Origin of the sequence: Streptomyces sp. NPDC052225, assembly GCF_040679615.1 — a bacterium.
Classification (GTDB): domain Bacteria; phylum Actinomycetota; class Actinomycetes; order Streptomycetales; family Streptomycetaceae; genus Streptomyces.
Window position 1 is genome coordinate 56636 of sequence record NZ_JBFAVD010000020.1, and the last position, 56956, is coordinate 113591.

At 71.4% G+C, this 56956-nt stretch carries 49 protein-coding genes and 1 tRNA gene (1 of these 50 only partly in view); 24 read left to right on the forward strand and 26 right to left on the reverse strand.

Translation table 11 applies throughout. The annotated features are described in order from the left end of the window. Both glp and galU read right to left on the reverse strand, forming a co-directional pair. On the reverse strand, window positions 1–697 hold the 5' portion of the coding sequence (gene glp / locus AB0L37_RS26465; protein ID WP_365510261.1) for a gephyrin-like molybdotransferase Glp. It extends 653 nt beyond the left edge of the window; only the first 697 of its 1350 coding nucleotides appear in the window; its start codon is at window positions 695–697; the stop codon falls past the left edge of the window. A 4-nt stretch (window positions 698–701) separates the two neighbouring features. Continuing rightward, on the reverse strand, window positions 702–1604 hold the full coding sequence (gene galU, locus AB0L37_RS26470) for a UTP--glucose-1-phosphate uridylyltransferase GalU (protein ID WP_365510264.1): 903 nt from the start codon (window positions 1602–1604) through the stop codon (window positions 702–704). A gap of 93 nt (window positions 1605–1697) precedes the next feature. Between galU and AB0L37_RS26475 the strand changes: the two genes are divergently transcribed. Further along, window positions 1698–2330, forward strand: coding sequence for a 5-formyltetrahydrofolate cyclo-ligase (locus tag AB0L37_RS26475; RefSeq protein WP_365510267.1), 633 nt, complete (start codon window positions 1698–1700; stop codon window positions 2328–2330). 53 nt (window positions 2331–2383) lie between these two features. On the opposite strand, the gene AB0L37_RS26480 is transcribed toward AB0L37_RS26475, so the two are convergent. Beyond that, entirely contained in the window at window positions 2384–5146 is a 2763-nt protein-coding gene (locus tag AB0L37_RS26480) for a penicillin acylase family protein (protein WP_365510270.1), read from the reverse strand. Window positions 5147–5367: 221 nt separating this feature from the next. On the opposite strand from AB0L37_RS26480, the gene AB0L37_RS26485 reads away from it, so the two are divergent. From AB0L37_RS26485 to mscL, 6 genes are all read left to right on the forward strand, one after another. Beyond that, window positions 5368–6837, forward strand: coding sequence for a potassium/proton antiporter (locus tag AB0L37_RS26485; protein ID WP_365510272.1), 1470 nt, complete (start codon window positions 5368–5370; stop codon window positions 6835–6837). 228 nt (window positions 6838–7065) lie between these two features. Then, the gene (locus AB0L37_RS26490) at window positions 7066–8352 is read left to right on the forward strand and encodes an MFS transporter (protein WP_365510275.1); all 1287 of its coding nucleotides are present in this window, start codon (window positions 7066–7068) and stop codon (window positions 8350–8352) included. Between the two features lie 69 nt (window positions 8353–8421). After that, window positions 8422–8754: an FmdB family zinc ribbon protein gene (locus AB0L37_RS26495; protein WP_365510278.1), complete on the forward strand. Its 333-nt coding sequence runs from the start codon at window positions 8422–8424 to the stop codon at window positions 8752–8754. 88 nt (window positions 8755–8842) lie between these two features. Further along, window positions 8843–9697, forward strand: a complete 855-nt coding sequence (locus AB0L37_RS26500; RefSeq protein WP_365510281.1) for an S-methyl-5'-thioadenosine phosphorylase — start codon at window positions 8843–8845, stop codon at window positions 9695–9697. Window positions 9698–9882: 185 nt separating this feature from the next. Next, window positions 9883–10455, forward strand: coding sequence for an RcpC/CpaB family pilus assembly protein (locus AB0L37_RS26505; RefSeq protein WP_365510284.1), 573 nt, complete (start codon window positions 9883–9885; stop codon window positions 10453–10455). A 114-nt stretch (window positions 10456–10569) separates the two neighbouring features. Beyond that, on the forward strand, window positions 10570–11046 hold the full coding sequence (mscL, locus tag AB0L37_RS26510) for a large conductance mechanosensitive channel protein MscL (protein WP_365510505.1): 477 nt from the start codon (window positions 10570–10572) through the stop codon (window positions 11044–11046). A gap of 7 nt (window positions 11047–11053) precedes the next feature. Here mscL and AB0L37_RS26515 read toward each other — a convergent pair whose 3' ends face one another. The 4 genes from AB0L37_RS26515 to AB0L37_RS26530 all read right to left on the reverse strand — a co-directional run bounded on the left by AB0L37_RS26515 (window position 11054) and on the right by AB0L37_RS26530 (window position 16085). Further along, window positions 11054–11251: a hypothetical protein gene (locus AB0L37_RS26515; RefSeq protein ID WP_365510287.1), complete on the reverse strand. Its 198-nt coding sequence runs from the start codon at window positions 11249–11251 to the stop codon at window positions 11054–11056. A 25-nt stretch (window positions 11252–11276) separates the two neighbouring features. Continuing rightward, the gene (gene pflA / locus AB0L37_RS26520) at window positions 11277–12080 is read right to left on the reverse strand and encodes a pyruvate formate-lyase-activating protein (protein WP_365510290.1); all 804 of its coding nucleotides are present in this window, start codon (window positions 12078–12080) and stop codon (window positions 11277–11279) included. Between the two features lie 57 nt (window positions 12081–12137). Further along, window positions 12138–14408, reverse strand: a complete 2271-nt coding sequence (gene pflB / locus AB0L37_RS26525; protein ID WP_365510293.1) for a formate C-acetyltransferase — start codon at window positions 14406–14408, stop codon at window positions 12138–12140. Between the two features lie 243 nt (window positions 14409–14651). Then, complete coding sequence (locus AB0L37_RS26530; protein ID WP_365510296.1) at window positions 14652–16085, reverse strand: NarK family nitrate/nitrite MFS transporter; 1434 nt, start codon at window positions 16083–16085, stop codon at window positions 14652–14654. Between the two features lie 298 nt (window positions 16086–16383). Between AB0L37_RS26530 and AB0L37_RS26535 the strand changes: the two genes are divergently transcribed. From AB0L37_RS26535 to AB0L37_RS26550, 4 genes are all read left to right on the forward strand, one after another. After that, complete coding sequence (locus AB0L37_RS26535; RefSeq protein WP_365510299.1) at window positions 16384–17598, forward strand: low temperature requirement protein A; 1215 nt, start codon at window positions 16384–16386, stop codon at window positions 17596–17598. 69 nt (window positions 17599–17667) lie between these two features. Next, window positions 17668–18795, forward strand: coding sequence for a P1 family peptidase (locus AB0L37_RS26540; RefSeq protein WP_365510302.1), 1128 nt, complete (start codon window positions 17668–17670; stop codon window positions 18793–18795). Window positions 18796–18946: 151 nt separating this feature from the next. Then, window positions 18947–20140 carry an Ig-like domain-containing protein gene (locus tag AB0L37_RS26545; RefSeq protein WP_365510305.1) on the forward strand — a complete coding sequence of 398 codons (1194 nt, stop codon included), beginning with the start codon at window positions 18947–18949 and terminating at the stop codon, window positions 20138–20140. A gap of 156 nt (window positions 20141–20296) precedes the next feature. Next, a complete protein-coding gene (locus AB0L37_RS26550) occupies window positions 20297–21058 on the forward strand; it encodes a DUF6227 family protein (RefSeq protein ID WP_365510308.1) in 762 nt (253 codons plus the stop codon). A gap of 52 nt (window positions 21059–21110) precedes the next feature. Here the strand turns inward: AB0L37_RS26550 and AB0L37_RS26555 are convergent, their stop codons facing one another. The 6 genes from AB0L37_RS26555 to AB0L37_RS26580 form a co-directional block, all read right to left on the reverse strand. Continuing rightward, window positions 21111–21368, reverse strand: a complete 258-nt coding sequence (locus AB0L37_RS26555) for a hypothetical protein (protein ID WP_365510310.1) — start codon at window positions 21366–21368, stop codon at window positions 21111–21113. Window positions 21369–21466: 98 nt separating this feature from the next. Beyond that, the gene (locus tag AB0L37_RS26560) at window positions 21467–23464 is read right to left on the reverse strand and encodes a fructose-specific PTS transporter subunit EIIC (protein WP_365510313.1); all 1998 of its coding nucleotides are present in this window, start codon (window positions 23462–23464) and stop codon (window positions 21467–21469) included. Window positions 23465–23582: 118 nt separating this feature from the next. After that, a complete protein-coding gene (gene pfkB, locus AB0L37_RS26565) occupies window positions 23583–24530 on the reverse strand; it encodes a 1-phosphofructokinase (RefSeq protein WP_365510508.1) in 948 nt (315 codons plus the stop codon). Window positions 24531–24583: 53 nt separating this feature from the next. Then, entirely contained in the window at window positions 24584–25345 is a 762-nt protein-coding gene (locus AB0L37_RS26570) for a DeoR/GlpR family DNA-binding transcription regulator (protein WP_365510316.1), read from the reverse strand. Between the two features lie 208 nt (window positions 25346–25553). After that, entirely contained in the window at window positions 25554–26318 is a 765-nt protein-coding gene (locus tag AB0L37_RS26575; protein ID WP_365510318.1) for a glucose 1-dehydrogenase, read from the reverse strand. Window positions 26319–26363: 45 nt separating this feature from the next. Beyond that, complete coding sequence (locus tag AB0L37_RS26580; RefSeq protein ID WP_365510321.1) at window positions 26364–26987, reverse strand: TetR family transcriptional regulator; 624 nt, start codon at window positions 26985–26987, stop codon at window positions 26364–26366. A 61-nt stretch (window positions 26988–27048) separates the two neighbouring features. On the opposite strand from AB0L37_RS26580, the gene AB0L37_RS26585 reads away from it, so the two are divergent. After that, a complete protein-coding gene (locus AB0L37_RS26585; protein WP_365510324.1) occupies window positions 27049–28317 on the forward strand; it encodes an extracellular solute-binding protein in 1269 nt (422 codons plus the stop codon). Window positions 28318–28335: 18 nt separating this feature from the next. On the opposite strand, the gene AB0L37_RS26590 is transcribed toward AB0L37_RS26585, so the two are convergent. Continuing rightward, the gene (locus tag AB0L37_RS26590) at window positions 28336–29781 is read right to left on the reverse strand and encodes an MFS transporter (protein WP_365510510.1); all 1446 of its coding nucleotides are present in this window, start codon (window positions 29779–29781) and stop codon (window positions 28336–28338) included. Between the two features lie 139 nt (window positions 29782–29920). Here AB0L37_RS26590 and AB0L37_RS26595 point away from each other — a divergent pair, with 139 nt between their 5' ends. Beyond that, window positions 29921–30907 (forward strand): YafY family protein, encoded by a 987-nt coding sequence (locus AB0L37_RS26595; protein ID WP_365510327.1) that lies wholly within the window; start codon window positions 29921–29923, stop codon window positions 30905–30907. Window positions 30908–31178: 271 nt separating this feature from the next. Here the strand turns inward: AB0L37_RS26595 and AB0L37_RS26600 are convergent, their stop codons facing one another. Further along, window positions 31179–32198, reverse strand: coding sequence for a sigma-70 family RNA polymerase sigma factor (locus tag AB0L37_RS26600; RefSeq protein ID WP_365510329.1), 1020 nt, complete (start codon window positions 32196–32198; stop codon window positions 31179–31181). A 163-nt stretch (window positions 32199–32361) separates the two neighbouring features. Here AB0L37_RS26600 and AB0L37_RS26605 point away from each other — a divergent pair, with 163 nt between their 5' ends. Both AB0L37_RS26605 and AB0L37_RS26610 read left to right on the forward strand, forming a co-directional pair. Next, window positions 32362–32901, forward strand: coding sequence for an N-acetyltransferase family protein (locus tag AB0L37_RS26605; protein WP_365510332.1), 540 nt, complete (start codon window positions 32362–32364; stop codon window positions 32899–32901). A 48-nt stretch (window positions 32902–32949) separates the two neighbouring features. Beyond that, a complete protein-coding gene (locus AB0L37_RS26610; protein ID WP_365510335.1) occupies window positions 32950–34011 on the forward strand; it encodes a questin oxidase family protein in 1062 nt (353 codons plus the stop codon). A 46-nt stretch (window positions 34012–34057) separates the two neighbouring features. Here the strand turns inward: AB0L37_RS26610 and AB0L37_RS26615 are convergent, their stop codons facing one another. Next, window positions 34058–34825, reverse strand: a complete 768-nt coding sequence (locus AB0L37_RS26615; RefSeq protein ID WP_365510513.1) for a class III extradiol ring-cleavage dioxygenase — start codon at window positions 34823–34825, stop codon at window positions 34058–34060. Window positions 34826–34948: 123 nt separating this feature from the next. Here AB0L37_RS26615 and AB0L37_RS26620 point away from each other — a divergent pair, with 123 nt between their 5' ends. After that, window positions 34949–35455 carry a MarR family transcriptional regulator gene (locus AB0L37_RS26620; protein WP_365510516.1) on the forward strand — a complete coding sequence of 169 codons (507 nt, stop codon included), beginning with the start codon at window positions 34949–34951 and terminating at the stop codon, window positions 35453–35455. Window positions 35456–35464: 9 nt separating this feature from the next. On the opposite strand, the gene AB0L37_RS26625 is transcribed toward AB0L37_RS26620, so the two are convergent. Next, the gene (locus AB0L37_RS26625) at window positions 35465–36988 is read right to left on the reverse strand and encodes an MFS transporter (protein WP_365510338.1); all 1524 of its coding nucleotides are present in this window, start codon (window positions 36986–36988) and stop codon (window positions 35465–35467) included. Window positions 36989–37082: 94 nt separating this feature from the next. Continuing rightward, entirely contained in the window at window positions 37083–37748 is a 666-nt protein-coding gene (locus tag AB0L37_RS26630) for a helix-turn-helix domain-containing protein (RefSeq protein ID WP_365510341.1), read from the reverse strand. Between the two features lie 225 nt (window positions 37749–37973). On the opposite strand from AB0L37_RS26630, the gene AB0L37_RS26635 reads away from it, so the two are divergent. Further along, window positions 37974–39248: a M6 family metalloprotease domain-containing protein gene (locus tag AB0L37_RS26635; protein WP_365510344.1), complete on the forward strand. Its 1275-nt coding sequence runs from the start codon at window positions 37974–37976 to the stop codon at window positions 39246–39248. 4 nt (window positions 39249–39252) lie between these two features. On the opposite strand, the gene AB0L37_RS26640 is transcribed toward AB0L37_RS26635, so the two are convergent. From AB0L37_RS26640 to AB0L37_RS26650, 3 genes are read right to left on the reverse strand one after another with little or no spacing between them, the layout of a single operon-like run. Next, window positions 39253–40971: a class I adenylate-forming enzyme family protein gene (locus tag AB0L37_RS26640; protein WP_365510347.1), complete on the reverse strand. Its 1719-nt coding sequence runs from the start codon at window positions 40969–40971 to the stop codon at window positions 39253–39255. Between the two features lie 33 nt (window positions 40972–41004). Continuing rightward, entirely contained in the window at window positions 41005–43410 is a 2406-nt protein-coding gene (locus AB0L37_RS26645; RefSeq protein WP_365510350.1) for an FtsX-like permease family protein, read from the reverse strand. Beyond that, window positions 43404–44282, reverse strand: a complete 879-nt coding sequence (locus tag AB0L37_RS26650; RefSeq protein WP_365510352.1) for an ABC transporter ATP-binding protein — start codon at window positions 44280–44282, stop codon at window positions 43404–43406. Before AB0L37_RS26650 ends, AB0L37_RS26645 begins: the two co-directional genes overlap by 7 nt. A gap of 133 nt (window positions 44283–44415) precedes the next feature. Here AB0L37_RS26650 and AB0L37_RS26655 point away from each other — a divergent pair, with 133 nt between their 5' ends. From AB0L37_RS26655 to AB0L37_RS26665, 3 genes are all read left to right on the forward strand, one after another. Then, window positions 44416–45717 carry a sensor domain-containing protein gene (locus AB0L37_RS26655; protein ID WP_365510355.1) on the forward strand — a complete coding sequence of 434 codons (1302 nt, stop codon included), beginning with the start codon at window positions 44416–44418 and terminating at the stop codon, window positions 45715–45717. Then, window positions 45678–46349, forward strand: a complete 672-nt coding sequence (locus AB0L37_RS26660; protein ID WP_365510358.1) for a response regulator transcription factor — start codon at window positions 45678–45680, stop codon at window positions 46347–46349. Before AB0L37_RS26655 ends, AB0L37_RS26660 begins: the two co-directional genes overlap by 40 nt. 82 nt (window positions 46350–46431) lie before the next feature. Next, a tRNA-Arg gene (locus AB0L37_RS26665) sits at window positions 46432–46504 on the forward strand. Window positions 46505–46576: 72 nt separating this feature from the next. On the opposite strand, the gene AB0L37_RS26670 is transcribed toward AB0L37_RS26665, so the two are convergent. Together AB0L37_RS26670 and AB0L37_RS26675 are read right to left on the reverse strand one after the other, a co-directional pair. Beyond that, a complete protein-coding gene (locus tag AB0L37_RS26670) occupies window positions 46577–47236 on the reverse strand; it encodes an HD domain-containing protein (protein WP_365510361.1) in 660 nt (219 codons plus the stop codon). Between the two features lie 125 nt (window positions 47237–47361). Then, entirely contained in the window at window positions 47362–48438 is a 1077-nt protein-coding gene (locus tag AB0L37_RS26675; protein WP_365510364.1) for a GNAT family N-acetyltransferase, read from the reverse strand. 251 nt (window positions 48439–48689) lie between these two features. Between AB0L37_RS26675 and AB0L37_RS26680 the strand changes: the two genes are divergently transcribed. Next, the gene (locus tag AB0L37_RS26680) at window positions 48690–49028 is read left to right on the forward strand and encodes a DoxX family protein (RefSeq protein WP_365510366.1); all 339 of its coding nucleotides are present in this window, start codon (window positions 48690–48692) and stop codon (window positions 49026–49028) included. Window positions 49029–49036: 8 nt separating this feature from the next. On the opposite strand, the gene AB0L37_RS26685 is transcribed toward AB0L37_RS26680, so the two are convergent. The 3 genes from AB0L37_RS26685 to AB0L37_RS26695 all read right to left on the reverse strand — a co-directional run bounded on the left by AB0L37_RS26685 (window position 49037) and on the right by AB0L37_RS26695 (window position 54348). Beyond that, window positions 49037–49618: a GNAT family N-acetyltransferase gene (locus tag AB0L37_RS26685; protein WP_365510369.1), complete on the reverse strand. Its 582-nt coding sequence runs from the start codon at window positions 49616–49618 to the stop codon at window positions 49037–49039. A gap of 174 nt (window positions 49619–49792) precedes the next feature. Continuing rightward, the gene (locus AB0L37_RS26690; protein ID WP_365510372.1) at window positions 49793–51643 is read right to left on the reverse strand and encodes an MFS transporter; all 1851 of its coding nucleotides are present in this window, start codon (window positions 51641–51643) and stop codon (window positions 49793–49795) included. A gap of 134 nt (window positions 51644–51777) precedes the next feature. Continuing rightward, entirely contained in the window at window positions 51778–54348 is a 2571-nt protein-coding gene (locus tag AB0L37_RS26695) for a D-alanyl-D-alanine carboxypeptidase (RefSeq protein ID WP_365510375.1), read from the reverse strand. A 214-nt stretch (window positions 54349–54562) separates the two neighbouring features. On the opposite strand from AB0L37_RS26695, the gene AB0L37_RS26700 reads away from it, so the two are divergent. From AB0L37_RS26700 to AB0L37_RS26710, 3 genes are all read left to right on the forward strand, one after another. Then, a complete protein-coding gene (locus AB0L37_RS26700) occupies window positions 54563–55300 on the forward strand; it encodes a GPP34 family phosphoprotein (RefSeq protein ID WP_365510378.1) in 738 nt (245 codons plus the stop codon). Between the two features lie 288 nt (window positions 55301–55588). Beyond that, window positions 55589–56446 (forward strand): helix-turn-helix transcriptional regulator, encoded by an 858-nt coding sequence (locus tag AB0L37_RS26705; RefSeq protein ID WP_365510381.1) that lies wholly within the window; start codon window positions 55589–55591, stop codon window positions 56444–56446. Between the two features lie 260 nt (window positions 56447–56706). Next, window positions 56707–56907 (forward strand): DUF397 domain-containing protein, encoded by a 201-nt coding sequence (locus AB0L37_RS26710; protein ID WP_365510384.1) that lies wholly within the window; start codon window positions 56707–56709, stop codon window positions 56905–56907. Window positions 56908–56956 lie beyond the last annotated feature (49 nt).

Consider the following 56956-nt stretch of genomic DNA (forward strand, 5'->3'; position numbering starts at 1 on the left):
CGTAGATCTGGCCGGATGCCAACGGCTCGCCGGGCTGGACGAGTTCGCTGCCGGTGGAGACGACGACCACGCGCGGGCGCGGGCGCACCCGGACGGTGCCGCGGCCGATGGCGGCGAGCAGCGCGATCTGCGGCGGGCCGAGGACGGTGCCGGTGGTGAGGGCCTTGTCGCCGGCCTGGACGTCGCTGCCCTGCGCGCGCACGTGCGCTCGTGCTTCGGCGGGGCGGTGGACGCGGACCTCGCCCGACGCCCCCTCAGGAGCCGCGCTGTGGGCGGTCATCGAGGTGACCGGGCCCGCGCCGAGCCCTCCGTCGGTCCACTCCACGGGGACGACGGCCTCGGCGCCGGGCGGCAGCGGGGCGCCGGTCATGATGCGCACGGCCTGGCCGGGGCCGACGGTGGGCTGCTCGGCCTGGCCCGCCGCGACGTCGCCGACGACGGTGAGCACGGCGGGGAACTCCTCGCTCGCGCCCGCGACATCGGCGACGCGCACCGCGTAGCCGTCCATCGAGCTGTTGTCGAAGGGGGGCAGCGAGACCGGCACCGTGACGTCCTCGACAAGCACGCAGCCCTGGGCGTCGAGGAGTTGGAGCTCGATGGGTTCGAGCGGGTGGACGGTGCTGAGGATGTCCTCAAGGTGCTCGTCCACCGACCAGAGCTGGCCCTGGCCGGTGGGCGGTGTGGTCGCGCTGCTCAAGGTGCTACATCTCCTCGGTGACGTAACTGCGAAGCCAGGTCCGGAAGTCCGGGCCCAGGTCCTCACGTTCGCACGCGAGTCTGACAATGGCACGCAGATAGTCGCCACGGTCGCCGGTGTCATAGCGGCGGCCCTTGAAGACGACGCCGTGCACGGGCCCGCCGACCTTCTCGTCCGCGGCGAGCTGCTGGAGCGCGTCGGTGAGCTGGATCTCACCGCCGCGGCCCGGCTCGGTCTTGCGCAGTATGTCGAAGACGTGCGGGTCCAGGACGTAGCGGCCGATGATCGCGTAGTTGGACGGGGCGTCGGCCGGGTCCGGCTTCTCGACGAGGTCGGTGACCTTGACCACATCGCCGTCCTCGGTGGTCTGCACGGCCGCGCATCCGTAGAGGTGGATCTGCGACGGCTCGACCTCCATGAGGGCGATGACGCTGCCGCCGTGCTGCTCCTGGACCTGGACCATGCGCGCGAGCAGCGGGTCGCGCGGGTCGATCAGGTCGTCGCCGAGGAGGACCGCGAAGGGCTCGTCCCCCACGTGCGGGGCGGCGCACAGGACCGCGTGGCCGAGGCCCTTGGGGTCGCCCTGGCGGACGTAGTGCATGGTCGCGAGGTCGCTGGACTCCTGGACCTTCGCGAGCCGGTCGGCGTCACCCTTCTTCTGAAGGGCCGACTCCAGCTCGTAGTTGCGGTCGAAGTGGTCTTCCAGCGGGCGCTTGTTGCGTCCCGTGATCATGAGTACGTCATCGAGACCCGCTGAGGCGGCCTCTTCGACCACGTACTGGATCGCCGGCTTGTCGACGACCGGAAGCATCTCCTTGGGAGTCGCTTTCGTGGCCGGCAGGAACCGGGTGCCGAGGCCTGCGGCAGGGATGACAGCCTTGGTGATCCTGGTGTGCGAGTCAGTCATGCCCGTCACCATATCCGGCGCCTATGGGCGGAATCTGTGGGTCCGCTTTGTTGGCACATATATGCATGGATACGAGAGGTTTGTGAGCCAGCCATGAGCCCGCACACAAGTGACCCGCACGGCACCCACCCTGACAAGCGCACGTTGCGACGAGAGTTCCTCGCGGTGAGGAACGCGTTGCTACAGGGTGACGTGCGAGCGACGGAAAAGGTTGTGGCCGAGCGGGCACTGGATCTTGCCGAGTTCGAAGACGCGCACACCGTCGCCGCGTACGTCTCTGTGGGCGGCGAGCCGGGAACGGGCGCCCTCCTGGACGTCCTTCGCGCGCGCGGGACGCGGGTTCTGCTGCCGGTGCTGCTGCCCGACAACGACCTCGACTGGGGGGCCTACGAAGGCGCCGGCTCGCTCGTACGCGTGCAACACCCGGGAAAGATGACCCTGTTGGAGCCTGACGGGCCGCGGCTCGGGCCCGACGCCGTCCTGGAGGCGGACGTCGTGCTGCTGCCGGGACTCGCCGTGGACGCGCGCGGGATGCGGCTCGGCCGGGGCGGAGGCTCGTACGACAGGGTGCTCGCCCGCCTGGAGGCGGCCGGCGCACACCCCGCCCTTGTCGTGCTGCTGTACGACAGCGAAGTCGTCGCGCACGTGCCGGCCGAGGCGCACGACAAGGCGGTGGACGCGGTGGTGACGCCGTCGGGCGCGCGCCGCTTCCGGGACGCCCGGTAGGACGCGCGAAGGGGCCTCACGCGCGCGTGAGGCCCCTTCGCGATGCCGCTCGGCTACGGCTTCAACTCCAGCGTGTCCGACGTCGAGTCGCCGACAGCCTCCTTGGTGAAGGCCCACGGCAGCAGCTCGCCGTTGATCCACTTGTCGGTCTGATCCGTGTAGTGGGAGCTGTAGGTGTGGCCCGAAGCGCCGGTCAGGTTGATCCACTTGGACTTGTCGAGGTCCTTCAGGTTGACCACCATGCGCATCGACGGGACCCAGTCGACGCCGTAGCCGCCCGCCGCGTTCCAGCCGGTCGCGTTGACGGCCGCCTCGCCGCCGCCGAGCTTCCAGGGGCCGCGGTTGAGGACGTACTGGAGCCAGCCCGGACCCTCGGTGCCGAGGGTCTGGTTCTTCAGCTCCAGCTTGTGCAGACGGCCCCAGGACCAGGTGTCGATGTCCTTGCCGAGCTTGGCCGTCAGGTCCCAGCGGGCGTCGTCCATGGCACGCGCGAACAGCTCGTCACGCGTGGTCGTGGCCTTGTCCGTACGGGTCTTCGGCGCCTGCCACCAGGCGTTGTCCTCGTCGTCGACGATGCTGCGGACGACCTCGAACCAGCGGTCGCCGCCGTCCGGCTGCGCCGAGTCCGCGTCCCGCTCGCCGCACTCGCGCACCTTGCGGTCCTCGTCGGCGGGGCCGGTGTTGTCGACCGGCTCGACGTACAGGCACTGCCCCTCGACCCGCAGCTCCTTGGGGAGCTTGTTGCCGAAGGCGAGCTTGAGGATGTTGCGCCAGACCGAGTTGAAGTACGCGGCCGCGGCCGAGTCCGGGTTCTGCGTGTAGTCCCAGTTCTCCAGGAGCTGCTGCGCCTCACGGACGTACTTGTCCTTGACGTCGATCTTCAGCAGCTTGGGCACGAGCAGCTTGGCGATCTCGCTGCTGTTGTCCATCTGCATCGTGCGCATGTCGTCGGTGGAGATCTTGCCGCCGCCGTCGATCTTCGACTTGATCAGATCGGTGATGCGCTGGCTGCGGGTGCCGTAGCCCCAGTCCGTGGTGAGCGTGTACGGGTACTTGTCCTCGTCGACCACGGCCTGGTTGGCGGTGACGATGTAGCCGCGCTTCGGGTTGAACTCGTAGGGCAGCGCTTCCTGCGGGATGTAGCTCTTCCACTTGTACTTCGAGTCCCAGCCCGGCGACGGGAGCGAGCCGTCGCCCTCGCCGCGGACCGGGATGCGGCCGGGCAGCCGGTAGCCGATGTTGCCCTCGGTGTCCGCGTACGTGAGGTTCTGCGAGGGCACCTGGAAGTGTTCCGCGGCCTTGCCGAACTCGGTCCAGTTCGACGCCTTGTCGATCTCGAAGACGGCGTCCATGGTCCTGCCGGGCTCCAGCGCGGTCCAGCGCAGGGCGACGCCGTAGCCGTCGCCGCGGTCGGGCGCCGCGGTGGTGCCTACGGGTGCCTTCTTGCCGACCTTGACGAGTTCGTCGTTGCGGTCGGACAGCAGCGGGCCGTTGTTCGTCTCGCGGATCGTGATCGTCTTGTCGCTGCCGCCGGCGACCTTGATGACTTCCTTGCGGGTCTTGAAAGGCACCGTCTTGTCGTCATACAGGTAGCCGTCGCCGCTGAACTTCTCCAGGTAGAGGTCCGTGACGTCGGCGCCGGAGTTCGTCAGGCCCCAGGAGATGTCCTGGTTGTGGCCGATGACGACGCCGGGCATGCCCGCGAAGGTGTAGCCCGTCACGTCGTACTGGCAGTCGCTGGAGACCGTCGTGCAGTGCAGGCCCATCTGGTACCAGACGGACGGCAGCTGCGGCGCCAGGTGCGGGTCGTTGGCGAGGAGCGGCTTGCCGGTGATGGTGTGGTCGCCGGAGACGACCCAGGAGTTGGAGCCGATGCCGTTTCCGTTGGGCCCGAGGCCTGCGGAGTCGGGGATCCGGTCCAGGACCTCGGCGAGGCCGCCGAGCTGGCTCTGGAGGCTGCTGGGGGCCTGTGCGTCGCCCGTCAGGCCGGTGCCCGCCGCCCCGCCGGTGCCCGACTGCGTCTGCGTGCCCGAGGACGTGCTGTCGTACTTCCCCGTGGCGCTGTTGTAGGCGCCCTCCTGCACGATCGCCTTGTTCCGGTCGTACGGGTAGTCCGGGTACAGGTCGGCGATCTGCTTCGGGCCGAGGCGGCTCGTCATCAGGGAGCGGTCGATCTCGTCCTGCATGTTGCCGCGCAGGTCCCAGGCCATCGCCTTCAGCCAGGCCACCGAGTCGACCGGGGTCCACTTCTGCGGCTTGTAGTCGTTCTCGAAGCCGAGCGCGACGTACTCGGCGGAGATCTCCTTGCCGCTCTTGCCCGCAAGGTAGGCGTTGACTCCCTTGGCGTACGCCTGGAGGTACTTCTTCGTCTCCGGCGAGAGCTTGGTGTCGTACTCCTGCTGTGCCACCCGGTGCCAGCCCAGGGTGCGCAGGAACTCGTCGGTCTTGACCTGGCTCTTGCCGAACATCTCGGAGAGCCGCCCGGAGGTCGTGTGGCGGCGCACGTCCATCTCGTAGAACCGGTCCTGCGCCTGCACATAGCCCTGCGCCATGAACAGGTCCTCGTCCGAGGACGCGTAGACCTGCGGGATCCCGTAGTTGTCCCGCTTGACCTGCACCGTGCCGTCGAGCCCGTCGATCCGCACGGAACCCGTGGTCTGCGGCAAGGAGGCGCGGACGCTGTCGACGCCCCAGTAAGCGCCGTATCCGATGCCCGCGACGACGGCAAGGACGAGGACGATCACGAGCAGTCGGGCTCTGCGCCCCTTCTTCTTGCCGGGCTGGCTACCGGAAGAGGCGTTCGTAGTGGAGGGCATCGCGATCCTTGCTGTCCTTCGCTAGCGGCGGGCGAGAGCAACCATACGAGCAGTGCGGTACGGCCTCGGACGCGGAGTCAGGAAGCTGACCGCTAAGGGGGGGGCGGTGAAATGGTCCGGCCGTCAGGAAAGCGTTAACCATTAGGTAAGGTAACGAAGTAAGTGTGTCGTAGCGGAAGGAACAGCCCCTGACTGTCCACCACCTCAACCAGCTCCTGCTCGTGAGCGCCCTCGTGCTGCTCATCGCGGTCGCCGCGGTGCGCATCTCCTCGCGCAGCGGGCTGCCCAGCCTGCTCCTCTACCTCGGCATCGGCGTCGCCATGGGCCAGGACGGCATCGGCAACGTCTCCTTCAGCAACGCCGAACTGACCCAGGTCATCGGATACGCGGCCCTCGTCGTGATCCTGGCCGAGGGCGGTCTGGGCACGAAGTGGAAGGAGATCAAGCCCGCTCTGCCGGCTGCGGCGGCGCTGTCGCTGGCGGGCGTCGCGGTGAGCGTGGGCGTGACGGCGGCGGGCGCGCACTACCTGGTGGGCCTGGAGTGGCGGCAGGCCCTGATCATCGGCGCGGTGGTGTCCTCGACGGACGCGGCGGCGGTTTTCTCCGTCCTACGTAAGGTGCCGCTTCCCTCGCGCGTGACGGGCGTCCTGGAGGCGGAGTCCGGGTTCAACGACGCACCTGTCGTCATTCTTGTCGTCGCGTTCTCCACCGCGGGCCCTGTGGACGCCTGGTACGCCCTCGTCGGCGAGATCGCCCTGGAGCTCGCGATCGGCGCCGCGATCGGGCTCGCGGTCGGCTGGCTCGGCTCCTTCGGGCTGCGGCACGTCGCCCTGCCCGCGTCCGGCCTCTACCCGATCGCCGTGATGGCCATCGCCACCGTCGCCTACGCCGCGGGCGCCATCGCCCACGGCAGCGGGTTCCTCGCCGTCTACCTGGCCGCCATGGTGATGGGCAACGCGAAACTGCCGCACTGGCCCGCCACCCGCGGCTTCGCCGAAGGGCTCGGCTGGATCGCGCAGATCGGCATGTTCGTGCTGCTCGGTCTGCTCGTCACCCCGCACGACCTGGGCAACGACATCGTGCCCGCGCTGATCATCGGGCTCGTCCTGACGATGGTCGCGCGCCCCCTGGAAGTCGCCCTCAGCCTGGCGCCCTTCCGGATGCCGTGGCAGGAGAAGGCACTCATGTCATGGGCGGGCCTGCGCGGCGCCGTGCCCATCATCCTGGCGACGATCCCGATGGTGACCGGCGTCGCCGGCAGCCGGCGGATCTTCAACATCGTCTTCGTCCTGGTCGTCGTCTACACCCTGATCCAGGGCCCGACCCTGCCCTGGCTCGCCAGGAAGCTGCGCCTGGGCAGTTCCTCGGACGCCGCCGACCTCGGCATCGAGTCGGCGCCCCTGGAGCGGCTGCGCGGGCATCTGCTGTCCGTCTCCGTGCCGCAGGGCTCCCGTATGCACGGCGTGGAGGTCGGCGAGCTGCGGCTGCCCAAGGGCGCCGCGGTGACCCTCGTCGTGCGCGACGGGACGTCCTTCGTGCCCGGGCCCACGACCGTGCTGCGCCGCGGCGACGAACTCCTGGTCGTCGCCACCGACCCGGTGCGCGACGCCGCCGAGGCACGCCTGCGGGCCGTCGCCCTGGGCGGAAAGCTGGCGGGCTGGCTGGGCACGGGAAGCGAAACCGCCCGTTAGCATGGGTACGTACATCTAGTTTTTTTGAGTTTTACCGACTCTGCCTGACGTAGAGCCGGCGCGACCGCAAAGCGGCCGCGGTCCCCTTGCAGGGCTTCTGCTTGGCCCAGGGCCTCTCCTGGCGCGGACCGTAGGTATCACTCGGTTCCCGGCGCATGAGGACGGCTCTCGGCGCGCTCCCCTCGACCAGGAGGCAGCGCGCTACCAGGCGGCAGAAAGGCGAGGGCCGTGCCAAAGAAGGACACGGTCACCGACACCCCCGGCGGCGAGCGACCCGGTTACGGGCAGCTCCTGCGTACCCGCGGGGCCTGGACGTTCCTGCTTCCCGGCTTCGCGGCGCGCCAGCCGTTCGCGATGCTGACCATCTCCATCGTGCTGCTCGTGCAGCACACCACCGGCTCGTACGGCACCGCGGGCGCGGTCTCCGCGGCGACCGGTGTCTCCATGGCGCTGTTCGCGCCCTACAGCGGCAAACTGGCCGACCGGTTCGGGCAGCGCGCCGTGCTGCTGCCCGGCGTCCTCGTGCACGCCGCCTCCGGGCTCGCGCTGACCGTCCTCGCGCTCTCCGGGGCGCCCACCTGGACACTGTTCATCGCGGCCGTGCCGACCGGTGCCTCGACGCCCCAGATCGGGCCCATGGTGCGCGCGCGGTGGGGCGTGAAGCTCCAGGGCTCGCCCCTGATGCAGACCGCGGCCGCCTTCGAGTCCGTCACCGACGAGTTCACGTTCGTGCTCGGCCCGCTCTTCGCGACCGCGCTGTGCACCGGCGTCGACCCGGCCGCCGGTCTGATCACGGAGGCCGCGCTGACCCTCGTCGGCGGTCTGCTGTTCGCCGCCCAGAAGGGCACGCAGCCGTCGGTGAAGCCGCTCGACGGGCACGCGCGCGTGGAGCACGTCTCCGCGCTGCGGGTCCCCGGCGTGCGGGTCCTGATCGTGACGTTCCTCGGCATCGGCTCCGTCTTCGGCGGCATGCAGGTCTCGCTGGCCGCGTACTCCGAGGCGATCGGCGAGCCCGGTCTGAACGGCGTCCTGTACGGGGTCTTCGCCGCGGGCAACATGCTCTCCGGCATCGTCTGCGGTGCCATCGCCTGGAAGGTCGCCCCGCAGCGCCGCCTTCTCGTCGCCTACACGGCGCTGGCCCTGACCGCGTCCGGCCTGTGGGCGGCGCAGTCCGTGCTGCTGCTCGCCGGGCTCGGGCTGCTGGTCGGCGTGTGCATCGCTCCGGCCCTGATCACGGGCTACACGCTCGTCGAGTCGATCGTCCCCACGCACTCCCGCACGGAGGCCTTCACGTGGCTCACCGGCGCGGTCGCGCTCGGCCAGGCGGCCGCCGTGACGGTGGCCGGGCAACTGGAGGACCGGTTCTGGGACGGGGCCGGATTCCTGGTGCCGATGGGCGGCACGGTGCTCGCCCTGGGGACCATGTTCCTGCTGCGTACACGGCTCGTTCCGCCGTCCCAGGGGCGGACCGTGGCACGTGGCGTCGGTCACCGAGTGCCGGTGGCAGTGGACTGATCCCGTGGAATAGGCCACTATGGAGCGTCGTTAGCACTCATTGAGTGAGAGTGCCAGGAGGAAGACACAGTGCCGACTTACCAGTACCAGTGCACCGAGTGCGGCGAGGGCCTCGAGGCGGTGCAGAAGTTCACCGATGACGCTCTGACCGAGTGCCCGAACTGCGGTGGCCGCCTGAAGAAGGTGTTCTCGGCAGTCGGCATCGTGTTCAAGGGCTCCGGCTTCTACCGCAACGACAGCCGCGGCTCGTCGTCGAGCAGCAGCCCTGCCTCGACCTCGACCTCGAAGTCGTCCACGGACGCCAAGTCGTCGACCTCGTCGTCGTCGGACTCGAAGTCGTCGAGCTCCTCGACCTCGACCTCGTCGTCGACGTCGTCCTCCAGCTCCTCGTCCGCCGCCTAGGCGCGAGCAGCCACGAGAGTCTTACGAGACCCTGTCGTCCTCGGACGGCAGGGTCTTCGGCGTTCATGGCTTGACTACTGTGTCGGCCATGGCGACGAACACGAACACACGTCCTGACGCCGAGATCGGCGTGATCGGCGGCTCCGGTTTCTACTCGTTCCTCGACGACGTGACCGAGGTCCAGGTGGACACCCCCTACGGGCCGCCGAGCGACTCGCTCTTCCTGGGCGAGGTCGCGGGGCGCCGGGTCGCCTTCCTGCCGCGGCACGGCCGCGGCCACCACCTGCCGCCGCACCGCATCAACTACCGCGCCAACCTGTGGGCCCTGCGCTCGGTGGGCGTACGCCAGGTGCTCGGGCCGTGCGCCGTGGGCGGGCTTCGGCCCGAGTACGGGCCGGGGACGCTGCTGGTGCCCGACCAGTTCGTCGACCGGACGAAGGCGCGCGCGCAGACCTACTTCGACGGGCATCCGCTGCCGGACGGGACCGTGCCGAACGTCGTGCACGTCTCGCCCGCCGACCCGTACTGCCCGGTGGGGCGCAAGGTCGCACTGGAGGCGGCGCGCGGCAAGGACTGGGAGCCGGTGGACGGCGGGACGCTCGTCGTCGTCGAGGGGCCGCGCTTCTCGACCCGCGCCGAATCGCGCTGGCACCAGTCCATGGGCTGGTCGGTGGTCGGCATGACCGGGCATCCGGAGGCGATGCTCGCCCGTGAACTGGAGCTCTGCTACACGTCGTTGACCCTGGTCACGGACCTGGACGCGGGCGCGGAGAGCGGAGAGGGCGTCTCGCACGAGGAGGTCCTCAAGGTGTTCGCGGCGAACGTGGACCGGCTGCGGACGGTGCTGTTCGACGCGGTGGCGGGACTGCCGGCGAGCGGTGAGCGGGACTGTCTGTGCACGGGGGCGCTCGGCGGGATGGACCCGGGGTTCCGGATGCCGTGACCTGCGGACGGCGGAGTTCCCGGCGGGGGGAACTACCCCTTCCGGTGAGGGAGTTGTCCACAACCGCTCGGTAGTACACGGGGCTCGGCAGGAATCCGCGCGGAGGCGGATCGTGGTCGGCGAGACGGGCATCGGGCCCGGCTCGACCGATCTCAGGTCCCCTCCGAACCGCAGGCGGTACGGCCATGCCCTCCTTCCCCTCTCCTCCGGCCCGGCTCAGCACTCCCCCGACGTCCGAGGTGCCCGCCTTCCCTCCCGTACGGGTACGGGGCGGGCGCCTGCGGTCCGGGCGGCGCGGCGGTCCGCGCCGGGCACGGCCCGCGGTGGCCGCCGGGCTCGCCCTGACCGCGGCGGCACTGGTGGCCGCGGTCCCCTCCCCCGGCGCGGGGCACGGGCACGAGCGGGCGCAGGCTCCCCCGGGGCAGCGGGCGCGCGGGCCCGCGGTGATGGTCTCGGCCCCCGTACGGATCGCGGACGCGGGCGCGGTGCGGCTGCTGCGGCCCGGCGACCGGGTCGACGTGGTGGCGGGGCGGGCCGACGGCAGGCCCGGGGTGCGGGTGCTCGCGTCGGGGGCGCGGGTCGTGTCCGTACCGAAGAGGCCGCCGCGGTCGGGCGAGGGACTTGGCGAGACCTTTGACGGCGGCGGCGAAACCCCGGCCGCGGGTGGGGCGTTGGTGGTGCTGAGCGTGGAGCGCCGCACGGCCGCGCGGCTCGCCGGTGCGGGAACCACCTCCAGGCTGGCGGTGACGCTGTGGTGACGTGCGTCTCGTCAAGTCCCCCGATCGAGTTACCCAATTGGACAGGTCTGACCCGAACTGTCGTAGGTTGCGGGGGCGTTTGCTCCGGAACCTGGACAAGTGAAGAGAGGCCTTCTGGTGAGCGAGAAGAGTCAGCCGAGTCTGTGGGAGGGCTTCAAGGCCTTCTTGATGCGCGGCAATGTGATCGACCTGGCGGTCGCGGTGGTCATCGGCGCCGCGTTCACGAACATCGTGAACTCGGTGGTCAAGGGGGTCATCAATCCGCTGGTCGGCGCGATCGGCACCAAGGACCTCGACGGCTACAGCTCCTGCCTGAAGGGTCCGTGCAAGTTCGAGAACGGCGAAGTCGTCAGCGGCGTCCCGATCATGTGGGGCACGGTGCTCAGCGCCGTCCTCAGCTTCGTGATCACCGCGGCGGTCGTCTACTTCCTGATGGTGCTGCCCATGGCGAAGTACCTGGCCAAGAAGGCGGCGCGGGACGCGGCGAAGGAAGGCGTGCAGGAGACGCTGGAGGTCTCCGAGCTGGAGGTCCTCAAGGAGATCCGCGACGCGCTCGTGGCGCAGCGCGGCTCGGGGCACACCGAGTCGTAGCGGCGCTTCAGAGGTGGTGGGGCGGCTTCTCGTCGAGGAAGCGGGCCAGGTCGGCGGCGCTGTTGTCGCTCGCCGCCGGACGGTCGCCCCAGCCACGGTCCGAGTCGTCGGCGGACTGCACCGTCAGCGGATCGTCGAAGATCAGCGCGGCCTTGGGGTCGCGCGCTCGCGGGGCGCCGGCTTCCGGGTCGGGGGCGGTACTCATGGCTCCAGGGTACGTCGCCGGGCGGTCAGACGGCCTTGAGGCCGTGGGCCTCGAAGATCGACTTGGCGGTCGCGACCTGCTCGGGGGTGGGCGAGGGGGTGTCGTGCAGCGTGAACGTCTTGCCGAGCGCCTCCCACTTCGCCTCGCCGAGCTTGTGGAAGGGCAGGACGTCGACCCGCGAGACGTTGCCCAGGGAGCCGGCGAAGGCGGCGACGCCCTCGATGTTGGCCGGGTCGTCGGTCAGGCCGGGGACGAGCACGAAGCGCACCCACACGTTCTTGCCGAGGTCGGCCAGGCGGTGCGCGAAGTCGAGGGTCGGCCGCAGGGGGCGGCCGGTGACCTTCTTGTAGGTGTCGCGGTCCCAGGACTTGATGTCGAGCAGGACCAGGTCCACGTCGCGCAGCAGGGCGTCGGTGGCGCGGACGCCGAGGAAGCCCGAGGTGTCGAGGGCGGTGTGCAGGCCCAGTTCGTGCTTGAAGCGGTGCAGCAGTTCACCGGCGAAGACGGGCTGGAGCAGCGGTTCGCCGCCGCTGATGGTGGCGCCGCCGCCCGCGGCGTCGATGAACCGGGTGTACTTGGCGGCCTCCGCGACGACCGCGTCGGCCGAGGTGCGCTTGCCGTCGCGCATCCGCCAGGTGTCGGGGTTGTGGCAGTACAGGCAGGTGAGCGGGCAGCCCGAGAGGAACGTCACGAACCGTGTGCCCGGTCCGTCGACGCCGGTCGACAGGTCCCAGGAGTGCACCGAGCCCTCGGTGGGGCGGTGCGTCGCGGCGGCGGCCGGGGTCGCGGCGTCGTTCGCGGTGAGGTTCTGGGTGAGCAGGACGGTCATGACGTTCCTCCGTGTGGTCCTCGGGCTGCTCGGTCCGCCCCGGTCAGGCGGACCGGTTCACAGGGAGCCGTGGAAGGTGCGGTGGATGACGTCCAGCTGCTGCTCGCGCGTCAGGCGGACGAAGTTCACCGCGTAGCCGGAGACCCGGATGGTCAACTGCGGGTAGTTCTCGGGGTGTTCCATGGCGTCCTCGAGGGTCGCCTTGTTCAGGACGTTCACGTTCATGTGGAAGCCGTCGCTGGCCATGAAGCCGTCGAGCACGCCGGAGAGGTTGGCGATCCGCTCCTCGGCGGTGCGGCCGAGCGCGTCCGGGGTGATCGTGTTGGTCAGCGAGATGCCGTCCTCGGCGTCGTCGTAGGGCAGCTTCGCGACCGACAGGGCGGAGGCGATGTAGCCGTGCTCGTCGCGCCCGTTCATCGGGTTCGCGCCGGGCGCGAAGGGGGCGCCGGAGCGGCGGCCGTCCGGGGTGTTGCCGGTCTTCTTGCCGTAGACGACGTTCGAGGTGATGGTCAGCACCGACTGGGTGTGGACCGCGTCGCGGTACGTCGGGTGCTTGCGGACCTTCTCCATGAACCCGTGGACGATCGCCTTGGCGATGTCGTCGGCGCGGTCGTCGTTGTTGCCGTAGGCCGGGTAGTCGCCGTCGATCTCGTAGTCGACGGCCAGGCCGGTCTCGTCGCGGACGACCTTGACCTTCGCGTGCTTGATGGCCGAGAGGGAGTCGGCGGCCACCGACAGGCCCGCGATGCCGCACGCCATCGTGCGCAGGATGTCCCGGTCGTGCAGGGCCATCTCGATGCGCTCGTAGGCGTACTTGTCGTGCATGTAGTGGATGACGTTGAGCGCGTGGACGTACGTCTTCGCCAGCCAGTCGAGCATCGCGTCGTACTGCTCGGCGACGGTCTCGTAGTCGAGGTAGTCGCCCTCGATGGGCTCGAAGCCCTCGACGACCTGCTTGCCGGACTTCTCGTCGCGGCCGCCGTTGATCGCGTAGAGGAGCGCCTTGGCGACGTTCACGCGGGCGCCGAAGAACTGCATCTGCTTGCCGACGGCCATCGCGGAGACGCAGCAGGCGATCGCGGTGTCGTCGCCGTACTTGGGGCGCATCAGCTCGTCGGACTCGAACTGGATGGCCGAGGTGTCGATGGCGACCTGGGAGGCGAAGTCCTTGAAGCCCTTGGGGAGTTCGCGCGACCAGAAGACCGTCAGGTTCGGCTCGGGGGCCGGGCCGAGGTTGTAGAGGGTCTGCAGGGCGCGGAAGGTGGTGCGCGAGACGAGCGGGCGGCCGTCCTCGCCGATGCCGGCCATCGACCAGGTGACCCAGGTGGGGTCGCCGGAGTAGAGGTCGTTGTACTCGGGGGTGCGCAGGAAGCGGACGATGCGGAGCTTGATGACGAAGTCGTCGATGAACTCCTGGGCCTCGGCCTCGGTGATGCGGCCGGCCTCGATGTCGCGCTGGAGGTAGATGTCGAGGAAGTTGTCGATGCGGCCGATCGACATGGCCGCGCCGTTCTGCTCCTTCACGGCGGCGAGGTAGGCGAAGTACAGCCACTGGACGGCCTCGCGGCCGGTGGTGGCCGGCGCGGAGATGTCGTAGCCGTACGCCATCGCCATGGCCTTGAGCTCGTTCAGGGCCTTGATCTGCTCGGAGATCTCCTCGCGGTCCCGGATGACGTGCTCGGTGGGCCACTCGGCGGCCAGCGCGTCCTTGTCGGCCTGCTTGGCGGCGATCAGGTGGTCGACGCCGTAGAGGGCGACGCGGCGGTAGTCGCCGATGATGCGGCCGCGGCCGTAGGCGTCGGGCAGACCGGTGATGATGCCGGAGGAGCGGCAGGCGCGGATCTCGGGGGTGTACGCGTCGAAGACGCCCTCGTTGTGGGTCTTGCGCAGGTGGGTGTAGATCTCGCGGACCTCGGGGTCGGCGTCGTAGCCGTACGCGTTGAGGGCGCCCTCGACCATGCGCCAGCCGCCGTTCGGCATGATCGCGCGCTTGAGCGCACCGTCCGTCTGGAGACCGACGATGAGGTCCTTGTGGTCCTTGGCGTCGCCGTCGATGTAGCCGGGCTTGAAGGCGTCGATACGGGACGGGGTCTTCACGTCCACGTCGTAGATGCCGCGCTCGATCTCCGTCGGGAACATCGACAGGAGCTTGTCCCACACGGCGGTGGTGCGCTCGGTCGGTCCGGCGAGGAAGGAGCCGTCGCCCTCGTAGGGCGTGTAGTTCTGCTGGACGAAGTCGCGGACGTCGATGGCGTCCCGCCACAGGCCTCCCTTGAAGCCGTCCCAGGCCTCGCCGTGCGTCGTCTTTTCCGCGGGAGTGGCAGTCATCTGCGGCACCTTCCCCATCTCTTCGACCGGTTCGCTGCGTTCTTTGCTGCGTCTTCATTGGACTCCCGTGGGGGCGGTCCGGCGGGCCGCATTGGTCCTCAGTTCGGGACCAAAGGGCCTGCTTTCACGCCGCCCCCGACCGGGATCACCCAGTTGACCTGGGGTTTTCTTCGGGACTTTCGACCCGCGTTCGCTTGTGAACGTATTCACAAGATTCTGCCGAAAAAAGCGGTGCCGAGGGGATCAGCTCGGGGACTCGGCGTTCTTGCGGGCGTAGAACCACCAGCAGACGGCGATGCACGTGGCGTAGAAGCCGACGAAGCACCACAGGGCGCTGGTGACCGCGAAGTTGGCGAACATCGCCGGGATGAAGAAGAAGCCGTAGGCCGCGATCGCCGACGTGAAGCCGGTGACGGCGCCGGCCTCCATCTCCGACTGCTTCAGCGCCTTCGTGTACTCGGGCGTGCCCTCGGTGAGGCCCTTCAGGTGCTGGCTGCGGAAGATCACGGGGATCTGGCGGAACGTGGAGCCGTTGCCGATGCCGCTGAAGAAGAACGCCAGGTAGAAGCAGGCGAGGAAGCCCCAGAAGTTGCCGCCGGCGCCGTTCGTGGGCATGAAGGCGATGACGCCGATGATGGAGGCGGCCATGCCGACGAACGAGAGGATCGTGACGCGGGCGCCGCCGAGCTTGTCGGCGATCCAGCCGCCGCCCCAGCGGGCGAGCGCGCCGACGGCCGGGCCGATCCAGGCGTACGTGGCGGCCGTGTAGGCGGCGTCGATCGGGGTCCAGGTGGTCTTGATCAGCATCGGCAGGGCGGCGGCGAAGCCGATGAAGGAGCCGAAGGTGCCGACGTAGAGCCAGGTCATCAGCCAGTTGTGCTTGCGCTTGAAGATGACCTTCTGCTGCTTGAAGGGGGTGGAGGCGACCTTGAGGTCGTTCTGGCCGAACCAGGCGACGGCGGCCAGGATCACCAGGACCGGAACCCAGAGGAACGCGGCGTTCTGGAGGTAGACCGGGGTGCCGTCGGCCTTGTGCTGGGCCGAGCCGAGCGCGATGACCGAGCTGGTGATGACGATCGGGGTGAGCAGCTGCACGACGGAGACGCCGAGGTTGCCGAGGCCGCCGTTGATGCCGGTCGCGTTGCCCTTCTCGCGCTTGGGGAAGAAGAAGCCGATGTTCGCCAGCGACGAGGCGAAGTTGGCGCCGCCGAAGCCGCAGAGCGCGGCGATGGCGACCATCACGGCGTACGGGGTGCCGGTGTCCTGCACCGCGAAGCCGAGCCAGATCAGCGGGACCACCAGGACCAGGGTGGACAGCGCGGTGAAGCGGCGCTGTCCGATGCGCGGGCCGAGGAAGGTGTAGAAGATCCGGGCCGTACCGCCGGTCAGACCCGGGACGGCGGTCAGCCAGAACAGCTGCGAGGTGCTGAAGCTGAAGCCGACGTCGGCCAGGTTGGTCGCGGTGACGCTCCACACCTGCCACACCACGAAGGCGACCAGAAGGGCGGGGACGGCGATCCACAGGTTGCGGGCCGCGACCCGCTTGCCCACGGAGTTCCAGAAGAGCTCGTTCTCGGGTTCCCAGTCGGTGACGGTCCGGCCGGGCCGGTACTGCTGGGGATCATAGGAACGGGTGACGTCGTCGACCGCGGCGGCGTCCCTGACAGCAGGACTCATGGCGTGTTCCCGGAGGTGAGGAGGGTTTTCCTTGCCTCTCCAGATTCGCTCCGGGTTAAAGGGGGCGTAAGGGGACTTGGTCGCCTCGCGAGCACCCCGAAGGGTCATGGTTCACCGCGACCAAGGTCCCTGCGGTCAGCGCCCGTTCGGCACCTGGTGCGTGGCGAGCCGATGCCGTGCGCGATGACGTCGGCTCCGGAGAACGGTCGTCGTGCCGTTGCTGCCGGGACGCCTGACCCGCGCGGACGCATGCGTGCCGGTTCGCACACGCCGTGGGGCGATCTGCTGTGCTGGACGCATGACCACCACACCAGACGCGCCGCACCCGGACGCGCCGCACCCGCACGGCGTCCCGCCGCACCGGTCCCCCGTCCGCCGCATGGTCGAGCGGGGGCGGGACGAGGAGCATCGGGTCGCGTCACCGTTGGAGCTCTTCTTCGACCTGTGTTTCGTCGTGGCCGTGGCGCAGGGCGGGGTGCAGTTGGTGCACGCCGTCGCCGAGGGGCACGCGGGCAGCGGGGTGTTCGACTACGCGCGGATCTTCTTCGCGATCTGGTGGGCGTGGATGAACTTCACCTGGTTCGCCTCCGCGTACGACAACGACGACGCGCTGTACCGGGTCGTCACGCTCGTGCAGATCGCGGGCGTGCTGGTGCTGGCGGCCGGGGTCACGCAGGCCTTCGAGCACGACAACTTCACGGTCGTCTGGCTCGGTTACCTGATCATGCGGGTCGCGATGGCGACGCACTGGCTGCGCGCCGCGGCCGCGAGCGGCGGCGCCGAGCGGAAGGTCGCGCTGCGGTACGCGGGCGGGGTGATGCTGTGCCAGGTCGGCTGGCTCGCCCTCCAGTTCGTGCCGGCGGGTGCCGCGCAGAACGGGGTGTTCCTGGCGATGGTGGTCCTGGAGATGTGCGTTCCGGTGTACGCGGAGCGGGACCGGCAGACGTCCTGGCATCCGCACCACATCGCCGAGCGCTACGGCCTGTTCACCATCATCGTGCTCGGCGAGACCGTCGCCGCGGCGACGGTCGCGGTGAAGTCCGGCATCGAGGAGAACGACGCACTGGGCGAGCTGCTGCCGATCGCGGCCGGCGGCCTGCTGATCGTGTTCGCGGCCTGGTGGATCTATTTCGCGGTGCCGATCCACGACCGGCTGCGGAGCAACCGGCAGGCGTTCGTGTGGGGCTACGGCCACTACCTCATCTTCGCGTCGGCGGCGGCGATCGGCGCGGGCATCGAGGTCGCCGTCGAGCAGGCGGTCGGCGAGGCCCACCTGTCCACGACGGCGGCGTCGGCGGCGGTGACCGTGCCGACGGCGGTGTTCCTGGCGATGGTGTGGGCGCTGCACGCGCGGTTCTTCAAAGTGGGCCTGGCACAGCAGTTGACGTTGCCGGTGTGCGCGGTGCTGGTGCTCGCGGCGACGTTCGCCGGGCAGTGGGCGGTGCTCGCGGCAGGGGTCGCGATGGCGCTCACCGTGGTCGTCGGGGTGAGCCTCTCCGCGCGCTCCGCCTGACCGGTGCCGCGGACGCCGTAGCCGTCGCGGGCCCCGGGCCGGGGTCAACTGCCGTGGTACGCATGGGCCATGACACCGACCACCCCGCGCCCCGGCCCCGCCCGGAACGACGACCGGAACGACGCCGGAAGCGACGCCCGAAACGACGCCCTCACCGACGTGACCGGCCTGCGCGTCGGTCACGCCACCCTCACCGGTGACGGCTTCCTGACCGGCACGACCGTCGTGCTCGCCCCGCCCGGCGGCGCCGTCACCGCCGTCGACGTGCGCGGCGGCGGCCCCGGCACCCGGGAGACCGACGCCCTCGACCCGCGCAACCTGGTGCAGCGCGTCGAGGCGATCGTCCTGACCGGCGGCAGCGCGTACGGGCTCGACTCGGCGTCGGGCGTGATGGCGTGGCTGGAGGAGCGGGGACGCGGCGTCCCGGTGGGCGGCCCCGGGCAGGTCGTCCCCGTGGTGCCCGCGGCCTGTGTCTTCGACCTCGGCCGCGGCGGCGACTGGCGGGCCCGTCCCGACGCGTCGACGGGCCGCGCCGCGGTCGAGGCAGCGGCGGCGGCCGGCCTCAACTCCCCCGTCCGGGAAGGCAGTACGGGCGCGGGCACCGGCGCCCTCGTCGGCCCGCTGCGCGGCGGCATCGGCACCGCGTCCACGGTGCTCGCCTCCGGCATCACGGTCGCGGTGCTGGTCGTCGCCAACGCGGCCGGCTCTGCGGTGGATCCGGCGACCGGGGCGCTGTACGGGGAGTTCTTCGCGGGCACGGGCCCGGTGACGTACCCCGCCCCCGCCGTCCACGAGGCGGCCCGCAAGCGCCTCGCCGACCTGGCCGCCGCGAGCGGGCCCGCGCCCCTGAACACCACCCTCGCCGTCGTCGCCACCGACGCCGACCTCACCCGTGCCCAGGCGCAGAAGGTCGCGGGCACCGCGCACGACGGCATCGCGCGCGCCGTGCGCCCCGTCCACCTGCTGAACGACGGCGACACGGTCTTCGCCCTCGCCACCGGCGACCGGCCGCTCGACGCCGCGAGCCCGCTCGCGCTCAACGAGATCCTGGCCGCGGGGGCGGATCTGGTGACGCGGGCGATCGTACGGGCCGTGCGGGCGGCCGACCCGGCCGGCGAGGACGGCAGCCGCCCGTATCCGGCCTACGGCGACCTCTACGGCCCGTACGACGCGGAGGCTCGGCCCACCACCCCGTGACCACGCCCCCGCGGCTCCGCCTGTGTCCGCCTTCACACCAGCCGGGCGGAACCCCGCACTCCCCCTCGCCCTCTCCCCTCGTACCGGACCATCTGCGCGGAACAGCGGAAGACCGGTGAAAGAGCAAAAGGAAGAGGAAGTGGAGCAGACCGTGAGGAAGCAGAACATAGTCGTCGCGTGGGCCGCACTCACCCTCGGCGCGCTCACCCTCACGGCCTGCGGCGGGAGCGCGAGCGCCGAGGGGAACGGGGGCGGCGAGGACGGCGGCGCACAGGACGCCCCGCGGATCACCATCTCCGCGAAGGACGGCTCGACCGGCGCGTCCATCAACGCGACCGGCGTCGAGGTCAGCGAAGGAAAGCTGACCGGCGTGAGGATGACCGAGGCCGCCACCGGCAAGCGGATCGCGGGCGCCCTCAGCGCGAACGGCGCGTCCTGGAAGCCCGAGGGGCAGCTGGCGCGCGGTACCAAGTACCGGATCTCCGCGACCGCGAAGGACGGCGAGGGTCACACGGCCGCCGCCAACTCGATCTTCACGACGGTGTCGGGCGCGCACAGCTTCATCGGCACGTACACCCCGGACAACGGCGCGACGGTCGGCGTCGGGATGCCGGTCTCCTTCACGTTCGACAAGGCGATCACGGACAAGAAGGCCGTCCAGTCGCACATCACGGTCTCCTCCAGCAGCGGACAGCGCGTCGTCGGCCACTGGTTCGGCGCGCAGCGCCTCGACTTCCGGCCCGCGGAGTACTGGAAGGCCGGCTCCAAGGTCACGATGAAGATCGACCTCGACGGTGTCGAGGGGGCGAACGGCGTGCACGGCGTGCAGAAGAAGACGGTCACCTTCACCGTCGGCCGCGCCCAGGTCTCCACGATCGACGCGAACACGCAGCAGATGACGGTCGTACGCGACGGACGGACGGTCCGGACGGTCCCGGTGTCGACGGGCAGCGCCCAACATCCCACCTACAACGGACAGATGGTGATCTCCGAGAAGTTCACGCAGACGCGGATGAACGGCTCGACGGTCGGCTTCGGCGGCGAGTACGACATCCCGGACGTGCCGCACGCGATGCGCCTGTCGCAGTCGGGCACGTTCATCCACGGCAACTACTGGAGCTCCCCCGGCATCTTCGGCAGCCAGGGCACCAGCCACGGCTGCGTCGGCATGCGGGACGTGAAGGGCGCGGGCGGCGACACCGTCGCCAAGTGGTTCTTCGACCACTCGCTCGTCGGCGACGTCGTGGTCATGAAGAACTCGCACGACAGCACGATCGCGCCGGACAACGGCCTCAACGGCTGGAACATGGCGTGGAGCCAGTGGACCGCGGGCAGCGCCGTCTAGGGCCCGCCTGATCGGGAACCTCCCGCGCGGCCGGCCCGTTGTGCAGGCACGTTGCCCAATACCCCTTCCCCGTTTGCGATTTCGTGGACATGATGTCGGACCCAGGGGCTACGGTATGCACCCACAAGGTGACATGCAGCGATGCCGGGAGGTGCCTTGAGCGTTCCGTACGACTTCGAGCCGACCGCAGCTCCCGCGGCCGGGCCCGACGACGAACTGGCCCGTCTGCTGGGCCGCGCGCTGAACTCCTTCGAGCTGCCCGAGGAGACCCTGGGCCTGCTCGCCACCGCCCTCGCGTACGACACGTCGCTGCACTCGGCGCACCACAGCTCGGGCCTGCACCGTGAGACGTACCGGCACACGTGGCTGCTCGCCGACGGCCGTTCCCTCACGCTGTGGGAGCTGGTGCACAACACGGGCCGGGACGGGTTACCCCAGCACGAGGTGTACGTCTCGGAGGACGAGCTGCATCTGGCGACGGGGCGGCTGCCGCTGCCCCCGGAGGCGGCCCCCGCGTTCGACCTCCAAGTCCCGATCGCGCCGGTGCAGCTGCCGCCGGTCCCGCCGCAGCGCCGCGCCTTCGGACCCGCAGACCCGGACAGCTCCGTCGACCACGCCCGCAGGCTGCTGCGCCGCGCGGAGAACCCGGACGCGACGACCCGCCCCGGGCCCGGCACGGCGCGGCTGCTGCGGGAGGCGTGCGCGCACCAGATCACGCAGGCGTTCGGCCGCCGTATCAGCCCCGGCTTCGCGCTGTACGAGCACGCGTTCCTGCTGCGTGACGGGTGCGAGGTCAGCCTCTGGGAGGTCGAGCACACGGCGACGCCGGACGGCCGGCACATGTGCGAGGTCTATCTGACGCAGGCGGCGGCACGCACGGCGATCGAGCACCGCGCCTCGGCCGCCAATCACGGCTGACGCCGATCATGGCCGGCGCCGACCAGGGCCGATACCGACCGCGTCTCGGCCGCTAACCGCGGCTGAACTGCCGTACCAGACCGGCGAACGCGTCCTGTTCGTCGGCCGACAGCGGCACGGACTCCACCGCGGGCGCCTGCGACTGCCCGGGCAGCAGGCCCAGCGGCAGCGCTCGGGAGCGGGGCAGCGGCTCCGGCGGCACGGCGGCGACGGCGCGCACGAGGCGGACCAGACCGACCACCCAGGCCACCGTGGCGATCGCGAGGAGCGCCAGGCCTATCTGCTGAAGGATCGACACGTGCTCAGGCATGCGGTCCAGTGAACACCACGGTCCGGGACTTTGGTCCCGGACCGTGACGTATCTCGCAGGAACGGACAGTTCCTGCCATGCCCCTCGTAGGGGTGCTTTCAGGCGGCGGCCGGGACCTTCGACTCCGGTACGGCGGACGCCTCTTCGGCGGTGGCGAGGGTCTCGGGGGCCGGCTTCCGCATCCCCTTCAGTGCGACGACCAGGGCGGCCGAGACGCACACGCCCGCCGCGATGGCGATCAGGTAGAGGAAGGCGTTGCCGATCAGCGGGACCACGAAGATGCCGCCGTGCGGGGCGCGCAGCGTGCAGCCGAAGACCATCGACAGGGCGCCGGTGACCGCGCCGCCCGCCATCGAGGCGGGGATCACCCGCAGCGGGTCGGCCGCGGCGAACGGGATCGCGCCTTCGGTGATGAAGGAGGCGCCGAGCACCCAGGCGGCCTTGCCGTTCTCCCGCTCGGCCTTGGTGAAGAGCCGGCCGCGCACGGTGGTGGCGAGGGCCATCGCAAGGGGCGGCACCATGCCGGCGGCCATCACGGCGGCCATGACCTTGAGCGAACCGTCGGTGGGGTTGGCGAGGCCGCCGACCGCGAAGGCGTACGCGACCTTGTTGAGCGGACCGCCCAGGTCGAAGCACATCATCAGGCCGAGGATGATGCCGAGGATGACCGCGTTGGCGCCGGAGAGGGAGTTGAGCCAGTCGGTCAGGGCGCTCTGGAGCGAGGCGATGGGCTTGCCGATGACGACGAACATCAGGAAGCCGACGACGATCGACGAGAGCAGCGGGATCACGACGACCGGCATGATGCCGCGCAGCACGGCCGGGACGTTCACCTTCTGGATCGCCATCACGACGCCGCCCGCGATGAGGCCGGCGACCAGACCGCCGAGGAAGCCGGCGTTGACGGTCAGCGCGATCGAGCCGCCGACGAAGCCGGGCACGAGACCCGGCCGGTCCGCCATGCCGTACGCGATGTAGCCGGCGAGCACCGGGACGAGGAAGGCGAACGCCGCCTGGCCGGTGTAGAAGAGCAGCGCGGCCCAGCTGGTCGTGGAGCCCCAGTCGAAGCTGTTGAGCAGCGTCTCGACCTTGACGTCGGCGACCTCGTAGCCGCCGATCGCGAAACCGAGCGCGATGAGCAGGCCGCCGGCCGCGACGAAGGGCACCATGTAACTGACGCCCGACATCAGCCACTTGCGCAGCTTCGTCCCGTAACCGTCGCCGGATTCCCCGGAGTTGTCCACAGGTGTGGACGACGTCGCCGGTGCGGACGTCTCGCCGCGGGCGGCCTTCTCGCGGACCTCGGCGATGAGCTCGGCCGGGCGGTTGATGCCCGCCTTCACGCCGACGTCGACCGTCGGCTTTCCGGCGAAGCGCTCCTTCTCCCGTACGGGGACGTCGTGGGCGAAGATCACGCCGTCGGCGGCTGCGATCACGGCCGGGTCGAGCCGGGTGAAGCCGGCGGAGCCCTGGGTCTCGACGGTGAGCTCGACACCGTCGGTGTCGCGGGCCGTGTTCTCCAGGGACTCGGCCGCCATGTAGGTGTGGGCGATGCCGGTGGGGCAGGAGGTGACGGCCACGATCTTGAACGAGGCCTTGGGCGCGGGCCGGGTCGCGGGCTGCTCCGGCTCGGGGGCGGGCTCCTGGGCGGGCTGTGCGTCGCCGCGGATGAGGGCCGCCGCCTGCTCGGCGTCGGTCGCCGCGCGCAGGGCCGCCTTGAAGTCCTCGTCCATCAGCTGGCGGGCCAGGGAGGAGAGGATCGTCAGGTGGGCGTCGTCCGCGCCGGCCGGGGCCGCGATCAGGAAGATCAGGTCGGCGGGGCCGTCGGGGGCGCCGAAGTCGACGCCGTGCGCTGCGCGGCCGAAGGCGAGGGTGGGCTCGGTGACGTGTTCGCTGCGGCAGTGCGGGATGCCGATGCCGCCGTCGAGGCCGGTCGGCATCTGGGCTTCTCGGGCCGCGACGTCGGCGAGGAAGCCGTCCAGGTCCGTTATTCGGCCCTGGGCGACCATGCGCTCCGCCAGGGAGCGGGCGGCCTCGTCCTTGCTCTGGGCGGACAGGTCGAGGTCGACCAGGTCCGCGGTGATCATCTCGCTCATCGCGGGCTCCTTTGCCTACGCATCTGCGTGGTGGGGTGGTGGACGGCGGGTGCGGCTTGGTGGGGGCTGGTCGCGCAGTTCCCCGCGCCCCTTCGGGGCGCTCCCGTTGAGGCGCGTGTCACGTCACGGCCTCCTTGAGCGGCCTGTCGAGGGGAACCTCTGAGGTCAGCGTCACCTGCTCCGGGCGGAGGTCCGACGGTGTCGGCATCGCGCTGCCGGGGAGCTGGACGGCCGCCGCGCCGTGGGCGACCGCGGAGGCCAGGGCGTTCGGGCCCGTGCCGCCCGCGATCAGGAAGCCGGCGAGAGAGGAGTCGCCGGCGCCGACGTTCGAGCGGACGGTGTCGACCGGGGCAGAGGCGAACCATGCGCCCGTCGCGTCGACCAGGATCTGGCCGTCCGCGCCGAGCGAGGCGAGGACGGCCACCGCGCCCAACTCCCGCAGTTCCTCCGCCGCCTTGACCGCGTCGCCGACCGTGGCGAGCGGGCGGCCGACGGCCTCGGCGAGCTCCTCGGCGTTGGGCTTGACGACGTCGGGGCGTTCGCGCAGGGCCGCGAGGAGCGCGGGGCCCGAGGTGTCGAGGGCGATCCGGGCTCCGGCGGCGTGCGCGCGGGCCACCAACTCGGCGTACCAGGAGGGTTCGAGGCCCCTCGGCAGGCTGCCGCAGCAGGCGATCCAGTCGGCGCCGGCGGACTGCTCACCGACGGCGGAGAGCAGCGACTCGGCTTCCTGGGGGGTCAGTTCGGGGCCCGGGGCGTTGATCTTCGTCAGCGTTCCGTCGGGCTCGGCGAGGGCGATGTTCGAGCGGGTCTGGCCCGCGACCGGGACGGGCGCGACCTTGATGCCCTGACCGTCGAGGAGGTCGGCGACGAGCGCGCCCGGGGCGCCGCCCAGCGGGAGGACCGCCAGCGTGGGGGCTCCGGCGGCGGCGACGGCCCGCGAGACGTTGACGCCCTTGCCGCCCGGGTCCATGCGCTCGCCACTGGCGCGCACGACCTCACCGCGGTCGAGGCCGGGGACCTCGTACGTGCGGTCGAGGGAGGGGTTGGGGGTGACGGTGAGGATCATGGAGCGGATCGCCGCTTTCGTGCTCGGGGTGGTGCCGGGGGAAGAGGGGAGGGTCATGCGCGGATCACCTCCGTGCCGGCCGCCTCGATCGCGGCCGCGTCCTCGGGGGCGAGGCCGGTGTCCGTGATGAGGAGGTCGACGTCGTCGAGGTCGCCGAACCGGGCGAAGTGCTCCTGGCCATGCTTGCCCGAGTCGGCCAGGAGCACGACCCGGCGGGCCGCGGCGACGGCGGCGCGCTTCACGGCGGCCTCCGCGAGGTCGGGGGTGGTCAGTCCGGCCTCGGCGGAGAAGCCGTTGGCCGCGAGGAAGACGACGTCCGCGCGGATCTCGGCGTAGGCGCGCAGGGCCCAGGCGTCGACGGCGGCGCGGGTGCGGTGGCGTACCCGGCCGCCGATGAGGTGCAGCTGGATGCCGGGGTGGTCGGCGAGCCGGGCGGCGGTGGGCAACGAGTGCGTGACGACGGTGAGTTCGGACTCCAGCGGCAGTGCGGCCGCGAGCCGGGCGACCGTCGAACCGGCGTCGAGGACGACGCTGCCCTCGGCCGGCAGCTCGGCGAGCGCGGCCCGCGCGATGCGGTCCTTCTCGTCGGCGGCGGTGGACTCCCGCTCGGCGAGGTCGGGCTCGAAGTCGAGCCGCCCGGCCGGGATGGCGCCGCCGTGCACGCGCCGTACGAGTCCGGCCCGGTCCAGGGCCTTCAGGTCGCGCCGGATCGTCTCGGCGGTGACCTGGAACGCCTCGGCCAGCGACAGCACGTCGACCCGGCCGCCGTCGCGGGCGAGGCGGAGGATCTCCTGCTGGCGCTCTGGTGCGTACATGCCCGTTTACCTGTGCCTTCTTCTCCGAGCGTGCCCGAATGTGTTGCTCTATCGCGAGACTACGACTGCATGTCCGGAAAGTAAACAGGTTCGGGCATTGCGCAGACACAAACGGGCATTGGTCCCGATGCCCGTACGGCAAAGGGCCCGGCCCTCCGGGAAGGAGGACCGGGCCCGCGGCGGGCGCCGCACGACTACTGCCTGCTGACTACTGCCCCATCACGTACTTCACCGTCGGCCCGGTGGTCCAGCCGCCGTCCACCGCGAGCTCGGCGCCCGTGACGTACGACGAGTCGTCGGAGAGCAGGAAGACCACGGCCTTCGCGATCTCGTCGGCCTCGCCGACCCGGCCCATCGGGGTGTTCGGGTAGTTGCCCTCGCCCTGCCGGATGCCGACCTGGGCGGTCATCGGGGTGTACGTCATGCCGGGGTGCACGGAGTTCACGCGGATCCCCGCCGTGCCCTGCTCCACCGCCGCGATCTTCGTCAGGCCGCGCACACCCCACTTCGAGGCGCCGTACGAGGACGTGAGCGCGAGGCCCATCAGGCCCGCCGCGGAGGAGATGTTGACGATGGAGCCGCCGCCGTTCTCGCGCATCGCGGGGACGACGGTCTTCATGCCGGCGAAGACGCCGACCAGGTTGATGTCGAGGACCTTGCGGAAGCGCTCGACGCTCTCCGTCTCGAACGGCATGCCGGTGGAGACGCCGGCGTTGTTGACGAGCCCGTCGACCCGGCCGAACTCGGCGGTGGCGTACGCGGCCGCGGCCTGCCACGCCTCCTCGTCCGTGACGTCGAGGTGGACGTAGCGGGCGCGCTCGCCCAGCTCGGCGGCGAGGGCCTCGCCGTCGTCGTCGAGGACGTCGCCGATGACGACGTTGGCCCCGGCGGCTATCGCCGTACGGGCGACTTCACCGCCGATACCGCGGGCTCCGCCGGTGATCAGGACGGTCTTGCCGGTGAGGTCGTTCATGGGGGCTCCACTTCATCGGGGGCTTCATCCGGGCCCGGGGGTTCATCAAGGGGTCGCGTCGAGGCATGCGAGCGCCAGCGCCGCCGGGCCGCCCGGCCCCGCGGCGGGGCTGTCGGACGCGGCCCACGCCTCCACCGCCACGCGCACCGCCGTCGACGCCTTCCCCGCGGTCAGCCGCAGCTCCAGCGAGCCGGCCTCCGCGCCCGTCCGCTCGGCGAGGATCCGCGCCAGCGTCGACTCCGAGACGCGGCAGGTGTCCGCCCAGACGGCCCGCAGCGCCGGGGACTCGTCCGTCAGGCGCAGCAGGGCGCGCACCCACTCCAGGGACGCCGCGTTCGCCGGGTCGTCCGCGGTGAGCGCGCGCCGCACGGCGTGCCGCAGCGCGTCCGGTACGGAGAGGCCGGCGGGCGCCTCGCGCACGGCCTCGGCCCACTCCTGCGCCCCGGCGGCGAAGAGCGGCGCGACGGCCTCCTCCTTGGTCGCGAAGTAGCGGTAGAAGGTGCGCGGGGCGATGCCCGCGGCCCGCGCGATGTCCTCGGCGCGGGTGGACCGCAGCCCGCCCTCGGTGAAGAGCCGGGCCGCCGTGCGCGCGATGTCGAGCCGGGTCGCGGCCTTGCGCCGCTCCGTCAGCGTGGTCGCCGCACCTGCTGTTCCTGCTACCCCTGCCATGAAGTCAGGATATGCCCATGTGGCACAATCTGCCACCGCCAGACAATGACCATGTCAATAGGTGAGCGGGGCGAGCACGGTGCGGCGGCGACGATTCCTCCTTCGGACAGCGGGCCTGACGGGGGCGGGGGCCCTGGCGATGAGCGGCTGCGGCTCGGGGGACGGCGACAAGGTCACGCTGCGGCTCCTCGTCGCGAGTTACGACAAGAGCGTCGGTGCCGCCATCGGCGACCAGTGGGACGACGTCGTGAAGGCCTTCGGGAAGAAGCACCCGGACATCACCGTCGAGGTGGAGCGGGTCCCGTTCCTCAAGATCGACGCGGTGCTCGCGCGGCGGGTCAAGGAGGGCCACGCGCCGGACATCGCGCAGGGTCACGTCTTCGCGCCGTACGCGGAGGCCGGCGGGCTCTACCCGGTCGACGAGCTCTTCGAAATCCCCACGCAGGCGGACTTCATCACGTCGTTCGCCGACGCGGGCCGCGCCGACTACGTCCAGTACGGCATCCCGATCCTGGCCAGCACCCCGCGGCTGTTCTTCAACAAGGCGCTCTTCCGGCAGGCCGGGCTCACCGCGGCGCCCACCTCGTGGGCCGAACTGCGCTCCTGCGCCCAGGCGTTGAAGGCCGCCGGCGTCCCGACCCCGTACGCGCTCCAGTTCGGCCCCGAGGCCGCCGAGGACGAACTCCTCACCTGGCTCCTGGCCGGCGGTGGCGGCTACTCCGACGTCGGCGGCTACGACTTCTCCTCCACCGCGAACGAGGCCGCCCTGACGTGGCTGCGCGACGAGCTCGTCGCCCCCGGGCTCGCGGGCGCCGACCCGTCGACGCTCACCAGGACCGAGGCGTACGCCGAGTTCCTCAAGGGCCGGGTCGGCATGCTCATCGCCCACCCGGTGCTGCTCGGCGCCGCCGACCGGGCGCGGCTGCCGTACGACCACGCGCCCTTCCCGCAGAAGGACGGGGACCCGGCGCCGCCGGTCGGGCTCAACGACTGGATGATGGCGTTCCGCGCGGGCGGCCGCGTCAAGGAGGCGGGCGCGTTCCTGACGTTCCTGTTCAGCACCGGTTCCGCGAAGACGTACGGCGGCGGGCAGGCCACGCTGCCGGTGACCGTGTCGGGGTCGGAGCAGTTGCGGGCGGACCGGTCGCAGCGGGAGCTGTGGGCGTTCGTCGACCAGATGCCGGACGCCGAGTTCCACCCGGTGGGCCTTGCGTCGTGGCCGACCGTACGCAGTGCCGTGCGCGAGCGGATCGGCGCGGCGGTGACCTCCGGCGGGCGGCCCCGGGACGTGCTTCAGGCGCTGGACCAGGTGGGGCAGTCCAGCGCCTGAGCGGGGTGAACGCGAGGGTCAGCCGACCAGTTCGCGCTCCTCCTCGGCGGCGTCCTGCGCGGGGACCTCGCCGTCGGCGGGCTCCGAAGCCACGACCGGGTTCTTCGGCAGCGCGAACATCAGCAGGAAGATGCCGACCATGACCGCCGCCGCCCACAGCAGCGCGTGGCGGAAGCCGTCGATGAAGGCGACGCTGCCCGCACCCTGGCGCAGGTGGTCCTCGACGACGTTGAAGAAGACGACGGAGACGAGGCTGAGGCCCAGCGCGTTGCCCATCTGCATCACCGTGTTGATCAGGCCGGACGCCGAACCCGCGTGCTCACGCGGCACCTCGGAGAGGATCGCGTCGGTCAGCGGCGCGACGATCAGACCCATCCCGAGGCCCATCACGACCAGCGGGAGCGCCATCTGCCAGGAGGCGATGCCGAGCCCGTAGTGGCCCGCTTCCCATACGTAGATGAGGATGCCGGCGGCGAACAGCAGCGCGCCCGCCTGGAGGACCTTGCGGCCGAAGACCGGGACCAGCTTCTGCACGGAGATACCGGCGGCCACCGAGACCGCGATGGAGAACGGCACGCCCGTCAGGCCCGCCCGCAGCGCGCTCCAGCCGAGGCCGAGCTGCATGTAGAGCGTCCACGTCAGGAAGAAGATGCCCATCGCGAGGCCGAAGACGGTCTGCACGGCGATGCCGCCCGCGAAGCTCTTCACCTTGAACAGGGACAGCTCGATCAGCGGGGAGCCGTCGCGCCGGGTCTTCGCCCTCTCGTACGCGACCAGGACCACGACGATCACGACGGACGCCGCCATCATCACGAAGCCCCAGACCGGCCAGCCGTTCTCGCGGCCCTGGGTCAGCGGGTAGACGAGCGCCAGCATGGCGAGGGTGACCAGGACGACGCCGACGAGGTCCAGCTTGAGCGCCTTGGGCGCCTTGGACTCGGTGATGACGCGCGAGCCGAGGATCAGGGCGGCGATGCCGACCGGCAGGTTGATGAGGAAGATCGGGCGCCATTCGAGGCCCGCGATGTTCCACTCGGTGAGCAGCGCGCCGAGCAGCGGTCCCGTCACCGCGCCGAGCCCGACGATCGCGCCGAACAGGCCGAAGACCTTGCCGCGCTCGTGCGCCGGGAAGGTGGCGTGCACGATCGACAGGACCTGCGGGACCATCAGCGCCGCCATGCCGCCCTGGAGGATCCGGGACGCGACCAGCATCTCCGGGTTCGCCGCGAAGCCGCACAGCGCGGACGCGATCGTGAACCCGGTGATGCCGAGCAGGAAGAGCCGCTTGCGGCCGAAGATGTCGCCGAGGCGGCCGCCCGTGATGAGCAGCGCCGCGAAGGCCAGCGCGTAACCGGCGGTGATCCACTGGATCTGGCCGTCCGTCGCGCCCTCGTCCTGCCGGATGGTCGGCAGGGCGATGTTGACGATGGTGACGTCGACGAGGTCCATGAACGCGGCCGTCATCACGATGGCCAGGGCGTACCAGCGTCGCCGGTCGGCGACGTCCACTGAATCCACTGACGGAGCTGCTGTTGAAGTCATACGGAAAACCTAAAACCCATCTAGGTCAGGTCGTGTCCTAGATGGACGGCATCCTTGAAACATGACGACGACAACCTCCGACACCACCCCGGGCCGGTTGCTCCAACTCCTCTCGCTCCTGCAGACCCCGCGCGAATGGCCGGGCGGCGAACTCGCCGACCGGCTGAACGTGTCGCGCCGCACGGTCCGCAGGGACATCGACCGCCTGCGCGATCTGGGCTATCCCGTGCAGGCCACGCTGGGCTCCGACGGCGGCTACCGCCTCGTCGCGGGCAAGGCACTCCCCCCGCTCGTCCTCGACGACGAGGAGGCCGTCGCGATCGCGGTGGGCCTGCGCGCCGGGGCCGGGCACGCCGTCGAGGGCGTGGAGGAGGCATCGCTGCGGGCCCTGACCAAACTGGAACAGGTGCTGCCGTCGCGCCTTCGCCACCGCGTCTCGACGCTCCAGGCCGCGACGATCCCGCTCACGTTCGGCGACGGCCCCACGATCGCGACCGAGACGCTCACCGTGATCGCGTCCGCCACGGCGGGCTCGGAACGGCTGCGCTTCCACTACCGGGCCGCCGACGGCGCGGCCACCCGCCGTCTGGTGGAACCCTGCCGCCTGGTCTCGACGGGGCGCCGCTGGTACCTCGTCGCGTACGACATCGATCGCGACGACTGGCGCACGTTCCGGGTCGACCGGGTGTCGGAGCCGTTCGCGACCGGGGCGCGGTTCGCTCCGCGGGAGGTGCCGGACGGGGATGCGGCGGAGTTCGTACGGCGCTCGGTGTCCTCACGGGGGGCCGCGACGTACGAGATGGACGTGGAGTTCGCGGCGCCGGTCGAGGAGGTCGCGGCGCGGGTGCCGGCGGTGGTGGGCGTCCCGGTCGCCCTGCCGTCGGGCGACGCGTGCCGGCTGGTCGCGACGGTGTCGCAGCCGGTGGAGTGGACGGCGGTGCGGCTCGCGATGACGGGGTTCGCCTTCCGGGTCCGCGGGCCCGAGGAACTGGTCACGGCCGTACGGGAGTTGGGGGCGCGCCTGTCCTCGGCGGCGATCGAGGGGTAGGGGTTTCGTCGCCGGGTGCGGGTCCGGTGGGGGCTGGTCGCGCAGTTCCCCGCGCCCCTGGAGCATGCGGCTTCGCCGCGGCCCCTTAGGGCGCGCTTGAACGCGCGCCTTCACGAGAAGCGCCCCATGAGATGGCGCACGAAGTGCGCATCTCAGGGGCGCGGGGAACTGCGCGACCAGCCACGAATCACCTGCGGCCGCGCACGAACGGCCCCGGGCAGACGAAAGGGCGCCGAAAACCCCGGCGCCCCTTTGTTCCGCCCCGCGCCGGCTAGGCGGCGGCGTCGAACCCGGTGTCGCGGGCCAGCTTCTTCAGCTCCAGAAGCGCATGCTTCTCGATCTGCCGAATCCGCTCCCGGGTCAGCCCGTGCTCCTTGCCGACCTCCGTGAGCGTCCGCTCCCGCCCGTCCTCGATCCCGTACCGCATCTTGATGATGGACGCGGTGCGCTGGTCGAGCCGGCCGATCAGGTCGTCGAGTTCCTCGCTGCGCAGCAGCGTCAGGACGGACTGCTCGGGCGAGACCGCCGACGTGTCCTCGAGGAGGTCGCCGAACTGGGTGTCGCCGTCGTCGTCCACCGACATGTTCAGCGAGACCGGGTCACGGGCCCAGTCCAGGACGTCGACGACGCGCTCGGGGGTCGTCTTGTCGAGCTGCGCGGCGATCTCCGCGGGCTCCGGGTCCCGCCCGTTCTCCCGGTTGAACTCGCGCTGGACGCGGCGGATGCGGCCCAGCTCCTCGACGAGGTGGACGGGGAGACGGATGGTGCGGGACTGGTCCGCTATGGAGCGGGTGATGGCCTGGCGGATCCACCAGGTCGCGTACGTGGAGAACTTGAAGCCCTTGCGGTAGTCGAACTTCTCGACGGCGCGCACCAGGCCCGCGTTCCCCTCCTGGATCAGGTCGAGCAGGGGCAGACCACTGCGCGGGTAGCGGCGGGCGACCGCCACGACCAGGCGCAGGTTCGACTTGATGAAGATGTCCTTGGCCTTCTCGGACGCCTCGACCAGCGCTTCCAGCTCCTCGCGGGTCGCCTTGCCCGCGGCGGCGCTGTCCCCGAAGTCGCCGAGCTCGCCGTCGAGGATCTGCCGGGCGTACACGCCCGCCTCGATGGTCTGGGAAAGCTCGACTTCCTTGGCTGCGTCGAGCAGCGGTGTCCGCGCGATCTCGTCGAGGTACATGCCGACCAGGTCGCGGTCGGCGATCTCCCCGCCTACGGCGCGAACACTGCGTGCCGCGACAGTCTCGCCGGAGGTGGCGGACTTACGACGGGCTACGGCACGGGTTGCCATGCGTGCTCCCTTGCGGTGGTAGGTCGGCTCGTACACCCTCGCGGGTGCCCTGCTTCCGAAGGAAACAACGACTGGAATCCGGACAGAATTCCCAAGCCGCCCCATCTTTTTTGTGATCATGCAGTACCCTGTCGCGCCACACCGCGCGAAGAGGGGAGACGGGATGTCGTCGGAGCTCACAGAGGTGCAGGTCAGGCCGGGAGTCGAGGGTGACCTCGCGGCTCTCACGGACCTCTACAACCACTACGTACGTGAGACGCCGATCACATTCGACACGGCCGTCTTCACTCCCGAAGAGCGACGTCCTTGGCTGCTCTCCCATCCAGAAGACGGCCGGCACCGCCTCCTGGTTGCGCAGGAACACAAGGAGGGGACTTTCGGCCCGATCCTCGGGTACGCCACGTCCAGCCCGTTCCGCGTGAAGGCGGCGTACGACACGTCGGTGGAGGTCACCGTCTACTGCGCGCCCGGCGCGGGCGGCCGGGGCATCGGCACGCTCCTCTACAAGGCGCTCTTCGAGGCGCTCGCCGACGAGGACGTCCACCGCGCCTACGCGGGCATCACCCAGCCCAACGAAGCCTCGGTCCGGCTGCACACCCGCTTCGGCTTCACCTACGTGGGCACGTACAAGGAAGTGGGCAGGAAGTTCGGCTCGTACTGGGACGTCGCCTGGTACGAGAAGGAGCTCGGCCGCAAGGACTAGGGCCGCAGACCGTTACGGGCCGGGAGCGCCCGCGCCTACTCTCCCGCCATGACCGAGATCACGGGCGATATCACGGGCGACACCACCGGCACGCTGGACGAGGCACTGGAGCGGCTGCACAGCAGCGGGCCCGAGCGGCTCGGGCATCTCACCAATCACGCCCCGATGGCCGTCGAGGCGCTGGCCTCGCGCGGGCAGGCCGGGGCGGTGCACCGCTGGCTCGACCTGTACGCGCCGCGCCTGGAGGAGTTCCCCGCCGGGCGCGAGCCCGTCACCGCGGGGAACTGGCGGGAGGCGCTCGGCGATCCGCGCCGCGCGGCGGACTGGATCGCGTACTTCACGCGCGAGGTCGGGGAGCGGCCCTGGCGCGACGTGCTCGCCGAGTGGTGGCCGCGCCTGCTGCCCGGCATGTACGGGGGCTCGACGCACCCGGTGATCCGCGTCGGGCACGCCGTGCGCACACTGCTCGCCACCGCCCCGGACGCCGTGCCGACCGACCCGCGCCGCACCGAACTGGCGCACGGCCTCGGCTACTGGGCCGCCCGCCACCGCACGGTCGGCGGCATCGCCGTACGGCAGGGACCGACGGACCCGACGGACCCCGCCGCCGCCCTGGACGCCGTGGTGCCGATCGCGAACCCGTCGAGCGGCGAGTTCTCCGAGCTGCTCGGCCGGGTCACGGCCCTGCCGGTGTGGGCGGCCTCGGTGACCGACCCCGACGAGGCCCGGGCCCGCCTCGCCGACCTGGTCCGCGCGGCCACCCACCGGTACGCGACGCACGGCCACGGCGAGGAGACCATGCTCGTCCACGCGGCGACCGCGCCCAACGCGGTCCTGCGCACCCTGCCCGCGCTCCCCCGGCACCTGTGGGCGCCGAGCCTCGCCGCGTCCTGGACGGCGTCGGCGGCGGTGACCGCGATGTACGCGCCGGACGCCCCCGTCGACTACAAGGCGCCGGGCACCTTCACCGCCGAGGAGGTCGTCGAGCGGGCCCTGGCCCACGGCGACGAGCACGTCATCAAGCTGACCGACACGGCCCTCGACGTCGGCGACGAGCGGGCGCTGGCCGCGGCGCTGCGCGCGATCGAGATCAGCGCGCCGCTGGTCTGAACGCCCGCAGGTCTGAACGCCGCAGCTCTGAACGCCGCGGGCACACTCAGCCGAACTGCACCGACCGCTTCGCGAGCCCCAGCCAGAACCCGTCGATCACCGACCGCTGGCTGCCGAGATCACCGGCGGCGTCCGCCGCGCCCATCGTGACGAACAGCGGGGCGAAGTGCTCCGTACGCGGGTGGGCCAGGGCGCCGGCCGGCGACTTGTGCGTGAAGTCGAGCAGCCCGTCCACGTCGCCCGCGTCCAGCGCCCGGTGCCCCCAGTCGTCGAACTCCGCCGACCACGCCGGGACGCCGCCGCCGGTGTGCCGCAGCGCCGCGAGGTTGTGGGTGAAGAATCCGGAGCCGACGATCAGGACGCCCTCGTCGCGCAGCGGCGCGAGCCGGCGGCCGATGTCCATCAGCTTCTGCGGGTCGAGCGTCGGCATGGAGACCTGGAGGACCGGGATGTCGGCGCCGGGGTACATCTCGACCAGCGGGACGTACGCGCCGTGGTCGAGGCCGCGGTCCGGCACGTCCTGCACCGGGATGCCCGGGGCGCGCAGCAACTTCCGTACGGAATCGGCGAGTTCGGGCGCGCCCGGGGCGGCGTACGTCACCTGGTAGTAGTGCTCGGGGAAGCCCCAGAAGTCGTACACGAGCGGGACCGTCTCGACGGCGCCGAGGGCGAGGGGGGCCTCTTCCCAGTGCGCCGAGACCATCAGGATCGCCTTCGGGCGGGGCAGGTCGGCGGACCAGTCGGCGAGCTGTCCGGTCCACAGGGCGTCGTCGGCGAGCGGCGGGGCTCCGTGGGAGAGGTAGAGCGCGGGCATGCGCTCCGGCGCGGGTGCGGTGGACACGGCGACCAGCCTCCTTGAAGTTTCAAGCTTTGGGTACTGACGAACGTACCGCCGGTTTGTTTAATATTCAAGAAGGAGGTCTTTACGATGGATGCCATGGAGCCCGACCACACCCCCGACGAGCCGCAGTGGCTCACCGACGACGAGCAGCTGACCTGGCGCGCGTACCTCCACGCCACCACGCTGCTCGAAGACCACCTCGACCGCCAGTTGCAGCGTGACGCGAAGATGCCGCACGTCTACTTCGGGCTCCTGGTCGCGCTCAGCGAGGCGCCGAAGCGGCGGCTGCGGATGACCGAGCTGGCGATCAACGCCAAGATCACCCGCTCCCGGCTCTCGCACGCCGTCGCCCGGCTGGAGAAGAACGGGTGGGTGCGGCGCGAGGACTGTCCGTCGGACAAGCGCGGCCAGTTCGCGGTCCTCACGGACGACGGCCTGGAGGTCCTGAAGCGGTCCGCGCCCGGCCATGTCGCCGCCGTCCGCCAGGCCCTGTTCGACCGGCTCACCCCGGAACAGCAGAAGTCCCTCGGCGAGATCATGCGGATCGTCGCCGAGGGACTTCAGCCGAAGGAGGCCGGGGCGGACCTCCCCTGGCTCAGGTAGTGCCGGGGGTCAGTGCGCGATCACCGGGACCAGGACCTCGTCCTCGGCGCCCTCGGTGTCACCGGAGGACGCGGCCGGAGCGCCGGCGCCCGGGACGCCGCTGTTGATCAGCGTGAAGGCGATCGTGGCCGAGACGACCAGGATGCCGACCGCCCACCAGATGGCGTGGGTGTAACCGCTGACCATGGCCTGGGCCTGGAGCAGCTGCTGGTTGGTCGCACCGGCCGCGTGGTCCGCGATGTACGCGGTCGTGGCCGAGGCCGCGATCGTGTTCAGGAGGGCGGTGCCGATGGCGCCGCCGACCTGCTGCGAGGTGTTGACCATCGCGGAGGCGACACCGGCGTCCCGCGGCTCGACACCCATCGTGGCCATCGACATGGCGGGCATGAACGCCGTACCCATACCGAGGCCGAGCATCAGCTGCGCGGGCAGGATCAGACCGGCGTACGAGGCGTCGACCGAGAGCTGGGTCAGCAGACCCATGCCGAGCGCGGCCAGCAGGAAGCCGGGGCCCATCAGCAGGCGCGGGGGGACCCGCGTCATCAGCCGGGCGCCGATCTGCGTGGAGCCCGTGATCATGCCGACGATCATCGGCAGGAACGCGAAGCCGGTCTTGACCGGCGAGAAGCCCTTCACGATCTGCAGGTAGTAGGTCAGGAAGAGGAACAGGCCGAACATCGCGATCACGGCGAGGCCGAGGGACGCGTAGACACCACCGCGGTTGCGGTCGGCGACGACGCGCAGCGGCAGCAGCGGGTGCTTCACCTTGGCCTCGGTGACGACGAAGGCCAGGAGCAGGACGGCCGACGCGACGAACATGCCGATGGTGGTCGGGTCCGACCAGCCCTCGGACTCGGCGCGCGTGAAGCCGTAGACCAGCGAGACGAGGCCGAGCGTGGACAGGATGACGCCCGGGATGTCGAGCGGCGCGCGGTTGCGCGTGCCGGCCGGCTCACGGATGACGAAGACGGCGCCGAGGACGGCGACGACCGCGAACGGGATGTTCACGAAGAACGTCCAGCGCCAGTTCAGGTACTCGGTGAGGAAGCCGCCGAGGATCAGGCCGACGGCGCCACCGCCACCGGCGATCGCACCGTAGATGCCGAACGCCTTCGCGCGCTCCTTGCCGTCGGTGAACATGACGGCGAGCAGGGAGAGGGCGGCCGGCGCGAGCAGGGCGCCGAACAGGCCCTGGAGGGCGCGGGCGCCGAGCATCATGGCCTCGTTCTGCGCGGCACCGCCGAGCGCCGAGGCGAGCGCGAAGCCGATCAGACCGGTGACGAAGGTCTGCTTGCGGCCCCACTTGTCGGCGATCCGGCCGCCGAAGAGCAGCAGACCGCCGAAGGCCAGCGCGTACGCCGTGATGACCCACTGGCGGTTGCCGTCGGAGATGCCGAGGTCCGTCTGGGCGGACGGCAGGGCGATGTTCACGATGGTGGCGTCGAGGACGACCATCAGCTGGGCGAGCGCGATGAAGGCGAGGGCCTTCCAGCGCCGGGAATCGGGTGCCGTTTCCGGCAAGGGGGTACCCACAGCGGGACTCCAAGTCGTGAATAAGCGTGAGAAAACGGTTCTTTACGGTGCTACGAAGCTGAAGGTGGTGCGCTACGGCGGGTGAGGCCGGGCCTCAGTCCTGGCGGAGGTCCTCCAAGGTCGCGGCCTCGCCCGGGAGTTCCGAGCGGGCGGGTGTCATCAGGCCGTCGAGGAACAGCTGAAGATGACGGTGTACGAAGCGGTCGAAGTCCAGGCAGGCCTTGCCGGGCAGCGGCCGGGTGAGCTGGGAGAGGGCGATCATCAGGTCCCCGACGCCGACATCGGTGCGCAATTGGCCCGACGTGCGGGCCCGCCCGATGAGCTCCTCGATGCCGACGGTCAGCCGGTCGAGGGACGCGAGGACGTCAGGGTGTTCCTTGTCGAAGGTGGCGTTCAGCATCGGGCAGAGGGCGCCGATGCGTTCGTCGGCCGCCAGGTGCACGAAGGCACGCAGCGCCTCGAACGCGGTCTTCTCGCCGGCTTCTTCGGCAGCGAGCGCCTGCTCCGCGTGTTCGGTGACGTGGTCGGTGACCGTGAGGACGACGTGGTGCATCAGTTCGCCGCGGTCCTTGAAGTTGCGGTACAGCGTCGCGTTGCCGACACCGGCCCGGCGGGCGACCTCGTCGAGCGGGAGCTCGGTCCCGTACTCGACCAGAAGTTCCCGTGCGGCCGCAACGATCCGCTCCCGGTTGCGCACGGCATCGGCCCGCGGGCGCGGGGCGCGGCACTGCGGCTGCTCGGTAGCGGTGGCGGTGGCCACGGCGGGCTCCTTCGGTCGTGTGGGGCGCGTATCCGGGGAGCGAGTCCCCGCTTCACGCGGACACAGAGCTAAACGGGGAGAGCGTCCCCGGTTATTTCCCGGCTCGCCTGTGACCTGGCTCACACCTCCCGTGCGGCAGAAACCCACGATCGGCGCACCCAGCGCGCGGCGCGCCGCGCCTCGACACAGGGTGATCGAAACGGAGCCGAGTGTGAGGCGGGTCGAATGCGGCAGCAGCGGATACGCGGGGGCCGACGTGGCGCGATGCTCGCCGGTGCCACCGCGGTGGCCCTCGCGCTGACCATGACGGCGAGCACCGGCCGGCTGCTCGACGGCTCGACGACCGCGGCGGGCCCCGTGGCCCAGGCGCGGGCCACGTCGCTCGGGCCCTGCATGATCCGTGGCACGCTCGGCGTCCAGATGTCGGAGGGCGTGCCCACCTCCCCCGGCTACGCCCGCTCCACCGGTACCGTCCGCGCCCTGAACCTCATGATCGACTTCCCGGACGCGCCCGGTGAGGGCACGGCGATGGACCGGCTCGGCGAGTTCTTCCCGAAGACCCAGAAGTGGTTCGAGACCGGTTCGTACGGGCGTCTCGACTACCGGCCCGAGGCCCCCGTCCAGCACTGGCTGCGGATGCCGAAGCCGTTCTCCGCGTACGGGATAGAGCGCGGCGCCCCCTTCGAGCCCGGCTACCGCGAGCTCGTCGACGACATCGTGGCGGCCGCCGACCAGGACGTCGACTTCCGCAGCTACGACCTGGTGAACATCCTGACCACCCCGAACGCGGGTCCGTCCGCCCTGGACACCGTGCTGTCCGTGACGTTCGCCGGGAACCACGAGGCGCCGGTCGCCGACGGCGCCCCGCTGTCCAACGTCTCCTTCGTGTACTCCCGCCAGGACGACGGCTCCGGCAGCTACGACGAGACCGGCTACCGGGTGCTGCCGCACGAGAACGGGCACGTCTTCGGGCTGCCCGACCTCTACACCCAGGACGGCGGCGGGGCCGTCGGGCACTGGGACATCATGAGCGAGGACTGGGGCGTCGGGAACGATCTGCTCGGCTGGCACAAGTGGAAGCTGGGCTGGCTCGACGACTCCCAGATCGGCTGCGCCGCGCAGCCCGGCACCACCGAGCATCTGCTGACGCCGCTCGGGCGGGACGGCGGGACGAAGATGGCGTTCGTGCCGCTCACCGAGAAGACGGGGTACGCCGTCGAGGTGCGCACGCAGGAAGGCAACGACGAGGCCGTGTGCCGGCCCGGGGTGCTGATCTACAAGGTCGACGCGGATGTGGACACCGGGCACGGGCCCGTGACCGTGGAGGACTCCACGCCGGACAGTGGGGGGTGTACGCGGCGGCCCAATGTGCACGCGGAGTTGTCCGACGCGCCGTTCCGGCCCGGGGAGGTTTTCCGGGACCGGAAGTCGGGGGTACGGATCTCCGTGGGCGGGGCCGACTCGTCCGGCAACTATCGGGTGTACGTCACCCGGCGGTGAGCGCTCAGGTCGCGGGGTTCTGCCCCGGACCCGGCTCCAGCGCCGGAGGGGCTACCAATGCACGTACTCGCCGCTTGAGGACCTTTCCCGTCGCGTTGCGCGGGAGTTCCGTGTCCTGGAGGAGGACGTGGGCCGGGATCTTGAAGGCTGCCAAGGACTTGGCCGCGAACTCTCGGACCGTCTCCGGGGTGAGGGCGGAGCCGGGGCAGGTACGGATCAAGGCGGCCACCTCCTCGCCCAGGACGGGGTGGGGGACGCCCACGACGGCGGCCTCCAGGATGTCGGGGTGGTCGTGGAGGACGGATTCGACCTCCACGCAGTAGACGTTCTCGCCGCCCCTGATCACCATGTCCTTGATCCGGTCGACGACGCTGATCCGGCCGTCCGACGCGGTCGCCAGGTCACCGGTGCGGAACCAGCCGTCCGCCGTGAACGCCGCCTCGGTGGCCGCGGGGTCCGCCCAGTAGCCGCGGATCAGTGACTGGCCGCGCAGCCACAGCTCCCCCACCTCGCCGTCGGGCAGCGCGGCGCCGTCGGCTCCGGCGATCCGTGCCTCGACGGCGGGGGCGGGCCTGCCCACGCTCGCGGGCCACGCCCGGTACTCGGCGCCGAAGTTGGCGGTGACGCCGCCCAGGGTCTCGGTGAGGCCGTAGCCGTTGCGGGGTTCGATGCGCTCGCCGAAGCGGGCGCTCAGGCGGGCGACGAGACCGGGCGGGGCCGCGGCGCCGCCGGTGCTGAACATGGTGAGGGTGGGCAGGTCGTCGTCCAACTCGTCGGCGCGGGCGAGGAGTTGGAGCGCCGTGGTCGGGACGCCGCCGAAGCTGCCGATGCCGTGCTCGTGGATCGCCTCGATCGCCCGGTCCGGGTCCCACTTGCGCAGCAGCACGATCGTGCCGCCCGCCGCCATGGCCGCGTAGAACCCGGTGAACGCCGCGACGTGGAAGAAGGGGAAGGTGAGCAGGCCCGGCAGGACCGGGCCCTGGCCGGGGACGAGCCCGCGGCCGAGGGCCGAACACGCCGCGAAATAGCGGGGGTTGGCGATGGCTGCCATGTGGGCGTGGTGGGTGGCCACGGCGCCCTTGGGGCGGCCCGTCGTGCCCGACGTGTAGAGGATCGTCGCGTCCCAGTCCGGTTGCACGTCGACGTCGGGCGGCCCGAGGAGCGGATCGGGGGCGGGCAGATCCGCGTACCGCTCGACGCGTGGACCGCTCGGCGACCGCCCCTCCTCGTGGAAGACGAGGGTCCAGGGCCGCTCCGCAGCGCCCGCGAGCCACGGTTCGACCCGTTCGTAGCGCTCGCCGTCGACGAGCAGGACGCCGGGTGCGCAGTCGTCGAGGGCGTACGCGAACTCCTCCGGGGTCCACCACGCGTTCAGCGGCACCGCGACCAGGCCCGCCAACTGCGCGGCCCAGAAGGCCACTTGCCACTCCGGGTGGTTGCGCATGGCGACGACGGCGCGGTCCCCGGGGCGCAGGCCGTAGCCGTCAGGGTCGACGAAACGCCGGGCGAGGGCGCAGGCCGCCGCGAAGAACTCGCCGTACGTCAGCCGCCCGGTCTCGGCGATCAGGAAGGGCGTCTCGCCGAACGCCCACGTCGTCTCGGCGAACTCCCGCAGCGTGCGCGGCCCTTCGGCGTACGCGAGGCGCCCGTCCTCGCCTCGTACGACGGCGAAGGGGGCGCCCGGCGCGGTGAGCAGCGCTCGCGTTGAGTCCGAAGAGTCCATGGTCGGACGGTACGGGCGCGACGCGGGGCCGCGTCAAGATACGTGCAGGCCGCATCCGCCGCCGGTGTGGCGCAGGGCGGCGGCGACGGCCGCGGTCACGGCGGTCACCGCGCAGGCCGCGAGGGTGAGCCCGAGCGCGGTCCACGGCACGTCGGCCGGGGCGTGGACGCCGAGCCGGACGAGGGCGAGCCGCAGGCCGAGCAGGTTGGCCCCGGTGACGAGCAGACCGAGCACACCGCCCGCCGCCGTCACCGTCAGGGCCTCGGCGGCGACGACACGCAGCGTCTGGGCGCGGGTCGCGCCGGACAGGCGGAGGGTGGCGAGGTCGCGGGCGCGGTCGGCGGTCGCCATCACGGTGGTGTTGGCGACGGCGATGCCCGTGTAGAGGAGCGCGATGCCGAGGACGAGGAGGAGACCGAGGCGGGTGGTGCGGCTCGTCCCGGGATAAGTGGCCTGCAGGTATTGGGAGTTGGTGGATACGTGGGCGCCCGTGCCGGCGACGGCGGCGCGCAGGCGCTCGCGCAGGGCGGTGGTGTCCGTGGCGGGCCGTGCCGTCACCTCCACGCGGTCGACGGGGGCGTCGGGGGCGTTGCGGGCGGTGACGTAGGCGCCGTTGTCGCCGGTGCCGGTGCGCAGGACGGCGACGATGCGCAGGGTGCGGCGCGTGCCGTCGGCGAGGCGGACGGCGACGCGGGCGCCGACCGTGTGCCGCTGCCACTCCTCGTTGACGACGATCGAGCCGTCGTCGAGGCCGGCGAGCCGGCCCGCGACGACCGGCAGGCGCGTGGTGCGGGCGAGGAGTCGCGGGTCGGCCGCGCGGGCCTCGGACTTCACGAGGGCCTCGCCGCCGTCCTCCGGTACGTACAGGGTGCTCGCGGCGGTGGCGGAGACCGTGGCGCCGGGAACCCGGCGCAGTCGGCCGACGGTGGCGGCGTCGAGGCCCTCGGGGTCCGCGGGCGTGATCACGTAGTCGGCGGTGATCCGCTCGCGCGCCTCGGCCGCCTTCGCCCCGGCGATCGTGCCGGTCGCGCCGAGCAGCGATCCGGCGAGGGCGACCGTGGCGAGGACGGGGGCGGTGAGCGCGGTGGTGCGGCGCAGTCCGGCGGTGGCGTTCTCCCGCACCAGCAGCCAGGTGGCGCCGGGCAGCCGGACGGCGACGCGCAGGAGGGGGCGGACGAGGGCCGGGGCGAGCAGGGCCGCCGCCGCGATGAGCAGCATGGGGCGCAGGATGTACGTCTTGCGGTGCAGCAGGTCGCCGGGGTCGTCGGCCAGGGCCAGGCCGAGGGTGACGACCGCGGTGAGCAGCAGCGCCGCCCCGCCGCCGAGCCGCCCCCACGTCATGACGTTCGCGTCGACGTCCGTGGCGCGCAGCGCCTGCGCCGGCGCGGTCCGCCCGGCCCGCCAGGAGGCGGCGAGCACCCCGCACAGCGCGACGAACAGGCCGGTCCAGAAGGCGAGTTGATACGGCCATGAGGCGCCGCCCGCGCCGGTGACGATCTCGAACCACTCCGGGGCGAGCCCGTGCGCGACCACCCATCGGCCGAGCGCGGGCGCGCTCCAGCCGCCGAGTGCGCACCCGGCGGCCGAGGCGAGCGCCCCCACGAGCAGCGCCTCGGCGAGCAGCGCCCGCCGCAGCTGGCCCGGCGTCGCCCCGGAGATCCGCAGCAGCCCGAACTCCCGCCTGCGCTGCGCCACCGCGAACGCGAACGTCGACGCCACGACGAACACCGCCACGAAGCCCGTGACCCCGGCCGCCGTCCCGAACAGGGCGTACAGCGCGGTCACGGCGGCGCGGTCCCGCTCCGGCGCCGGGTCGGCGAGGGCGCGCGCGGCACCGGTCAGGACGCGGACGCCGGGGTGGGGGCGGGCGAGGTCCCGCACGTCGGACGCGGGCGCGTCGACTGCCAACTGACGTATGGCCGGGGCGAGTTCGGCGGCGCGCCGGTCGGTGAGGAAGACGGTCCGCTCGGAGGCCCCGGGGGCCGTCGCGGTGCCGACGACCGTCAGCGTGCCGCGCGACGTCGCGAGCCGCTGCCCGACGCCGGCCCAGCCCCCGCCGACGACCACTTCACCGGCCGACCGGGGAGCGCGGCCGTCCTCGATCGCGTACGCGCCGAGCGCGGCGGTCGACCAGGGGTGCCCGACGAGCCCGCCGGGCCCGCCCCGCACCCGTACACCGAAGGAACGGTCCTCGACGACGGTGCCGATCTCCTTCAGCTCCCGTACGAGCGTCCGCGGCACGGCCTGCCCGGCGTCATCGCCGCGCACCACGACGGACGCGGCCCGGAACCGCTCCGGCGCCCGCTCCGGCTCCCGCCCGGCCGCGTCGAGCGCGAACCCCATCACGGCGACGATCCCGACGCCGAGCGCCAGCGCGACAAAACTCCCGACGAGGGTGACCCAGCGGGCCCGAAGGGTCCGGAGCGCGGTCATCAGCACGGGGCACCCCCAGTCCCGCCAGGGGCGCGGGGAACTGCGCGACCAGCCACAGCGAACTCGCGCTCGGCGACCGACCGATCCCGGCACACGCTCAACCCGGCCAGCCGAGCCCCCACCAGCTCCGCGTCACCACCGCCCAGTTCATCAACCACCGCCCCGTCCACCAGAAACAGCACCCGATCCGCCACAGCCGCCGCCACCGGATCATGCGTCACCATCACGATGGTCTGCCCCGCATCGGCCAAGGACCGCAGCACCCCGAGCACCCCCCGCCCCGTGACGGAGTCCAGCGCCCCGGTCGGCTCGTCCCCGAACAGCACAGCCGGACGAGTGATCAACGCCCGGGCGAGCGCGACCCGTTGCTGCTGCCCGCCGGACAGCTGCCCGGGCCGGTGCCGCGCCCGTTCGCCGAGCCCCACCCGTTCGAGCGCGGCCCGCACCTCCGCCTTCGCCGGCCGGCGCCCCGCGAGGCGCAGCGGCAGGGCGACGTTCTGCTCGGCGGTGAGCGCGGGCAGCAGGTTGTAGGACTGGAAGACGAAGCCGATGCGGTCGCGGCGCAGCAGCGTGCGGCGCCGTTCGCTGAGCCGCGTCAGCTCGGTGCCGCCGACCGTGACCGTCCCGGAGGTCGGCCGGTCCAGGCCCGCCGCACACTGGAGCAGCGTCGACTTCCCGGACCCGGAGGGGCCCATCACGGCGGTGAACGAGCCGTGCGGAAGGGCGAGCGAGACATGGTCGAGGGCGACGACCTCGTCACCGTAGACCCGTGTGACATCGACGAGTTCGACAGCGTAGGAAGACGCACCGGACGGAGACGAACCGGACGGAGACGGACCGGACGGCGGCGAAGACCGCTTCAGCAGGGTTTTCCTCATGGCCCCAACGAAACCGCCGGAGCCCGCGCACCGCAGTGAGGCCCGGGCGAGACCGGGGGTAGGGCCAGGCATACCCCCGGCCCGCCCCCTGGCCCGATGGCTGCCGCCCCCCACCCCCTTCTACGGTCTACGCATGCAGCAGCTCTGGCAGTCCCTGGCCCGCCCCCGGCACGCGTTCTCCGTCTGGCCGTGGCGCAGCGCCGCGTACCTGCTGACGGGCGCGGCGGCCGGCCTCGTCACGTTCCTGGTGCTCCTCACCACGGCGGTGGCGGGACTCGCGCTCTCGCTCGTGCTGATCGGCCTGCCGCTGCTCGGGGCGTGCGCGCTGGCCGGTCTGCCGGTCGCGGCGCTGGAACGGCGCAGGCTGCGCCTGGTCGACCCTGCCCCGGTCCGCGACCCGCACCGCACGCCGGACGCGGCCGGGCCGTGGGCCTGGCTGCGCACCCGCGTACGGGAACGAGCCACCTGGCGCGAGCTCGGCCACGCCGTCCTGTTCGCCACGGTCCTGTGGCCGCTGGATGCGCTGGCCCTGGCGGTGGGCCTGCTGCTGCCCCTCGCCGTCCTCGCGACACCGCTGCTCATGGCGACCGACGGCGAGGAGACGAAGGTCGTCAAACTGTGGACGGTCACGTCGTGGCCGGCGGCATGGGCGAGCGCGCTCCTGGGCGCCCTCCTCCTCGCCCTCGGCACGTACGTCCTGGGTGCGGCGGCGGGCGCCCGCGCGGCCCTGACGCGCCTCCTCCTCACCACACCGGCCTCCGAACTGAACGCCCGCGTCACGGAGTTGACCCGCTCCCGAGCCCGTCTCGTCGACGCCTTCGAAGCGGAACGGCGCCGCATCGAACGCGACCTGCACGACGGTGCGCAGCAGCGTCTCGTCGCCCTCACCATGACGCTCGGCCTCGCCCGCCTCGACGCCCCCGCGGGCCCCCTTGCGGACCAGCTCGCCAAGGCGCACGACGAAGCCGGCCACGCCCTGGCCGACCTGCGCGAACTCATCCACGGCATCCACCCGCAGGTCCTCACCGACTACGGCCTTCAGGCGGCCCTGACCGACGCCGCCGACCGCTCGCCGATCCCGGTCGACGTGGACGCGGACGCAGACGTCGACCGTCCGGCGCGGCCGCCGCGCGCGGTCGAGTCCGCGGCGTACTTCGTGGCGTCGGAGGCGCTCGCCAACATCGCGAAGCACAGCGGGGCGACGCGGGCCCGCATCACCGTCGAACGCCGGGCCGGCCGGCTGACGCTCACCGTCCACGACAACGGCCGCGGCGGCGCCGACCCGGCCGCCGGCACCGGCCTGACCGGTCTCGCCGACCGGGTGTCGGTCCTCGATGGCAGACTGACCCTGACCAGCCCGCCCGGCGGTCCGACCGAGCTACGCGTGGAGCTGCCGTGCCCCTTGGAGAAGGATCTCCCCGCCCCCTGCGCATAGTCCTGGCCGAGGACGGCGTGCTGCTGCGCGAGGGCCTGGTCGCCCTGATCGCGCGGGGCGGCCACGAGGTGGTGGAGGCGGTGGGCGACGCGCCCTCGCTCCTGAAGGCGGCCCGCGCCCATGCCCCCGACCTGGTCGTCACGGACGTCCGCATGCCCCCGTCCCACCAGGACGAAGGCCTGCGGGCGGCCCTCCAACTCCGTACGGAACAACCGCGGTTGCCCATCCTGGTCCTCAGCCAGTACGTGCAGCGCGCCTACGCCGCCGACCTCCTCGACTCCGGCGACGGCACCGGCGTCGGCTACCTCCTCAAGGACCGGGTCGGCCAGGTCGAGGAGTTCCTGACGGCGCTGTCCGAGGTGGCGGCCGGCGGCACCGTCGTCGACCCCGAGGTCGTCCGCCAGCTCCTGCGCCGCCGCAAGGACCCCCTCGCCCACCTCACCCCGCGCGAGCGCGAGGTCCTCGCCGAGATCGCCCAGGGCAAGTCGAACGGGGCGATCGCCCGCGACCTCGTCGTCTCCGAGGCGGCCGTCGGCAAGCACATCGGCAACATCCTGACCAAGCTCGACCTCCCCCAGACCGACGACACCCACCGCCGGGTCCTGGCGGTCCTGACGTTCCTCCGCTCCTGAGCCGCCGCGCCGCCCCCTCCCCTCCCGACCTCGCATCCTTCGCCCCGGCCGCCCATCGGCTACCCTGTCTGGGCAGCACCCCGCCTCCGTAGCTCAGGGGATAGAGCACAGCTCTCCTAAAGCTGGTGTCGCAGGTTCGAATCCTGCCGGGGGCACAGCGAGAAGGGCCGGACCAGGGGCATGATCCCCGGGTCCGGCCCTTCGTCGTGAGCGCGGCCCGCTCCCCGTCACTCGCCCCACGCACACCCCGCCGCGCCGCGTTCAAGGTCGGTGATGCCGTTCTCCCGGCGCTGGCGCAGCAGTTCCGCGGCGAAGGAGAAGGCGGGGGCCGCGGCCGCGGAGCGGGCGGCCCGGGTCACGATCGCGTCGGTCAGGGTGCGGACCATGGCGAGGCGGGGATACGCGTCGTGGATCTCCTTCGCCCGGTCGGCGACGAGCTCCGCCCGCCTCCCGAAGTCGATGCCGACGCCCTCGCGGGTCAAGTAGGCGAGCAGGCCGCGCCGTTCGGCGATGCCGGGCGAGGTGTGCAGGGCGATCGCCTCCCACACCCGGTCCACGTCGGCCGCGCCGACCCCCTGCTCGGTGAGCACCGCGGCCGCGAGATCCGCGCCCTCCACCTCGAACCGCGCCGCGCCGTGCGCGAGGTCGCCCGCGCCCAGGTCGTGCATGACGGTCGCCGCGAAGAGCAGGTCGCGGTCGTAGGCGGCGTCGTTCAGCGCGCCCTCACGCTCGGCGACGAGCTGCGCGAAGAGGAAGCTGCGCACGCTGTGGTTGAGGATCGACGTGCTCTGCGAATCCCGCGCCACGCGCAGCACCGCCTCGGCCACGGAGCCGGTCGGAAGGCCGAGGGGGAGGGAGGAGGGCGGGGTCCCGGGGGTGGAGGTCATACCTCGACGCTAAGGCGGGCCCGCCTCGCTCACCACTGGCCCGAAGGCCGCGTGTCGCTAGGATCGGGCCACGCCGACGTCCCGGCCCGCGTCCCCTTCACTCCTCCCCCGCCCGCGGACACGCCTCAGCCGCGCAGCGACCCCACCGTCTTCAGCAGCCGGTCCGCCCGGTCCCGCAGCTCCGGATGGGCCAGGACCGTGTTGCGCAGGCCCCTGACCGGGCGGCGCCACAGCCGGTGGGCCGCCGCCATCGGGTGCGGGCGGGACGCGAAGCCCTCCGCGACGCGCAGTTCGCGGGTCTTCAGCCAGTCCTTGTACTCCTTCTCGCCGCGGCCCCAGTCCATCATCCTGATCCCGTGCCGGCCCGCCGCCTCCGCCATCCGCAGATGCATCATCAGGCCCGGCGAGTAGTACCCGAACTCCGGGTCGTACGCGGTGAACCAGGCCGCGAAGACCGTACGGGACGTCGGCCCGAAGTGGGCCGCCACCGGTCGGTCGCCCGCGTAGACGACGGAGAGGACACCGGTGAGATGGTCCTCGCGGGTGCGGAAGAGGTGGTCCGTGAGGTGCACGATCCACGGGCGCGCGAAGCGGTCCATCCGGCCGGTGCGCCGGTACTGGGCCGACTTCCAGCGCATCAGCCGGCGCAGCACCTCCGGGTCGCGCTCGTCGTAGACGAACCGCATCTCCCCCACGTTCCGCGTCAGGCGCCGCTCCTTCTTGAGCATCGTCTTGGCCTGGCCGGGATACGACGCCCGCAGCCATTCCTCGTACGAGTCGTGCCCGCCGTCCTTCAGATCGAGGACCGGTGACGCGAACGTGCCCGTGACGTAACGGCTGAACGGTTTCTGCTCCTCCACCAGGTGGTCGAACTCGAAGACGGCGAGGCCGCAGGCGCGCAGCAGCGCCCCGGTGTCCCAGGTGACGCCCGGCCGGTGCACAAGGGCCTGGCAGTCCGACAGGCCGAGGCCGATGGCACGGCCCACCCCCAACGGGCCCCGCTCGTAAGGGAAGAAGCCGACCGGCTCGCTCCCCTCGCGCAGCACCGCCACATGCGCGCCGCCCCGGTACTTGCCCACCCCGATCGCGAACTCCGGTGCCAGGAACGGATTCTGGTAGTCCGGCGACCCGTCCATGGTCTCGTGCCACGCCCCGAGAAGCGCCGCGCTCAGCTCCTCGGGTCTATGGGTCGTGATCTTCACTTCAGACCAACCGCCCCTCGGTCAGGGTGCGTTGATCTGTCCGCCGTGCGCACATGGACCCCCCTATTCCCCCACAGGGCTCAAAGGTCGCGAAACAGTACGCACGCTGTCAAGAGTGCTTCGAGCAGTCGTCGCAGGTTCGGTACAGGGAAGTTTTTTCGGCGGGGCGGTCACATTCCCCGCGCGGCGCGGGTCAGCCAGACAGAGCGATCACCACAACACCACACCCCGCCTCACCGAGGAGCGTTCCCATGTCTGTCGCCTACGTCATCGTCACCGTGTTCGCCGCCGTCATGGCCGGCTTCTCCGCCGTCTCCGTCTTCCTGCGCGCCCCGTGGGTCGTACAGCCCATCGCCGACTACGGCATCCCCGCCTCGTGGCTGCCGTTCCTCGGCACCGCCAAGGCGGCGGGCGCCGTGGGCCTGCTCGTCGGGCTCGCCGTCCCGGCCGTCGGCGTCGCCGCCGGGATCGGCCTCGTCCTGTACTTCGCCGGCGCGGTCGTCGCCGTCGTCCGCGCCCGGTGGTTCACGCACGTGGCGTTCCCGCTGTTCTACGCCGCCCCGGTCGTCGCCGCTCTCGTCCTCGCGTGAGCCGGCCGCTACGGAACCTGGAGGCGGACGTGGGCGTGCATGTCGTGCCAGCCGTCGGTGTGCAGCGCCGAGCTGCGGCGCGTCCCCTCCAGCGGGTAGCCGGACTTCTCCGCCACCCGGCACGACGGCTCGTTCCGCGTCGAGTGCAGCAGCTCGATGCGGTGGAAGCCGGCCGCCAGGGCCCAGTCGGTCACCGCCGCCAGGGCCCTGGGGGCGACGCCCTGGCCGCGGGCGGCCGGCAGGACCCAGTAACCGATCTCGGCGAGGCCCTCGCACAGGTCCATGGTGCGCAGGGCCATGCGGCCGAGCGGGGCGTTGTCGGCGGCCCGCGCCACGATCCACTGGGCGGCCGTCTCGTTCCGCCAGCCCGCGTACGTGTCCTCGATCCACTCCCGCGCCTCCTGCGGTGACTCCATGGTCCGCGCGTGCCAGTAGCGCAGCGCCGGCTCCTGGAACGCCTCGTAGATCATCTCCGCGTCGCTCAACTCGGCGCGTCGCAGCACCAGTTCACCGTCGGTGGTGGGCAGGGTCGGCAGGGGCTTCGCGCACAGCGTGCCCGGCGGGATCGTCGGCTTCAGATCGGTCGGCATGGCCCGCATTCTTTCCGCATCACGGCGGGGCCGCCCCTTGATTTACGGCTGCTGCAACGTGTGCACGGGCACGAACGTGGACATCCCCACGGACATCCGCCACCGGTCAAGCCCCTCCGGCGATCGAGGAGCGGGGCCCGGGGCAGAGCCCCGCGACCTCGGCAACAGCCCCGCCTAACGCAACTCGTCAGGACAGGGCGTCCCCCGGGACCACCACTTATAAGGCGCCGCAAGGTGATACGTGCCGGCCCGCGGAGCGACAAGCTCCGTCCACTGATCGCCCGACGCGTCCTCAGGCGTCTCGAACAGACACCCGTGCACGTTCTCGAACCGCTTCGGAAGACTGTCGTCCCGCTCCCGCGCCCGCTGCGACGCCTCCGTCTCCCGCGGAGCGTCCAGCGCCGTGCCGTCCTCGTCGACGACGGCGAGCCACGGCGAGTACGGGACGCGGATCAGGACGTGCCCCGGCTGCGTCACCTCGATGGTCAGCTCGCTCTGCTCGGCGGCGTCGACGCGCGCGTGCGGCTCGGCCATCGGCGTCGGGTCGGTGACGGCGAACAGCTGCCAGTTGGCGTCGCCCCAGACCTGCTTCAGGTAGGGCAGGCCGCGCTGCACCAGCTCCCGTTCCCGCTCGCTGCCCTTGCCGTCGGGCTCGCCCTTGGGCAGCACCACGTACCGCACGGCCCAGCGCTTGAGCCACTCGTGATAGTTCGCCGAGTTGAGGCTGTCGTCGTAGAAGAGCGGGTTGCGCTTCATGTCGGCCTGCCGGGTCCAGCCGCGCGCCAGGTTGACGTACGGGGCGAGCGCCGAGGCCTCGCGGTGGGAGCGGGCGGGCACGACCTCGACGCGGCCGCGCTCGGCGCCGACGTCCTGCAACTCGTTGACGAGGGGCGCGAGCTCGCGCGCCCAGGACGCCTCCGGAGTCGTGTGGATGACGTCGTCCACCGACTTGAAGCCGATCCAGGCGTTGAGGCCGACGAAGGCGATGACGGTGACGTACCACTTGCGCGAGCGGGGCACGGTGAACGGGAGCGCGGTGAGCAGCGCGACGCCCGCGAACAGCATCGGCAGGCGCGTGATGTTGGAGCCGATCTGCGAGCTGATCAGCCACACCAGGAGCACGGACAGGGTGTAGACGGCGGCCGTGATCCGGACCGTCACCCACTCCTTGGGCACCAGGAAGCAGACGAACAGGCCGTACGCGATCGGCAGCAGCGTCGACCAGAACGACATCGGCTGCGTCCCGGAGAACGGGAACAGCCATGCCGACAGGCCGACGACGACGGCGGGGGCGAGCCCCAGCGCGTACGCCCCGGGCCGGCGCTTCTGAAGGAACAGGGCGACGGCGACGAGCCCCACGAACAGGCCCGCCACCGGCGAACAGGCCGTGGCGATCCCGGCGAGCGGCGCCGCGACGGCCGCCTTCGCCCACCGCTTGTAGCGCCAGCGGTGGGGCCAGCAGAAGACGGCGGCGACCGCGGCGAGCCCGAACATCATGCCGAGGCCGAAGGTGACACGGCCCGACGCGGCGTTGCACAGCAGCGCGAAGACACCGGCGAGCGCCGGCCACAGCGGCCGGACGACGGCCCGCGTGCGGATCAGGATCACGGTCAGCAGGGCCGCGGAGAGCGTCCCGGCGACCATCATCGTCGTACGGACACCGAGCACCGACATCAGATACGGCGACACGACGCTGTACGAGACCGGGTGCATGCCGCCGTACCAGGCGAGGTTGTACGCGGAGTCGGGGTGCCGGCCGACGAACTCGGCCCAGGCGTCCTGCGCGGCGAGGTCGCCGCCACTGTTCGCGAACGTGAAGAACCAGATGAGGTGGAGGACCCCGGCGGCGACGGTGGCGACCGTGACGGGGTGCCGGGCGACGCGCAGCCACCAGGGCCGGGCCTGCGGTTCCTCGTCGGCGGGGGGCGGCTCCTGGTCGCTGCGCGGCTGCGCGGGAAGCCGTATTCGCACCCGTCCGGAACCCGGCTCGGCGTCGTCGGCGCGCGTCGGCTCCGCTGTCGTCACTGCTGACACTCCCGTACGTACCGTCCGAACGACCGAGGGAACGGCCCGGTCCTGCCCCGGTCTCGCGACGCTAGCACGGAGTCTGTGAACGGGCGCCGCGGGAGGCCGGTGCCGACCAGCCTCCCGCGAAACGCCTAGCCGACGCGCTTGATTTTCGCGCCGAGGCCGGGCTCGGCGAGATCCTGCTGGAGCGCCACCGGGACCTCGACGGCGGTGGCCTCGTTCTTGCCGTCGCCGACGGTCAGCACGCCGACCTCGGTGCCGGCCTTCGCCGTGTGCGGCACCGTCTCGCCCTTCTTCACGTCCAGGGCGAGCTTGACGGTCAGGCCCGACCAGCCGACGGCCGAGACGTCCTTCGTGGCGACGACCGGGGTCGTGCCGCCCAGACCGTCGTCGACCTCGCCGACGACGTCGCCCTTCTTCACGATCTTCTTCGCGGTGAGCGCCTGCTGACCTGCCTCGATCAGCTTGCGGGTGGCCGAGGTGACCTCGTCGATGTTGGCGACGCCGTTGCTGCCGTACTGGCCGAGGACCGCGCCGATGATCGTCTGGGTCTTGCCGTCGACGGTCTTCTCCGCGGCGAACAGGATGTTGCCGCCGGCCGCGGTGGTGGTGCCGGTCTTGATGCCGACGGCGACGGTCGGGACCAGGCCGAGGAAGTTCTTCTGCTTGTCCCCGTTCAGGTCCGTGTACTCGTTCTGCCGCGAGATCTCCTTGAAGACGGGGTTCTCCATGGCGGCGCGGCCCAGCTTCACCAGGTCCGCGGCGGTCGACACGGTCGTCTTGTCGAGCCCGCTGGGGTCGGTGTACGTCGTGTTCGTCATCCCCAGCTCCTTGGCCGTCTTGTTCATCTTCTCGACGAACGCGTCCTCGGAGCTGCTGCCGGTGTCCCAGCGGGCCAGCAGCTTGGCGATGTTGTTGGCGGACGGCAGCATGACCGCCTGGAGCGCCTCGTACTCGGAGATCTTCTGGCCCTCGGTGACCTTGACCACCGACTCGTTCTCGGCCTTGCCGGTCTCGTAGTGCTTCTGCGCGGCCGCGTCGACGGGGATGCTCGGACCCTTCTCCCCGGTCTTCAGCGGGTGGTCGCGCAGGGTCAGATAGACGGTCATGACCTTGGCGATGCTGGCGATCGGTACGGGCTTCTGGCTGCCGGACGTGCCGAACGAGCCGATGCCGTTCACATCCATCGCCGCCTGGCCCTGGGTGGGCCACGGCACGGACGGCTTGCCGCCGTCGAACGACACGGTCTCCTGCGCGGTCAGGCTCAGGGTCGGCGTCGGCAGCGGCCGCACGGCCTGCACGATCGCGAACACGAGCACCAGGAGCAGGACGAGCGGCGTCCAGATCTTGAACCGCCGCACCGTGGTACGGACCCGGGTCTCCGGGGGCGGCGGGGTGTTGGTCAGTTCGGCGAGCAGGTCGATCGGCGGCTTCGGGGGCAGCGGCTGCTGCGTGGTCCGCTCGGGAGCGGGCGGCTCCGCCGGGGCGCCGGTCAACGCGCTCGGGTTCGCCCGGGCGTTCGCCTTTGCCTTCGCGTTCGCATCGTCATCGAGCGGCTTCAGCGGTACGAACCTGCTGGTCCGCTCGGCGTCGCTCTCCGGCAACTTGAGCATGGCCGTCGGCTGATCGACCGGCGGCGCGACGGCCTTGAAGGCGGTGGTGGGGTGGTCTACGGCGGGGGCGGCCTTGGACTCGGCGTCGGGCTTCGGGTCGGCAGCTTTGGGCTCGGCGTCGGGCTTGGCGTCGGCGGCCTTGGGCTTGGCGTCGGCGGCCTTGGGCTCGGCGTCGGCGGCCTTGGGCTCGGCGTCGGGCTTCGGGTCGGCGTCGGGGGCGGACTTGGCGTCAGCTGTCGGTGCGGCGTCGGCAACCTTCGCTTCAGCGTCGGGGGCGGACTCGGCGTCAGCCTTCGGTGCGGCGTCGACCTCCGACCCGGCGCCGGGCTTGGCGTCAGCAGCACCCTTCGACTCGGCACCGGTCTTCGCTACGGCGTCGGAGCCGGTCACGGCGTCAGCCTTCGGTGCGGCGTCGACCTCCGACCCGGCGCCGGGCTTGGCGTCAGCAGCAGCGTCAGCAGCACCCTTCGGCTCGGCACCGGTCTTCGCTACGGCGTCGGAGCCGGACACGGCGTCAGCCTTCGGTGCGGCATCAGCCTCCGACCCGGCGCCGGACGTCGCGCCCACAGCGGCCTCCGGCGCAGCGGCGGGCTCGGCGGCCGGAACGGCCTCAGCGGCCTCGGGCTCCACCGGCACGTCGGGCTCCACCGGCTCCTCGGGCTCCACGGGCTCCGAGTCGGCGTCGCCCGCGGGCTCAGCCGCGGCGGCCTTCGGCTCGGCGTCCTCGGACGCAGCGCCAACCGGCTCGGCGTCGGCCTCCGGCTCGCCGGCGGCCTCGGGCTCAGCGGGCTCCCCGGACCCGGCGTCCTCGCCGGAGCCGTTCACCCACGCCGCCACAGCGGCCCGCAGGCGCTCGTCCCCGGGCTCCTCCGGAGTCGCGTCCTCCGGGGCCGCGTCCTCCGGGCTCGCGGCGTCCTGCGTACCGGACTCGCGGACCGAGAACACGGCCGTCGGCTGATCGACGCCGGACGGGGCCGGCCCCGATCCCGACGGAGTCGTGCGCGCCACCGCGAGTCGCGGATCGCGTTCGTCCGGGGTCGTCCCGCCCGACGCCTTCTGCTCTTCCGACCTGTCGGGGGTCCCCGCCACCGATGCCTCCTCGACCGCTTACGACTGACGTGCCGGACAGACTGCGCCTGCCTGACCCTGTCCGAACCATGTACCAGTGTCCTGTGTGGGGCCTTAACCCCCGTGGTAGACGAGAACGACATACCTGCCGGTTCCCGCCCAAAGCACCCACGCACTCTCGACAGACCAATGTGAGAGGGGTCACCCTGTCATTCATCCACGCGGGGAGGCATGGATGGGCAGGAGCCGCAGAACACTTCCGGAGGAGCTTCTGCTGCTCGCTCTGGACCCGGCCACGGGTACCACAGCGCAGCCGCAGTCGCTCGACCTAGGTCTGGCCGGAGCACAGCTAGTAGAGCTGGCGCTGGCCGGACGGATAGCCCCAGACGGGGATCGTATCGCCGTGGTGGCACCACGGCCGACCGGAGATCCGACACTGGACTGCGCACTGGAGTTGCTGCGAAGGCGTGGCGCTCCCGTGCGAGCGGTCCACTGGATTGGCGGGCCGCGTCTCGGGCTGCGCCAGACCTACCTCTCGCACCTGGAGCGGTGCGGCATGGTGCATGCCGTGGCGGGCCAGATGTGCGGGGTGTTGCCGACGACTCGCTATCAGGCGACGGACACGGCGATCAGCCGGGAGATCAGGTCCCGGCTGGACAGCGCGATCCGGACCGGCGTTCCGCCGGACCCCAGGACCGCGGCGCTCGCCGCACTGGCCCACGCGGTCGGACTCGGCAAGCACCTGTACCCGGGGAACGAGGGACGCTCGTCCCGATCCCGGTTGCGGGACCTGATCAGGCACGACCCGATGGGCGGCCTCGTGGCGCACGCCGTGATGGACGTCCAGAACGGGGTGGCCGCTCAGCCACGCCGTTCGCCCGCCGCACCGGCGGGCCGGCCCGCACCGGAGCCCGCCAGGGGCGTTCCGATGCAGCCACGCCACGGTTCCATGGCTCGCGCCGTGGCCCACTAGGCGGGCGGCAACACCCGTAACACCAGGCATCACACGCACACGCACCAACACCCGCAACAGCGCCGCACCGCAGTCCCCAAAGACCCGGTCCGGGAGCCGCTGTACCGCGCGGGGCGATGGCCCGCCATCGCCCCGCGCGGTCGCGTTTGCGCTGCGTATCCCGTGGATATCCGCTGTTTCCCAGCGGTGGCACGCGGCAGAGTGGCAATCTGCTGAACAGCAGATACACAACGTAGGCAGACCCGTACGCAGAACAAGAAAATGCACGCAGCCGGAGGTGCACGTCCCGTGGCGTCCAACGTCAATCCCACTGTCAGGCGACGCCGGTTGGGCCAGGAGCTGCGCAGGCTCCGCGAGCTCAAGGGCATGACCGCCGAGGAAGTCGCCGAGCGCCTGCTGGTCTCGCAGTCGAAGATCAGCCGCCTGGAGAACGGGCGGCGCAGCATCAGCCAGCGCGACGTCCGCGACCTGTGCGGGGTGTACGAGGTCGAGGACCACCGGATCGTCGACTCCCTGATGCAGATGGCCAAGGACTCCCGCCAGCAGGGCTGGTGGCACTCCTTCGGCGACATCCCGTACAGCGTCTACATCGGCCTGGAGACGGACGCGGCGAGCCTGCGCGTCTACGATCCGCAGGTCGTGCCCGGCCTGCTCCAGACCCGGGGCTACGCGGAGGCGCTGATCAACGGCGCGCTCCCGGAGACGACGGCGACGGACATCGAGAAGCGCGTCCAGGTCCGGATGCGCCGCCAGGAGCGCATCCAGGCGGCCGAGAACCCGCTGCGGCTGTGGACGGTCCTCGACGAGGCCGCGCTCAAGCGCGCCGTCGGCGGCAGGCACGTGATGCGCGAGCAGTTGGAGCACCTCGTGGAGCAGTCCCAACTGCCGCACGTGACGGTGCAGGTGATCCCGTTCGAGATGGGTGCGCACCCGGGGCTCAACGGGCAGTACGCGATTCTGGAGTTCCCCGATGCGGCGGATTCCAGCGTGGTCTACATCGAGGGCGTCACCAGTGACCTTTACCTGGAGAAAGCCAATGATGTGCAGAAGTACAGCGTCATGTACGAGCATCTGCGGGCACAGGCGCTGAATGTGGAGCAATCCCGACAGTTCATCTCGGAGATCGCCAAGGACTACGCCCGCTGACGGACCGGTGAGCGATCTCCGGAAGGCCGGATTCCGCGCCTTCTCCGTGGTTCCGAGGCAAAGGCGCCGCACGGTACACCTTCGCCTCGGAAAAATGGAAGACCCCAATGGAATATGCCATCCGGTCGGGTGAATGGCCGCTTCACTCACCCCAGTTGGCGAGTAGCGTCGATCACGCCATCAAGACAACATCGTTGGCGCGAACCGCTCTGGACCTCCGAGCGGGATGCAATTCGACCACTGGCTAGACCGGAGCAAACATGGCAATTCACCAGGGCAGCACGGATTCCTGGACCAAGTCCTCGTATTCCACGGGCAACGGCGCGTGTGTCGAGGTCAAGTCCCCCGTGGTGCAGGCGATCGCGGTACGGGACTCGAAGGTCATGGAAGGGCCCTCGATCGACTTCACTCCCGACACATGGAATGCGTTCGTGCACGAGCTGAGCACCGGTTCGTTCTGAACGAAGAACGGCACAACAACCACATATGCACTACAAGCACCATCCAGCA

Bases quoted from the DNA above. Each gene is read 5' to 3' on its own strand.
- AB0L37_RS26560 (WP_365510313.1), bottom strand. From the start codon at position 23,464: ATGAGCGAGATGATCACCGCGGACCTGGTCGACCTCGACCTGTCCGCC.
- pflB (WP_365510293.1), bottom strand. From the start codon at position 14,408: ATGACTGCCACTCCCGCGGAAAAGACGACGCACGGCGAGGCCTGGGAC.
- AB0L37_RS26515 (WP_365510287.1), bottom strand. From the start codon at position 11,251: ATGAGTACCGCCCCCGACCCGGAAGCCGGCGCCCCGCGAGCGCGCGAC.
- galU (WP_365510264.1), bottom strand. From the start codon at position 1,604: ATGACTGACTCGCACACCAGGATCACCAAGGCTGTCATCCCTGCCGCA.
- AB0L37_RS26635 (WP_365510344.1), top strand. From the start codon at position 37,974: ATGCGGCAGCAGCGGATACGCGGGGGCCGACGTGGCGCGATGCTCGCC.
- AB0L37_RS26700 (WP_365510378.1), top strand. From the start codon at position 54,563: ATGGGCAGGAGCCGCAGAACACTTCCGGAGGAGCTTCTGCTGCTCGCT.
- AB0L37_RS26505 (WP_365510284.1), top strand. From the start codon at position 9,883: ATGCCCTCCTTCCCCTCTCCTCCGGCCCGGCTCAGCACTCCCCCGACG.
- AB0L37_RS26475 (WP_365510267.1), top strand. From the start codon at position 1,698: ATGAGCCCGCACACAAGTGACCCGCACGGCACCCACCCTGACAAGCGC.
- AB0L37_RS26710 (WP_365510384.1), top strand. From the start codon at position 56,707: ATGGCAATTCACCAGGGCAGCACGGATTCCTGGACCAAGTCCTCGTAT.
- AB0L37_RS26605 (WP_365510332.1), top strand. From the start codon at position 32,362: ATGTCGTCGGAGCTCACAGAGGTGCAGGTCAGGCCGGGAGTCGAGGGT.
- pflA (WP_365510290.1), bottom strand. From the start codon at position 12,080: ATGACCGTCCTGCTCACCCAGAACCTCACCGCGAACGACGCCGCGACC.
- AB0L37_RS26500 (WP_365510281.1), top strand. From the start codon at position 8,843: ATGGCGACGAACACGAACACACGTCCTGACGCCGAGATCGGCGTGATC.
- AB0L37_RS26555 (WP_365510310.1), bottom strand. From the start codon at position 21,368: ATGCCTGAGCACGTGTCGATCCTTCAGCAGATAGGCCTGGCGCTCCTC.
- AB0L37_RS26570 (WP_365510316.1), bottom strand. From the start codon at position 25,345: ATGTACGCACCAGAGCGCCAGCAGGAGATCCTCCGCCTCGCCCGCGAC.
- AB0L37_RS26615 (WP_365510513.1), bottom strand. From the start codon at position 34,825: ATGCCCGCGCTCTACCTCTCCCACGGAGCCCCGCCGCTCGCCGACGAC.
- AB0L37_RS26670 (WP_365510361.1), bottom strand. From the start codon at position 47,236: ATGACCTCCACCCCCGGGACCCCGCCCTCCTCCCTCCCCCTCGGCCTT.
- AB0L37_RS26595 (WP_365510327.1), top strand. From the start codon at position 29,921: ATGACGACGACAACCTCCGACACCACCCCGGGCCGGTTGCTCCAACTC.
- AB0L37_RS26530 (WP_365510296.1), bottom strand. From the start codon at position 16,085: ATGAGTCCTGCTGTCAGGGACGCCGCCGCGGTCGACGACGTCACCCGT.
- AB0L37_RS26610 (WP_365510335.1), top strand. From the start codon at position 32,950: ATGACCGAGATCACGGGCGATATCACGGGCGACACCACCGGCACGCTG.
- AB0L37_RS26685 (WP_365510369.1), bottom strand. From the start codon at position 49,618: ATGCCGACCGATCTGAAGCCGACGATCCCGCCGGGCACGCTGTGCGCG.
- AB0L37_RS26655 (WP_365510355.1), top strand. From the start codon at position 44,416: ATGCAGCAGCTCTGGCAGTCCCTGGCCCGCCCCCGGCACGCGTTCTCC.
- AB0L37_RS26590 (WP_365510510.1), bottom strand. From the start codon at position 29,781: ATGACGGCCGCGTTCATGGACCTCGTCGACGTCACCATCGTCAACATC.
- AB0L37_RS26480 (WP_365510270.1), bottom strand. From the start codon at position 5,146: ATGCCCTCCACTACGAACGCCTCTTCCGGTAGCCAGCCCGGCAAGAAG.
- AB0L37_RS26540 (WP_365510302.1), top strand. From the start codon at position 17,668: ATGACACCGACCACCCCGCGCCCCGGCCCCGCCCGGAACGACGACCGG.
- AB0L37_RS26580 (WP_365510321.1), bottom strand. From the start codon at position 26,987: ATGGCAGGGGTAGCAGGAACAGCAGGTGCGGCGACCACGCTGACGGAG.
- AB0L37_RS26680 (WP_365510366.1), top strand. From the start codon at position 48,690: ATGTCTGTCGCCTACGTCATCGTCACCGTGTTCGCCGCCGTCATGGCC.
- AB0L37_RS26535 (WP_365510299.1), top strand. From the start codon at position 16,384: ATGACCACCACACCAGACGCGCCGCACCCGGACGCGCCGCACCCGCAC.
- pfkB (WP_365510508.1), bottom strand. From the start codon at position 24,530: ATGATCCTCACCGTCACCCCCAACCCCTCCCTCGACCGCACGTACGAG.
- AB0L37_RS26650 (WP_365510352.1), bottom strand. From the start codon at position 44,282: ATGAGGAAAACCCTGCTGAAGCGGTCTTCGCCGCCGTCCGGTCCGTCT.
- AB0L37_RS26575 (WP_365510318.1), bottom strand. From the start codon at position 26,318: ATGAACGACCTCACCGGCAAGACCGTCCTGATCACCGGCGGAGCCCGC.
- AB0L37_RS26620 (WP_365510516.1), top strand. From the start codon at position 34,949: ATGGAGCCCGACCACACCCCCGACGAGCCGCAGTGGCTCACCGACGAC.
- AB0L37_RS26640 (WP_365510347.1), bottom strand. From the start codon at position 40,971: ATGGACTCTTCGGACTCAACGCGAGCGCTGCTCACCGCGCCGGGCGCC.
- AB0L37_RS26600 (WP_365510329.1), bottom strand. From the start codon at position 32,198: ATGGCAACCCGTGCCGTAGCCCGTCGTAAGTCCGCCACCTCCGGCGAG.